The organism is Stenotrophomonas sp. RIT309 (assembly GCF_000632045.1).
GTDB classification, from domain to species: Bacteria; Pseudomonadota; Gammaproteobacteria; order Xanthomonadales; family Xanthomonadaceae; genus Stenotrophomonas; species Stenotrophomonas indicatrix.
On sequence record NZ_JFYS01000003.1, the window covers coordinates 115344 to 172745 of the forward strand.

50 protein-coding genes and 1 tRNA gene (2 of these 51 running past the window's edge) are annotated in these 57402 nt (G+C 67.4%); 24 read left to right on the forward strand and 27 right to left on the reverse strand.

Annotated elements, in window-relative coordinates:
- The 4 genes from BW38_RS17390 to BW38_RS17375 all read right to left on the reverse strand — a co-directional run.
- Positions 1-571, reverse strand: the 5' portion of a protein-coding gene (locus BW38_RS17390) for a DMT family transporter (RefSeq protein WP_032975073.1). The gene continues 350 nt to the left of window position 1, outside the view; 571 of the gene's 921 nt are visible here — the first part of the coding sequence; it begins with the start codon at positions 569-571; the stop codon falls past the left edge of the window.
- Positions 572-826: 255 nt separating this feature from the next.
- Positions 827-2185: a glutathione-disulfide reductase gene (gorA, locus tag BW38_RS17385; protein WP_032975041.1), complete on the reverse strand. Its 1359-nt coding sequence runs from the start codon at positions 2183-2185 to the stop codon at positions 827-829.
- 171 nt (positions 2186-2356) lie between these two features.
- Positions 2357-3601, reverse strand: coding sequence for a DUF418 domain-containing protein (locus BW38_RS17380; protein ID WP_032975042.1), 1245 nt, complete (start codon positions 3599-3601; stop codon positions 2357-2359).
- A 99-nt stretch (positions 3602-3700) separates the two neighbouring features.
- On the reverse strand, positions 3701-4183 hold the full coding sequence (locus BW38_RS17375; RefSeq protein WP_025876084.1) for a peptidylprolyl isomerase: 483 nt from the start codon (positions 4181-4183) through the stop codon (positions 3701-3703).
- 111 nt (positions 4184-4294) lie between these two features.
- Between BW38_RS17375 and BW38_RS17370 the strand changes: the two genes are divergently transcribed.
- The 3 genes from BW38_RS17370 to BW38_RS17360 all read left to right on the forward strand — a co-directional run bounded on the left by BW38_RS17370 (position 4295) and on the right by BW38_RS17360 (position 7327).
- Complete coding sequence (locus BW38_RS17370) at positions 4295-4834, forward strand: C40 family peptidase (protein ID WP_032975043.1); 540 nt, start codon at positions 4295-4297, stop codon at positions 4832-4834.
- Positions 4835-4966: 132 nt separating this feature from the next.
- Positions 4967-5743: a C40 family peptidase gene (locus BW38_RS17365; RefSeq protein WP_032975044.1), complete on the forward strand. Its 777-nt coding sequence runs from the start codon at positions 4967-4969 to the stop codon at positions 5741-5743.
- Positions 5744-5974: 231 nt separating this feature from the next.
- Entirely contained in the window at positions 5975-7327 is a 1353-nt protein-coding gene (locus BW38_RS17360; RefSeq protein ID WP_025876078.1) for a sigma-54 dependent transcriptional regulator, read from the forward strand.
- Between the two features lie 85 nt (positions 7328-7412).
- Here the strand turns inward: BW38_RS17360 and BW38_RS17355 are convergent, their stop codons facing one another.
- The 7 genes from BW38_RS17355 to BW38_RS17325 all read right to left on the reverse strand — a co-directional run bounded on the left by BW38_RS17355 (position 7413) and on the right by BW38_RS17325 (position 14501).
- Positions 7413-8702 carry a transporter gene (locus tag BW38_RS17355; protein WP_032975045.1) on the reverse strand — a complete coding sequence of 430 codons (1290 nt, stop codon included), beginning with the start codon at positions 8700-8702 and terminating at the stop codon, positions 7413-7415.
- A 45-nt stretch (positions 8703-8747) separates the two neighbouring features.
- Positions 8748-9500 carry a hypothetical protein gene (locus BW38_RS17350; RefSeq protein ID WP_032975046.1) on the reverse strand — a complete coding sequence of 251 codons (753 nt, stop codon included), beginning with the start codon at positions 9498-9500 and terminating at the stop codon, positions 8748-8750.
- A 13-nt stretch (positions 9501-9513) separates the two neighbouring features.
- Positions 9514-10218, reverse strand: a complete 705-nt coding sequence (locus BW38_RS17345; RefSeq protein WP_025876073.1) for a C39 family peptidase — start codon at positions 10216-10218, stop codon at positions 9514-9516.
- Positions 10219-10358: 140 nt separating this feature from the next.
- Positions 10359-11741: a hypothetical protein gene (locus BW38_RS17340; RefSeq protein WP_025876071.1), complete on the reverse strand. Its 1383-nt coding sequence runs from the start codon at positions 11739-11741 to the stop codon at positions 10359-10361.
- A gap of 44 nt (positions 11742-11785) precedes the next feature.
- Positions 11786-12388: a hypothetical protein gene (locus tag BW38_RS17335; protein WP_051501624.1), complete on the reverse strand. Its 603-nt coding sequence runs from the start codon at positions 12386-12388 to the stop codon at positions 11786-11788.
- An 8-nt stretch (positions 12389-12396) separates the two neighbouring features.
- Positions 12397-12936: a hypothetical protein gene (locus BW38_RS17330; RefSeq protein WP_032975047.1), complete on the reverse strand. Its 540-nt coding sequence runs from the start codon at positions 12934-12936 to the stop codon at positions 12397-12399.
- Positions 12937-13166: 230 nt separating this feature from the next.
- Positions 13167-14501 carry a dicarboxylate/amino acid:cation symporter gene (locus BW38_RS17325; RefSeq protein ID WP_025876066.1) on the reverse strand — a complete coding sequence of 445 codons (1335 nt, stop codon included), beginning with the start codon at positions 14499-14501 and terminating at the stop codon, positions 13167-13169.
- A 154-nt stretch (positions 14502-14655) separates the two neighbouring features.
- Here BW38_RS17325 and BW38_RS17320 point away from each other — a divergent pair, with 154 nt between their 5' ends.
- The 5 genes from BW38_RS17320 to BW38_RS17300 all read left to right on the forward strand — a co-directional run bounded on the left by BW38_RS17320 (position 14656) and on the right by BW38_RS17300 (position 20073).
- Complete coding sequence (locus tag BW38_RS17320; protein ID WP_032975048.1) at positions 14656-16362, forward strand: alkaline phosphatase; 1707 nt, start codon at positions 14656-14658, stop codon at positions 16360-16362.
- Positions 16362-16913 carry a WG repeat-containing protein gene (locus tag BW38_RS17315; RefSeq protein WP_152543268.1) on the forward strand — a complete coding sequence of 184 codons (552 nt, stop codon included), beginning with the start codon at positions 16362-16364 and terminating at the stop codon, positions 16911-16913. The genes BW38_RS17320 and BW38_RS17315 overlap by 1 nt, the downstream gene beginning before the upstream one ends.
- Positions 16914-17621: 708 nt before the next feature.
- Positions 17622-18908, forward strand: coding sequence for a tRNA lysidine(34) synthetase TilS (gene tilS, locus BW38_RS17310; protein WP_051584880.1), 1287 nt, complete (start codon positions 17622-17624; stop codon positions 18906-18908).
- A gap of 36 nt (positions 18909-18944) precedes the next feature.
- The gene (locus BW38_RS17305) at positions 18945-19205 is read left to right on the forward strand and encodes an exodeoxyribonuclease VII small subunit (protein WP_006381978.1); all 261 of its coding nucleotides are present in this window, start codon (positions 18945-18947) and stop codon (positions 19203-19205) included.
- Positions 19195-20073 carry a farnesyl diphosphate synthase gene (locus tag BW38_RS17300; RefSeq protein ID WP_032975050.1) on the forward strand — a complete coding sequence of 293 codons (879 nt, stop codon included), beginning with the start codon at positions 19195-19197 and terminating at the stop codon, positions 20071-20073. The genes BW38_RS17305 and BW38_RS17300 overlap by 11 nt, the downstream gene beginning before the upstream one ends.
- 123 nt (positions 20074-20196) lie before the next feature.
- On the opposite strand, the gene BW38_RS17295 is transcribed toward BW38_RS17300, so the two are convergent.
- Both BW38_RS17295 and pmbA read right to left on the reverse strand, forming a co-directional pair.
- On the reverse strand, positions 20197-20559 hold the full coding sequence (locus BW38_RS17295) for a DUF4870 domain-containing protein (protein WP_025879282.1): 363 nt from the start codon (positions 20557-20559) through the stop codon (positions 20197-20199).
- Positions 20560-20647: 88 nt separating this feature from the next.
- On the reverse strand, positions 20648-22015 hold the full coding sequence (gene pmbA / locus BW38_RS17290; RefSeq protein ID WP_032975051.1) for a metalloprotease PmbA: 1368 nt from the start codon (positions 22013-22015) through the stop codon (positions 20648-20650).
- Between the two features lie 68 nt (positions 22016-22083).
- Between pmbA and yjgA the strand changes: the two genes are divergently transcribed.
- Positions 22084-22674 carry a ribosome biogenesis factor YjgA gene (yjgA, locus tag BW38_RS17285; protein WP_032975052.1) on the forward strand — a complete coding sequence of 197 codons (591 nt, stop codon included), beginning with the start codon at positions 22084-22086 and terminating at the stop codon, positions 22672-22674.
- A gap of 41 nt (positions 22675-22715) precedes the next feature.
- On the opposite strand, the gene tldD is transcribed toward yjgA, so the two are convergent.
- The 4 genes from tldD to BW38_RS17265 all read right to left on the reverse strand — a co-directional run bounded on the left by tldD (position 22716) and on the right by BW38_RS17265 (position 30213).
- Complete coding sequence (gene tldD / locus BW38_RS17280; protein WP_025879285.1) at positions 22716-24161, reverse strand: metalloprotease TldD; 1446 nt, start codon at positions 24159-24161, stop codon at positions 22716-22718.
- 63 nt (positions 24162-24224) lie between these two features.
- Positions 24225-28094, reverse strand: coding sequence for a YhdP family protein (locus BW38_RS17275; protein ID WP_032975053.1), 3870 nt, complete (start codon positions 28092-28094; stop codon positions 24225-24227).
- A gap of 30 nt (positions 28095-28124) precedes the next feature.
- A complete protein-coding gene (gene rng, locus BW38_RS17270; RefSeq protein WP_025879287.1) occupies positions 28125-29612 on the reverse strand; it encodes a ribonuclease G in 1488 nt (495 codons plus the stop codon).
- Complete coding sequence (locus BW38_RS17265) at positions 29605-30213, reverse strand: Maf family nucleotide pyrophosphatase (RefSeq protein ID WP_032975054.1); 609 nt, start codon at positions 30211-30213, stop codon at positions 29605-29607. Before BW38_RS17265 ends, rng begins: the two co-directional genes overlap by 8 nt.
- Positions 30214-30343: 130 nt before the next feature.
- On the opposite strand from BW38_RS17265, the gene BW38_RS17260 reads away from it, so the two are divergent.
- From BW38_RS17260 to arcD, 4 genes are all read left to right on the forward strand, one after another.
- Entirely contained in the window at positions 30344-31081 is a 738-nt protein-coding gene (locus BW38_RS17260; RefSeq protein ID WP_025879289.1) for an SIMPL domain-containing protein, read from the forward strand.
- Positions 31082-31300: 219 nt separating this feature from the next.
- Positions 31301-31957, forward strand: coding sequence for an energy transducer TonB (locus BW38_RS17255; RefSeq protein ID WP_025879290.1), 657 nt, complete (start codon positions 31301-31303; stop codon positions 31955-31957).
- Between the two features lie 216 nt (positions 31958-32173).
- Positions 32174-34999, forward strand: coding sequence for a TonB-dependent receptor (locus BW38_RS17250; protein WP_025879291.1), 2826 nt, complete (start codon positions 32174-32176; stop codon positions 34997-34999).
- Positions 35000-35107: 108 nt separating this feature from the next.
- Positions 35108-36529 (forward strand): arginine-ornithine antiporter, encoded by a 1422-nt coding sequence (arcD, locus tag BW38_RS17245; RefSeq protein ID WP_032975055.1) that lies wholly within the window; start codon positions 35108-35110, stop codon positions 36527-36529.
- Between the two features lie 19 nt (positions 36530-36548).
- Here the strand turns inward: arcD and BW38_RS17240 are convergent, their stop codons facing one another.
- The 9 genes from BW38_RS17240 to BW38_RS17200 form a co-directional block, all read right to left on the reverse strand.
- The gene (locus BW38_RS17240; protein WP_032975056.1) at positions 36549-37499 is read right to left on the reverse strand and encodes an alpha/beta hydrolase; all 951 of its coding nucleotides are present in this window, start codon (positions 37497-37499) and stop codon (positions 36549-36551) included.
- Positions 37500-37658: 159 nt separating this feature from the next.
- Positions 37659-37735 (reverse strand) — tRNA-Asn (locus tag BW38_RS17235).
- Positions 37736-37757: 22 nt separating this feature from the next.
- A complete protein-coding gene (gene rlmH / locus BW38_RS17230; protein ID WP_025879294.1) occupies positions 37758-38228 on the reverse strand; it encodes a 23S rRNA (pseudouridine(1915)-N(3))-methyltransferase RlmH in 471 nt (156 codons plus the stop codon).
- Between the two features lie 63 nt (positions 38229-38291).
- On the reverse strand, positions 38292-38705 hold the full coding sequence (gene rsfS, locus BW38_RS17225; protein WP_025879295.1) for a ribosome silencing factor: 414 nt from the start codon (positions 38703-38705) through the stop codon (positions 38292-38294).
- 58 nt (positions 38706-38763) lie between these two features.
- Complete coding sequence (gene nadD / locus BW38_RS17220; protein ID WP_032975057.1) at positions 38764-39429, reverse strand: nicotinate-nucleotide adenylyltransferase; 666 nt, start codon at positions 39427-39429, stop codon at positions 38764-38766.
- 3 nt (positions 39430-39432) lie between these two features.
- Positions 39433-40470 (reverse strand): DNA polymerase III subunit delta, encoded by a 1038-nt coding sequence (gene holA / locus BW38_RS17215; protein ID WP_032975058.1) that lies wholly within the window; start codon positions 40468-40470, stop codon positions 39433-39435.
- Between the two features lie 12 nt (positions 40471-40482).
- Positions 40483-41058: an LPS assembly lipoprotein LptE gene (gene lptE, locus BW38_RS17210; RefSeq protein ID WP_025879298.1), complete on the reverse strand. Its 576-nt coding sequence runs from the start codon at positions 41056-41058 to the stop codon at positions 40483-40485.
- Positions 41059-41197: 139 nt separating this feature from the next.
- A complete protein-coding gene (gene leuS / locus BW38_RS17205; protein ID WP_025879299.1) occupies positions 41198-43837 on the reverse strand; it encodes a leucine--tRNA ligase in 2640 nt (879 codons plus the stop codon).
- Between the two features lie 105 nt (positions 43838-43942).
- Positions 43943-44551, reverse strand: coding sequence for a DUF998 domain-containing protein (locus BW38_RS17200; RefSeq protein ID WP_032975059.1), 609 nt, complete (start codon positions 44549-44551; stop codon positions 43943-43945).
- Positions 44552-44704: 153 nt separating this feature from the next.
- Between BW38_RS17200 and trxA the strand changes: the two genes are divergently transcribed.
- From trxA to BW38_RS17175, 5 genes are all read left to right on the forward strand, one after another.
- Complete coding sequence (gene trxA / locus BW38_RS17195) at positions 44705-45562, forward strand: thioredoxin (protein ID WP_032975060.1); 858 nt, start codon at positions 44705-44707, stop codon at positions 45560-45562.
- 107 nt (positions 45563-45669) lie between these two features.
- Complete coding sequence (locus BW38_RS17190) at positions 45670-47370, forward strand: FecR domain-containing protein (protein ID WP_032975061.1); 1701 nt, start codon at positions 45670-45672, stop codon at positions 47368-47370.
- A complete protein-coding gene (locus BW38_RS17185; protein WP_032975062.1) occupies positions 47367-49001 on the forward strand; it encodes a CHASE2 domain-containing protein in 1635 nt (544 codons plus the stop codon). Before BW38_RS17190 ends, BW38_RS17185 begins: the two co-directional genes overlap by 4 nt.
- Positions 49002-49090: 89 nt before the next feature.
- Positions 49091-49543, forward strand: coding sequence for a DUF4442 domain-containing protein (locus BW38_RS17180; RefSeq protein ID WP_032975063.1), 453 nt, complete (start codon positions 49091-49093; stop codon positions 49541-49543).
- A 53-nt stretch (positions 49544-49596) separates the two neighbouring features.
- Positions 49597-50316 (forward strand): hypothetical protein, encoded by a 720-nt coding sequence (locus BW38_RS17175; RefSeq protein WP_025879092.1) that lies wholly within the window; start codon positions 49597-49599, stop codon positions 50314-50316.
- Between the two features lie 7 nt (positions 50317-50323).
- Here BW38_RS17175 and BW38_RS17170 read toward each other — a convergent pair whose 3' ends face one another.
- Positions 50324-51595: a hypothetical protein gene (locus tag BW38_RS17170; RefSeq protein WP_235189892.1), complete on the reverse strand. Its 1272-nt coding sequence runs from the start codon at positions 51593-51595 to the stop codon at positions 50324-50326.
- Between the two features lie 84 nt (positions 51596-51679).
- Between BW38_RS17170 and BW38_RS17165 the strand changes: the two genes are divergently transcribed.
- From BW38_RS17165 to BW38_RS17140, 6 genes are all read left to right on the forward strand, one after another.
- The gene (locus tag BW38_RS17165; RefSeq protein ID WP_032975065.1) at positions 51680-52363 is read left to right on the forward strand and encodes a DUF502 domain-containing protein; all 684 of its coding nucleotides are present in this window, start codon (positions 51680-51682) and stop codon (positions 52361-52363) included.
- Positions 52360-53145 carry a queuosine precursor transporter gene (locus tag BW38_RS17160; protein ID WP_025879090.1) on the forward strand — a complete coding sequence of 262 codons (786 nt, stop codon included), beginning with the start codon at positions 52360-52362 and terminating at the stop codon, positions 53143-53145. Before BW38_RS17165 ends, BW38_RS17160 begins: the two co-directional genes overlap by 4 nt.
- 96 nt (positions 53146-53241) lie before the next feature.
- Complete coding sequence (locus tag BW38_RS17155) at positions 53242-55185, forward strand: DUF885 family protein (protein WP_032975066.1); 1944 nt, start codon at positions 53242-53244, stop codon at positions 55183-55185.
- A 16-nt stretch (positions 55186-55201) separates the two neighbouring features.
- A complete protein-coding gene (locus BW38_RS17150; RefSeq protein WP_032975067.1) occupies positions 55202-56272 on the forward strand; it encodes a serine hydrolase domain-containing protein in 1071 nt (356 codons plus the stop codon).
- Positions 56269-56673 (forward strand): VOC family protein, encoded by a 405-nt coding sequence (locus BW38_RS17145; protein ID WP_032975068.1) that lies wholly within the window; start codon positions 56269-56271, stop codon positions 56671-56673. The genes BW38_RS17150 and BW38_RS17145 overlap by 4 nt, the downstream gene beginning before the upstream one ends.
- A 386-nt stretch (positions 56674-57059) precedes the next feature.
- A protein-coding gene (locus BW38_RS17140) for a DUF2147 domain-containing protein (protein WP_025879086.1) crosses the window boundary here: on the forward strand, positions 57060-57402 show its 5' portion. 107 nt of this gene lie beyond the right edge of the window; only the first 343 of its 450 coding nucleotides appear in the window; the start codon lies at positions 57060-57062; the stop codon falls past the right edge of the window.

Genomic DNA, 57402 nt, shown 5'->3' on the forward strand with positions numbered 1-57402 from the left:
GGGCGACCACCTGGCCGCTGCCGAACAGATACAGCGCATAGCTGAGCGCACTGCCCAGCACCAGCAGGCTGCCGAGGATGATCTGCCCACCCTCCCGCTGCAGGTCATGGCCGAACGCGATCAGCACGCCGAGATAGCTGAGCACCAGCGCGCCGACCTGCCACCGACCCGGCTGCTGCCGCGCCAGCAGCACGTTGATCAGCAGCACCAGGGTCGGGTTCAAGTACAGGATCAACCGTTCCAGGGTCACGCTGATGTACTGCAGGCCCTGGAAATCCAGCAGGCTGGACAGGTAGTAACCGGTGAAGCCAAGCCACAGCACGCGCGCGCGGTCGGCCCAGGACAGTCGCTCGGCACGGCGCGAGGCCCACACCGCCATCAACGCGAACAGCGGCAGCGCCATCAGCATGCGCAGCGCCAGCAGCGTGGTCGCGTCCACGCCATGGCGCAGCCCCAGCTTGACGATGATCGCCTTGCCCGAGGCGGCAATGGCGCCGATCGCAGCCAGGCCGATGCCGCCCAGAGCGATGCGCGGGGACGTGGTGGCGATACGGGGGGAAGAAGTGGACATCAGGAAGAAAACGGGCCGCATGGGGCGGCTGGAAGCAGCTGGATTGCTTCCAATTGTCTCATGGCAGTTCCGGGCGAACGATCCGATGTCCGTTCATGCTCACTGCAACTCCTGATCCACGCATGGCGTGGATCTACATGTCGACCAAGGTCGACACCCACCCCGCCATCCCACAAGAACCCAGCTTTTTGCTGTTGCCGTTGCCGTTGCTGTCGAGGTTGCCGGCCAGCGGCCGGCACTACCGTGAGTGTCGGCTCAGCGCATCAACACCACTTCTTCAGCAGACGTCGGGTGAATCGCCACCGTGTCGTCGAACTGGGCCTTGGTCGCCCCCATCTTCACCGCCACCGCGAAACCCTGCAGGATCTCGTCGGCCGCTTCACCGAGCAGATGCACACCCACCACGCGCTCCTCTGGGCCGGCGCAGACCATCTTGAACAGGCTGCGCTGGGTGCCGTTGGCCAGCGCCTGCAGCATCGGCCGGAACCGGCTGTGGTACACGGTCACCTGCTCGAAGCGCGCACGTGCATCTTCCTCGCTCATGCCTACCGCGCCCAGCGGCGGGTGCGAGAACACCACGCTGGCCACGTTGTCGTAATCCATCTTCGCATCCGGGCGACCACCAAACAGACGATCCATCAGGCGTCGCGCTGCAGCCACGGCGACCGGCGTCAGGCCGACCTTGCCTGCGATGTCACCGACCGCATGCACGCTTGGCACCGCCGTGGTCTGCCACTCGTCCACCTCCACCTGCTGGTGTTCGCCGATGCCGATGCCCAGTGCTTCCAGGCCGAGATCCTTGCTGTTGCCGCGCCGGCCGGTAGCGAAGAACACGGCGTCGAACACGCTGTCGATCGGGCCGTCATGGCCGAACGCGCGCACGCGTTCGCCGTCGCGCTTCAACTCACGCAGACGGTAATCGAAGTGGATGCGCACGCCCTGCTGGCGCAGGTTCTCGGCCAGCTGCGCGGTCAGCTCGTAGTCGAAGCGCTCCAGCAAGCGGCTGCCACGTACCAGCAGGCTCACCTTGCTGCCCAGCGCCTGCAACAGCCCGGCAAGTTCCACCGCGATGTAGCCGCCGCCGATGATGGCGACCTCGGCCGGTGCCGCACGCAGGTCGAAGAAATCGTCGGATACCAGGCCCAGTTCGGCGCCGGGAATGTCCGGCCGCTGCGGATGGGCGCCGGTGGCGATGAGGATCTGCGCAGCGCTGTAACGCACGCCATCACTGCACGCCACCGTGTGCGCGTCCAGCAGATGGCCGCGGGCAGGGATGCGCACCACGCCGGTTTCATCCAGGCGCTTGTGATAGCTGGTGTGGATGTTGCTGATGTAGGCCTGACGATGGATCACCAGTTCCTTCCACGACAGCGCCGGACGCGGCGCCACGTCGAAGCCCATCGCGCTGGCGAGGCCGATGCGCTCGGCCAGATCGGCGGCCAGCCACATCGCCTTCTTCGGCACGCACCCGACATTCACGCAGGTGCCCCCCAGTTCACCCGGCTCCAGCAGGGCAACCCGCTTGCCATGCTGCGCAGCGCGGATGGCACCGGCTAGGCCAGCGGAACCGCCGCCAAGGACGATCAGATCGTAATCATAAGAGGGAGTATTCATCGCAATCGCTCGAGTCGACAGGGAAGATGGCGGGCGAGCGCCCGCAACGAAGATCGGCAGGCAGCGGGTTGGCGCCGTCACCCATGCTGCTGCGAGCATGCCATGGCCCGCTGCAGGCCAGACGTGAGGGCATGCAGCCACGCAGTTCGAAACGCGCGCGGCCGGCATCGATCACGCCTGCCCGGCCCCACGGCGCAGTGCTGGCCACTGCCGGTACGTCATCGCACGCCACAGCCATTCCATCGGACCAAAGCGGAAACGGCGCAGCCACAGGTGGCTGAAGATCACCTGCGCTGCAAACAGCAGCAGTGCCAACAGCAGCTGCCAGGCACGCGGCAGCACGTCGAACCATCCCAGCCCGTAGTGATAGAACAGCAGCGTGCAGACCACCGATTGGACAAGGTAGTGGGTCAACGCCATCCGACCGACCGGCGCCAGCCAGCCCATGCGCGCGCGCCAGTGCACGATCCAGGCCAGGTAGCCCAGGCACATCGGCACACCGCCCACGGCCACCAGTGCCATTGCCGCAGTGGTCGGCAGGTCATAGACACCCGGCGCCAGATACGGCTTCCACAACACACCTGCCAGGGTGGCCAGCAGGCCCAGCGGCAATGCGATCCAGCGCAGGCCGGCATACAACCGCGGGAAACGCTCCGGCGCGGTCAATGCGCCGCTGCCGGCGAACCAGGCACCCAGCAGGAACATGCCCAGCACTTCGGGCCCGGAAATGAACATGCCACCCAGCGACGCGCCGAACTCATGCAGGCGCTGCACGTTGGCCTGCATCCAGTCACCCTGGCCGTACACCAGGCGTTGCTGGTCGATGCCCTGCTGCGCGTCGACCAGCATCTTCTGCAGGTCCTGCGGGGTGGCCATCGACACCATCGCGCCGACCAGCAGCATCAGCGCAACACCCAGCGCATACACCAGCAACCCCATCCAGGGCAGCCAGCTGCGCGGTGCCTCACGGCAGGCCAGCAATGGCAGCGAGGCCAGCGCATACAGCACCAGGATGTCGCCCGACCAGACCAGCAGTGCATGGCACAGGCCGATCAGCAGCAGCCCGGCGCTGCGGCGCAGGTAGAACGGAGTGAACTGGCGACCCGCCGCCTCGGCGCGCTGGGCCATCACCGCAAAGCCCGCCCCGAACAGCAGCGAGAACAGGGTGAAGAATTTTCCCTGCACGAACACATAGACGAAGGCATCGGCCCAGTAGTCGATGCCCTGCCAATGCGCGTCGATGCCCGTAAAGGCCAGGTCCAGCGGCCCGCTGAGGGCCTCGATGTTCATCAGCAGGATGCCCAGCAGGGCGAAGCCACGCAGTATGTCCAGCACGGCGATGCGTTCGCCGGAAGCCACCGGTTGCAGGGAAGGGGAAGCGGTGTTCACGGGGCATCCGGCGTGCAGGTCCGTCATTATGCCGCCGGCCTGCGGGCCATGGATGGCCCCGCCCTGTTCCAGATACGCAACGGCCCGCCGAAGCGGGCCGTTGCTGCCATCACGATCGCGGTGCGATCAGTGCTGGTGACCACCGTCACCGTGGACGTGGCCGTGTTCGAGCTCTTCCTTGCCGGCTTCGCGCACGTCGACGATCTCGACGTCGAAATGCAGGTCCTTGCCGGCCATCGGATGGTTCAGGTCGACGTCGACCACGCTCATGCCGACCTTCTGCACGGTCACGGCACGCGGGCCGAAGTTGGTCTGCAGCACGACCTGCTGGCCCGGGACCAGCTTGGCGGTACCGAAGTGCTTCTTCGGCACGCGCTGGGACAGGCCATCACGGCGCTCGCCGTAGGCATCGGCCGCCTTGACGTCGACGTCGAAGGTCGCGCCGGCTTCCTTGTCCATCATGGCGTTTTCCAGGCCCGGGATGATGTTGCCGTGGCCGATCAGGATCGCCAGCGGCTCGCCGCGGTCCTTGGACGATTCGATCGGCTCCTGGCCGGCCTCGGAGACGGTGTAGTGGAAGCGGACAACGCGGTCTTTTTCGATCTTCATGCGCAACTCTGTCTGGATCTGCCGGAGGCAGGCGGGTTGGGGCGGGTTGTCGCCCGGCGGGGACGCCGCCATCATGACGGCCAATCCAAGGTCGCGCATTATCCGGAGAACATGCACATCACGCCAGTTTCGTCCGGCACGCGCCGGCTCCTCGCGCCCGCCCTGCTGCTGGCCCTGCCCCTGCTGCTGACCGCCTGCGGCGGCGGCAAGGCCGTCCGTTCCGCACCGCCGCCGCCTGCGGCCAGCTGGCCCAGCACCACGCCGGACAACCCCGAGGCCGCCAATTCAGTGCTGATGCGCGCCATCAGCCTGGTCGGCACGCCCTATCGCTACGGCGGCAACACGCCCGAATCCGGCTTCGACTGCAGCGGCCTGGTCGCTTACGTCTACCGTGAAATGCTGGACCTGAAGCTGCCGCGGACCTCACGCGACCTGGCGGCGGTACAGGGGCCGAAGATCGATCCGAAGCGCCTGGCAACCGGCGACCTGGTCTTTTTTGGCAGTCGCGGCAGTGTCAGCCACGTCGGCATCTACGTGGGCGAAGGTCGATTCGTGCACGCCCCGAGCACCGGCGGAACGGTCCGCCTGGATTCGCTCAGTGGCACCTATTGGAAGGACCACTACACAGGGGCGAAACGCGTCCTTCGCTAAAATGAACAGGCGATATGTTCAAAACTGTGACAAACATCACGGCGTGACTAACGATTTATTAACGGAATTTTTAACTTATTACTGCTTTTACAGGGCATGATGCCCCATCGTTTTTTTCCTTGTGACCGACGCGTGACGACAAACGACCCGACGTGCCAAGGCCAGACCGCCGCTTCTTCGCGTAGTGTCCGCCCGCTTCTGCTGGGCCTGGCATTGTGTCTGACCAGCCTTCCGGCCTGGTCGCAGTCCGCTCCCACCCGTACCGATGCGCCCCCGGCTGCCACCGCCGAGGCCGCCCCCCGCGCAGCCGCCAAGGCCGACGCCACCGCTCCGCAGCGCAGCCGCGCCGATGCCGCCGCCAGCGCCACCCTGGCCGCCCTGCTGCCGCACCTGGCCGCCAATGACACCATTCCCCTGATGGACCGCTCGGCCATGGTGGCCGGTGACCTCAGCCGCCTCCTCGCCAATTACGACACCAGCAGCGCCGCCAATGGCAGCGTCGTGGTCGGCAACGCTGCCGACAACGGCAAGGTACAGTCGTTGCTGCGCCGGGCCATGACCCTGCTCGGCACCCCGTACCGTTGGGGCGGCAGCAATCCGGACAGCGGCTTCGACTGCAGTGGCCTGGTCGGTTACGTGTTCCGCTCGGCCCTGGGCATCGAGCTGCCGCGCGTCTCGCGCGAAATGGCGCATGACGCCAATGCCGAACTGATCAACGACCGCGCCGCCCTGGCTGCAGGCGATCTGGTGTTCTTCGGCCGCAAGGGCCGGGTCGACCACGTCGGCATCTATGTGGGCGATGGCCGCTTCCTGCACGCTCCGAGCACCGGCAAGGACGTCCGCGTCGACACCCTGCTCACCGGCTACTGGGGCAACAAGTTCATGCAGGCCCGCCGGGTCGACCTCTGATCCGGGGTCATCTGCGCATTGCCTGAAAAGCCGCTGCCCTGCAGCGGCTTTTTCATTGGGCGGCTGGCCGTAACCGGGGCCGCTGGCCGCTGGCCGCCGCTTGCTGCGTTGGTCCTTGATGTCAAGGTTGCAGTGACCGCGACAGGCCGACCGTGTTCGGCCACAGCATCCCGGCGCGGGGCGGCGCGCCGGGTGCCCGGCTGGGCCGCCCGTGTTGCCTGGGGGAAAGGAATGGCGGCAAGCCTGGAGATTCCATCGCGTTGCGCAATCTGGTTCGGCCAACCGCAGGCAGCCGAGCGGGGTGCGCTGGCGGCGGCCGGTTGGCAACTGCGCTGCATCAGCCCTGCCCCTGCCATGGCCATCGGCCTGCGCAGCCGCGACCACCTGGTGGCCATCGTCGATCTGCGTCACCTTGATGCCGACGCCGTGCAGCTGCTGCTGCCGTGGATCGAGCGGCATCACCACCTGCCCTGGCTCGCCGTGCTGCCCCCTGGACTGGGCAGCGCTCCGCCCGCGTGGGGGCCGCTGCTGCGCGCGTGCCGCGACCAGTTCGCGCTGCCACTGGAACTGCACGATCTGCTGTCGGCAATGCAGCGGCAATCCGAGGGCGACGACGCGTTGCCGCACATGGTCCGCGAGTCCGGCAACCTGCCGGCGCTGATCGGCGACAGCACCGCCCTGCTGTCGGTGCGCGCCTCCCTGCATAAATTCGCTCCGGTCGACCTGCCGGTGCTGGTCACCGGCGAGACCGGCACCGGCAAGGAACTTGCCGCGCAAGCGCTGCATGCCTTGTCCGGCCGTGCCGGCAAACCGTTCCTGGCGATCAACTGCGGCGCGATCCCTGCCAATCTGGTGCAGTCCGAACTGTTCGGCCACGAGCGTGGGGCCTTCACCGGTGCCGCCCAACGCCGCATCGGTCTGTTTGAAAGTGCCCACGGCGGCACCGTGTTCCTCGATGAAGTCGGCGACCTGCCCGCCGACGCACAGACCAGCCTGCTGCGGGTGCTGCAGGAGGGGACGCTGGAACGGGTCGGCAGCAACCAGCCGCTGCGTGTGGACGTGCGCGTACTGGCAGCCACCCACGTCGAACTGGAACAGGCGGTGGCCCAGGGCCACTTCCGTCGGGACCTTTACTACCGCCTCAATGTCCTGCGCTTGCCGATGCCCGCGCTACGCGAACGCGGCAGCGATGTCCTGCTGTTGGCCGAGCACTTCCTGCGCGGCTTCCGCCAACGCCACCCCGGCCGCGCACGCGGGTTTGATCCCGGCGCACGCCAGGCCATGCGCGGGTTCGACTGGCCCGGCAACGTACGTGAGTTGTTGAACCGCGTGCAGCGGGCAGCGATCGTGGCCGAAGGCGAGCTGATCAACGCCGCTGACCTCGACCTGGCAGAGCCGGACGCCCCTGCGCGGCGCGCGCTGCTGCAGGATGCGCGTGGCCAGGTGGAGCGCGATGTACTGCTGCAGGCCCTGCGCCAGCATGGCTACAACGTGTCGGCGTGTGCGCGGCACATGCAGATCTCGCGGGTCACGATATACCGGTTGTGCCGCAAGCATCATCTGGAGCTGCCGGCGCAGCGCTGACAACGCAGGCCCCTGCGCGGCCGGGCATGCACCGACACCGGCAAAGCGCGGCCATGCAGCGCCGCGCCATGCCGGGCTGCCGCGCTTACAACATGTACGGCACCTTGAATGCCAGCGTGAAGTCCGGCGCATCCGGGGTCAGGCCGATGCCCAGCAGCGTCACCAGCGTGGTGTGCTGGTTCAACGCGTAGGTCACGCCGAGATTGAGCGAGGCCGCATTGGCATCGCTGCCGATCACCTTCACCCATTCACCGCCCTTGAACCGGGTCGAGGCGCGCGTGCTGATCTTGTCGCTGAAGGAAATGCTCAGGCTGGTGCGCTCGTTGAACGCGAATGCCACGCCGGCACCGAAGTACACCGAACCGCCCAGTTTCACATCGCCGGGGTTGACCGTATCCGGGTTGCTGTCGATATCGCTGAAACCGCGCGGGAACGAATGGATGTAGCCGGCGTTGGCGAACAGGATCGCCGGATCGGCGGTCTTCACCATCGATACGCCCAGGTTGGCCTGCCACACGCCGTTGCCGGTCGGCTGTTCCTGCGGCACTGCGAAGCGGATGTAGTCATCGTCATCGCGCTCGATTACTTTCCAGTCCAGCCCATAGGGTGCGCGGCCCGTTGGTGCGGTAACGCCACCGGTCAGCACCGTCTCCGGGCGCCAGCCGCGTTCGGAGAACAGCCGGTAATTGGCACTCAGGCTGACATCGCCGATGCCGCTGCCGTTGGTTTCTTCCTGCGCGATCGCCGCCGCAGCACCGCCGGCACCGCCTTTCTGGTAGACCGTGCGCCGTGCCAGGTACGGCACGTCCATGTTCAAGGTGAGGTTGGGGCTGACGCCCCAGCGCGCAGCCAGGTTGTAGGTCAACGAATCGGATTCGACGTTCTCGATCGCGATGTTGCCAAGGAAGATCGCATCGAGGGCGAGGAACCCGTTGAGCGTGAGCTGCTTGCGGTCGTAGCGCGCATAGGTGAGGCCGTTTTCGATGGTGAACCGGCGCGAGAACAATGCCGCCTGCTGCTGCTTGACGTCATCCACGCTGCGCCGGGCCTCCTGCTTGGCCTGCTGTGCCTCGGCCGCGCTGCTGGCATAGCCTTCGCTGCTGGGCGGTACCGCGGATGCCGCAGCCGGCGCCAACGGCGCAGCGGGCGTCGCACCGGGGCCTGCGCGACCACTCAGCCGCGCCTGCATCGCCTGCACCTGCATGTCCAGTTCGCGCAGGCGTCGTACCTCCTGTGCGTAATTGACCTTGAGCTGTTCCAGTTGCGCGATCAATGCCTGCATGTCGGCGCCATCACTGGGCGCAGGCTGCTGGGCGAAGGCAGTGGCCGCCAGCGCCGCCAGCGCCAGCGGAGTAAGCCGGTAGAGAGTGTGCATGTCGGTGACCTGCGTTGTGCGTCGGTTCCCCCCGACCAGGCCGTGTTACTGGCCTGGGCCCATGCCGCGGTTCATCCCGATCGCCTGGGCCACGTTCTGGCTCAAGGGCAGGTTGTTGGCCGCGGTATTGCGTACCAGCTCCAGCTGCAGCCGGTTGCTGGCGGTCTGTCCATCGCCGGCCAGGGCAATGCCCTGCCCCACGCTGCCATTGCGGATCCACTGCTGTACCAGGCTCTGCCCATCAACCTGCAGCAGCAGGCGCGCCTGGTTACCATCGAGCATGGCGGTGGCAGTAGCCCCGCCCTGCTGTGCCTGTGCCATGCGGCTGCCGTCATCGCCCAGTGCGGTCGGCACCGCGCCGTCACGCACGGTCAGGGTGGTCACGTTGCGTGCGGTGTTGCCATCGCCGGCCACCTGCACGCTCTGCACCAGTCCGCTGGCATTGGCCAGGCCGGTACTGTCGATGCTGCGCCCTGCCGTTGCCGGCAACGGTGCGTCAGCGGCGGTAACCTGCACGCTTGGCTGGAAGCTCAGCTTGGGTGTGCCGCCATTGCGGAAATCCATGCCCAGGGTCAGCGCGCCCTGCACCACTGCACCGTTGGGGCCCTGCCACTGCGAAATCATCGTCACCCCGAACCAGGCCACGTTGTTGCCGCCAACGGTGTAGCGGCCGCGCATCAGGTTCAGTTCGGGATCGGGTATTTCCTTCAGGCCTCGCCCCGGTGCACCGTCTGCCGCCATCAACGGCGACACCGGCAACATCAGCAGCAGAGCGAGTACTACACGTTGGCATTGCATGATCGTGCCTCCTTCAGAACAGGTCGGCGTGGCTGAAGCCGAAGTCGACCAGTTCGGCGTCGGTGATCGGTCCCTGCCGCGCATACAACGCGCGGGCACTGGGCCGTTCGCTGGGTTGCAGCAGCACCGTATTGCGATCGAAGTCGCTGCCGATCACGACGAAAACGGCGCGTGACGGCCAGGCGGCACTGAACTCGGCCAGTGACAGGCTGCGGTTGCCCAGGATCGGATCGGCCACTTCCACCACCCCGTCGCGCACCTGCTTTAGCACGACGAAATGCCGGAAGCCGCGTACATCCATCAGCACCAGTCCAGGAACCCGCAACGTGCGCAGGCGCGATTCATCGATGCGATAACCGCGTCCACGCATGCCCAGCGATTCGACATAGCGTTTGATGTCCAGCAGTGAAAAACCGCGTTCCTTGACCAGCTGTGGATCCGATACCCCCATCATTCCCTCGATCACCGTCGCCTCGGTGGTGTCCAGGTGGTAGGCATAACGCAGGATGGTGGCCAGAGCGGCCGCCCCGCAGCTGTAGTCGGTGTGCTGCCGCACCAGGTTGCGATAACGCCGCTCCTGCATGCTTTCCACCTTCTGCTGCAGCAGCGCGCCATTGGGCAGCACCCCGCTGAACACCACCTCGCCTGCCCAGCCACATGCGCTGGTCAGCAGCAGCAGGCAGGGCAGCAGACGCAACCACCAGCGATGACCGGCCATGCCGTTCTCCACGAGAAGGAAGGAGCCCCTGCCCCAAGGGGGAGGAGGGACAGGGGCCCCCGGGGGAACCCGGCCATTGGCGGATGGCCGGGCTTGTTGCGCTCAACGCAGGTTCGCTGCGAAAGCGGTCACACCGTGGATCACTCGCCGCCGCCGGTCCCACCGCCGGTGCTCGGCTGCGCCACGGCCAATGCCAGGCTGTTGGCCTGCAGGTTGCCGGTACCCGATGCCACGTTCACGCCGATGTTGCCGGACGCGCCGGAGAACGCGCTGCCGGACAGTGCCGAGGTGTTGGTCGCATTGACGTTCACCCAGCGGGTGGTGCTGACCGTGCCACTGAGGCTGGCATACAGGTCGGCCACGCCCAGCTCGACGAACTGGCTGGTGCCGCTTTCACGCGTATCGAAGCCCAGGCCACCCACTCCCGGCCGGTTCGGGTTCATCGTTGCATTCTGGATCTCGTTGTCCAGATCGATGTGCCCGGTCGCATTGCCACCCGGATGCGGCAGATCACCACTCCACGAATCGAGGTAGTAGTTGGCCATCTGGTAGGCATTGCCGGTGCCGCGATAGGTACCGGCACCCACGGCCAGGGTACCGCCTGCGACGCGACCGCTCAGGCCGACCTGCACCGTATCGGTGTAGGACTGCACGAAGCCGGCGTTGGACACGGTGTTGCCGGTGGACACCTGGTTGGAGCTGATGCTCGACTGTGCCATCGCACTGGTTGCCACCGAGGCTGCGAGCGCGTTCTTCTGCTCGTTGTTGTTGCCCGAGGCGATGTTCACGCCGATGTTGCCCGAGGCACCGCCGAAGGCATTGCCACCGAGGCCGGCGGCGTTGGTGACGCCGGAGTTCATGGTGGTGTTGCCGAAGCCGGCCTGGTTGACGAACACCTCGGCGTCGGCCATGCCGAAGCTGAAGGAAGCATCCGCAGCGGACAGCGACGCAGCATTGTCCTGCGCGTTGTTGTCGCCGGCCACCACGTTGAAGCCGAGGTTGCCGGAGGCACCCGCACCGACATCATCAGCGATCGATGCACTGTTGGTGACCAGGCTGTTGCCGGTGAGGTTGTTGCTGATCGACTGGCGGTTGTCGATCACGGCGATGGCTGCCGAATCCAGGTCGATGTCACCGGTGATGGTCGGATCGCCGGAGAAGTTGATGTCCGAGCTCAGCCGCAGATCCTTCTCCAGGTTCACGTCGACGCCGTGGTTGTTCTTTTCCTTGCGCTCGTCGGCCTGGATGTTGCTGTTCTTCTGCACCTGCTCGTTGACGTTCACCGTGCGGGTACGGCTCACGTTCGAGGTGTCGGTGTTGTTGCGTACCGTGGTGTTGGTGCGGGTCCAGTTGCGGACTTCGTTGTCGGTATGGTTGTGCGTGTCGTTGCGGGTTTCGGTCACGACATGGTTGTGGTTGATGTTCGCATTGGCATTCTGGTTGTCCCAGCCATTGGCCGCAGCAGCGGTCGAGGCAGTGGCAATTGCCATGGCGAGTACGGTCTTTTTGACAGTCGCTTTCATGGTGCCCTCTCTCTCATCAGGTGATTGGTTCGGGTGGGTGGTACTCACGGGTTGCCCTGCACGACCAGGCCCAGAACATTGGCCGTATCGTTTCGCGCTCCCGCGATCTGATTGAGTTGCAGGACACCGTCGAAGCCCCGCAGTGCCGTCGACGAAACGCCGACACTGCGGATACCCGCCGCAACACCGTCACCGGTATCGCCCTGCCCCCCTGCTGACGCGATGTCCGAGGCGGCCAACGCCGTGTCATCGGACTCGCGTATTCCTTGCCGGGCCAGCGTCGCGCTGACGACGTTGAGCGTCGTGTTGGCGATGCCGCTGGCCTGGTTGATCGATGCAATGCCGCTGGCGCCTGCCAATGCCTGTCCGGCGATGTGCGCGCTGGCTTCCAGTGGTGCCGAAAGCACGACGTCGTTGCTGTGCTGCTGGCGCGCAGCGATGGCCACGTCGGCGCGGTCGCCGCTGGCCATGCCATGCAGATTGGCCTGGATGTTGAGATCGCCCGCCGCCTGGTTGATGGCGATGGCACCACTGGCACCGGCCAGCGCGCGACCGTCGATGCGGGTCACGTCGAGGTAGGCCAGCATCCCGCTGTAGTCGTCGGCCAGCGCTGTGGCGGGCAATGCCAGCCAGGCCGCCAGCAGCATTGCGCGCTTCACTTGCCACCCGCCTGCGCCGGAGCGCCCAACGGGAACTGCGACAGTGCGCCACGCACGGTATCGCCGATGCCGCGCGTGGTATTGCCGACCGCCCCCAGCGGGCCGCTCATCGCACCGCTGAGGCTGCTGCCGCTCATCATCCCCTCGCCCGAGCGTCCAAGGGTTCCGCCCAGGGCCTGCTGCGTCACCCGCTCGACAGTGGTGACGCCGTGCGCGCGCACGCTGCCGGTCTGGCCAGCGCCGAGGCCGGCGTAGTCGTCATCGCTGAGTTCATCCATGCCGCTGGCAGCGCCGCTGCTGCCGAGTGCGGCGGCGATCTCATGCTGCGGTTTCGGATCGGCGATCAACGCCACGCCGGGCGGCGCCATGCGGTAGGCCGGGCGCGTAGACACGTCGCGCAGCAGGACGATCTCACCCGGCTGCGCCTTCACCCCTTGACGGGCACCCGAGGCCGCAGCCGCCAGCGGAACGGCCAGCATCAGCAGCAGCGCAAGCCGCCGGCCAGAAACAGTGAAAAGGGTGGTGCTGCCGTCCATGCCGCTCTCCCGTTGCATATGCGCAGGGAGAGAGCAGCTTTCGTGCCAACACCGGAAGTCCGTCGCAGCGGGGGTTTGACGGGTAACACCGCGGCGGCGTGACGCCACAGTGTTACAACTTCGTTCGGATTCCGTTCGCCTTAACGCGCAGGAAACACCACTGCGCAAGGCGCCATCGGGGCTGTATCAGTAGTGTTACAGGTACTGATACAGCGCGTTGCAGTGCCGCTTCAGGCGCGCGGCGGACTCGGGTCGGGATCATCGATGCCGACGTTGGTGGACGGGTTGTCGTACACCGTCTGGTCGAGCAGGCCGGTTTCCTTGGCCACCAGCACCGGCACCAGCATCTGTCCGGTCACGTTGGTCATCGTGCGCATCATGTCCAGGATGCGGTCGATCGCATACAGGTAACCGATGGTTTCCAGCGGCAGGTTGGCCGCACTCAGCACCACCGTTGCCATGATCACCGCCGTACCCGGCACGCCGGCGGTACCGAAGCTGCCCAGCACCGAAGCGATCAGCACCACCACGTATTGCTCCGGCGTCAGCGGCACACCGCTGTACTGGGCGATGAACACCGCGCACAGCGCCGGATAGATCGCACCGCAGCCGTCCATCTTGATGCTCGCGCCCAGCGGCACCGCGAACGAACCGTAGTCCTTGTTCACGCCCAGGTTATGGGTGATCGAGCGCAGCGCGACCGGCATCGCCGCGAAGCTGGAGGAACTGACGAAGGCCACCTGCATGCCCGGCGCCGCGCCACGGAAGAACTTCAGCGGGTTCAGGCCATGCGCCAGCAGCAGCGCGCTGTACACCACCACGATGTGCAGCGCGCAGGCCACGTACAGGGCCAGCACGAAGTGGCCCAGCGGCAGCAGCTTCTCGAAGCCGTAGCTGCCGACCAGGCCGGCAATCAGGCCGAAGGTGCCGATCGGGGTGACTTCCAGCACGAAGCGGGTCACCTGGATCATGATGTCGCTCATCTGCCCGACCAGCTTGCGCGCCTCGGTCACCTTCTCGCCAAGCTTGACGATGGCAAAGCCGACCAGGCCAGCGAAGAAGATCACCGGCAGGATCGAACCACGGCCCGCGGCCAGCACGGTCTCGCCGGCGGCGTTGACCTTGGTGCCGATACCGGACAGCGCGTAGAACACGTTGGATGGCACCACATCCAGCAGCACCTGCACCACGCTGGGCACTTCGCGCGGCACATAGTTGCTGGCCATCGACAGCTGCAGTCCACCGGCGCCGGGCTGCAGCACGGTACCCACGCCCAGGCCCACGCATACCGCCAGCGCGGCAGTGATCACGAACCACAGGAACGTGCGCCCGCTGAGCGCGGCGACCGATTTCTGGCCGTGCAGTGAAGAGATCGCGTTGATGACCGCGAAGAACACCAGCGGCACCGCGATCATCTTGATCAGCGTGACGTACAGCTCGCCGAGCGGGCCGAACCAAGTTTCAGCAGCCGGGCCAAGCGCCCAGCCGGCCAGCGCACCGAGCACGAAGCCACCGACCACGCGCTGCCAGAATGGAATCCGCAGCCAGGCAGAGACCAGCTTCATAGGCAATCCAAGGGGGTAGGAAGGGATGCTGGCACGATAGCCCAAGGCGGCCCGCAGAACGACCGCCCGCATGGCAAATCAGTGTGTCATCGGCGTGCCTTGCGAGGCCGGGCATAATGAACGTCCCGTTACACTTTGTGAGATCCCAGCGTCCATGCGCCGTTCCGTCTCCCTGTTGGCCGCCTGCGCCACGACCCTGCTGCTCGGCGCCTGCGCCAGCACCGCTCCAGCGTCCGCCCCGACCGGCCTGAAGGTCACCGTTGCCCCCGTCGCCCACCCGGCCGGTGAAACCCCGCAGTGGTGGTACCGCAGCGGCGCTGCGCAGGCAGCGGCGAACGGCGCGATGGCTGGCAAGGCCAAAAACGTCATCCTGTTCCTCGGTGACGGCATGAGCCTGACCACCGTCGCCGCCTCGCGCATCTACGAAGGCCAGCAGAAGGGCGGCTCGGGCGAAGAGAACCTGCTGTCGTGGGAACGCTTCCCCGCCACCGCGTTCAGCAAGACCTACAACACCGATTCGCAGACCCCGGATTCGGCCGGCACCATGACCGCCATCACCACCGGCGTGAAGACCCACATGGGTGCGATCGGCGTCAGTGCCGGCAGCCGCACCGACTGCGCCGACAGCCTGTCCAAGGGCCTGCTGACCTGGCTGCAGCTGGCCGACAGCGCCGGCCTGGCCACTGGCGTGGTCTCCACTGCGCGCCTGACCCACGCCACGCCGGCCGCGACCTATGCGCACTCGCCTGAGCGCAACTGGGAAAACGACACCGACCTGACCGAGGCGGCCAAGGCCGCCGGTTGCAAGGACATCGCGCAGCAGTTGCTGTCGACCTCGCGTTACGGCCGCGGCCCGCTGGTCGCCCTGGGCGGTGGTCGCGGTGAGTTCACCACCGTGGAAGAGCGCGACCCCGAGTACGACGACAAGGTCGGCCAGCGCCTGGACGGCCGCAGCCTGGTGCAGGAATGGCAGCAGGCGCACCCGCAGGGCGCCTACGTCTGGAACAGCAAGCAGCTGCAGGCCGCCGCCAACGCTCCGGCGATCCTCGGCCTGTTCGAGCCCGACCACATGCGCTACGAGTACGAACGCCCGCAGGACCCGGCCGGTGAGCCGAGCCTGGCCGAGCTGACCGCTGCGGCGATCAAGAACCTGTCGCGCCATCAGGAAGGCTACGTGCTGATGATCGAAGGCGCGCGCATCGACCACGCCAACCACAGCGGCAACGCGTACCGTGCGCTGACCGAAACCGTGGCCCTGTCCGACGCGGTGCGCGTGGCCAACGAGCTGACCTCGGCCGATGACACCCTGATCATCGTCACTGCCGATCATTCGCACACCCTGAATTTCGTCGGCTACCCCGCCCGCGGCAATCCGATCCTGGGCAAGGTGAAGGACAAGGGTGGCGAAGATGGCGCCGGCAAGCTCGACTACGCGCTGGATGGCAACGGCCAGCCGTACACCACCCTGAGCTACGCCAACGGCCCCGGCCACACCGGCACCAGCAACCAGCAACCGGCCGGTCCGAAGCGCTACCCGCACAACCCCAGCAGCTTCGAGCCGGCCAACGGCCGCCCGAACCTGCACGACGTCGATACCGAGCATCCCGACTACATGCAGGAAGCGCTGGTACCGATGAAGTCCGAATCGCATGGTGGCGAGGACGTCGGCATCTGGGCACGCGGCCCGGGCAGCAAGGCGATCCGCGGCACCCTGGAGCAGAACGCGATCTACCACATGATCGTGCAGGCCACCCCGGCCCTGCGCGATCGCCTGTGCCAGGCCGGCACCTGCGATGACAAGGGCGTGCCGGTGGAACTGCCAGCACCGGCCACATTCGAACGCAAGGCCGAGGCCAAGTGATGGCGCGGCCGGCACGCTCTGCGCTGGGCAGCCTCCGCCGTGCGCGCTGGCTGGCCCTGCTGGCCCTGCTGGGCGTGCTGGCCAGCCCCTGGGCGTCGGCGCAGGGCCCGGCCTGCAAGGTCATGACCGAAGAGCACGGGTTGTGGATGCTGCCCGGCTGCGAGGTCGTCGATGACAAGCCGCAGATCAGCGCGGAGACCCTGCAAGATCTCCCCTACGACGGCGATGGCCTGGCGCTGGTACAGACCGCCGATGGCTTCCACTACGTCGACCGTCGCGGCCGCAGCCAGGCGGTGATCGCCTGGGACAACGGCGCAGACCCCCTGCAGGAAGGCCTGTTCCGCGGCCGCATCGGCGATCGCGTGGGTTATTTCAACGCTGCCTTCGAGCAGGTGATTGCGGCCACGTTCGATTTTGCCTGGCCGTTCCAGGATGGCGTGGCCGAGGTCTGCAACGGCTGCCGCCGCGGCACGCCCGATGGCGACGGGCATACGCCGATGGAAGGCGGCGAGTGGTTCCGCATCGATCGTTCCGGTCGTCGAGTGAAGTAAGGGTTTTTCAGCAGGGCTGCGCCCTGCACCTGCCGAAGCAACAGCAACGGCCGAAGCAACAGCAACAGCGGCATTCCGTGGGATGGCGGGGCGGTGTCGGATTGCGGGGACGCCGTGAACCCCGCTCCGCGGTCCGGCCCAGCCGCTGGCGGCTGTGCGTTCGGGCGCTTGCGAAGCAGTGCTTCGCAAGCAAAGCGCCCTCACTCCTGGGGGCTTGGCCGCGGCTTGCTCGTGTGCGCTGTCCTGCGCACACGGCAAGACCGGGGTTGGGCGTCCTGCCCAACCCGCCCGAGGTATACCTCGGGCCCATGCCGCGGACACCCCACAATCCGACACCGCCCCACCTTCGACAGTTTCCTGCGCTCTGTCGGAACGGCATGGCCTGCCTTTGGTGGGTGTCGACCTTGGTCGACACGGGAATGGCCCAGAATTTCATTCGATATCTGACAGATTTCATCCACGCATGGCGTGGATCTACTGGCTACCGGCCATCTGTCGAAGGCGGGGTGGGTCCGGTTGCGGGGGCGTGAGCGCCATGGATGGCGCGACCGAGCTTACATGGACGTACTTGCAGCGTCCCCCGCAACCGGACCCACCCCGCCATCCCACGGTATGCCCGCTGTTGCAGTTGCTTCGGCTGTTGCATTTGATCTGGCAGGTGCAGGGCGCAGCCCTGCCGACTCACCCACCCACCCTATACTTGCCGCCGTGACTGCCTTCCCCGCCCTCGTTCCGCTTGATGCACCGCTGCTGGTCGGCTACAGCGGCGGCCTGGATTCCACCGTGCTGCTGCACTGGCTGTGGCGATCGGCACAGGCCGCCGGCACGCCGCTGCGTGCGACGCACGTACACCATGGCCTGCAACCGGCGGCCGATGACTGGGTGCAGCACTGCCAGCAGCAATGCGCGGTGCTGGGCATCGAACTGGCCGTGCACCACGTGCAGGTCAGCCGTGATGACGGCCATGGCATCGAAGGGGCCGCCCGGCTGGCACGTCGCGCTGCATTCAGCGCCGAGCTGCAGGCCGGGGAAACCCTGGCGCTGGCCCAGCACCAGGACGACCAGGCCGAGACCTTCCTGCTGCGTGCGTTGCGCGGTTCGGGCATCGATGGGTTGGCGGCGATGACCGCTGACAGCCGCCTCGATGGCCATCGGCTGTGGCGGCCACTGCTCGATGTGCCGCGCAGCGCGCTGCAGGCTTACGCGACGACACACGGCCTGCAGTGGATCGAAGATCCCAGCAATGGCGAAGACCACGCCGACCGCAATTTCCTGCGCCTGCGGGTACTGCCACTGCTGCGCCAGCGCTGGCCGCATGCCACTGCCGCATTGGCCGGCAGCGCCGCGCATTGCGCGCAGACCCGTGCATTGCTCGATGAAGAAGACGCCGAACTGCTCGCTCACCTGGAAGTGGCACCCCGGGTGCTGTCGCTGGAGCTGCTGCGCCAGGTTGCACCGGAGCGTGCTGCGCGCGTGCTGCGTGCGTGGGTGCGCCGCCATGGCGCAGCCCCGTTGCCGGCGCATGTGCTGCGGCAAGTACAGAACGAATTGATGGCCGCAGGCGCCGATCGGCAGTCGCAGGTGCGTTGGCAGCAGCACGCCATCCGCCAGTGGCGCCAGCACGCCTACCTGCTGCCGGCAGCGCTGCCGGTCCTGCCGAAGGACTGGCACGCGGCATGGGACGGCCGCGCGCCGCTGCAGCTGCCCGACGGCGGCCAGCTGCGCCTGCTCGGCACGGACCGCTTCGAACAACCGCTGGACCTGCGTGCCCGCCAGGGCGGCGAGCGCATCGTGCTGGCCGGCCGTACGCATTCATCCGCGTTGAAGGATTGCCTGCAGCGCGAGCACCTGGCGCCCTGGCGACGCGCACAGCTGCCCCTGCTGTTCGACCAGGGGCAGCTGCTGGCGGCCGCCGATGTAGTCATTGCCGCACCGCTGCAGGCCTGGCTGCAGGCACGCAATGCGCAGTTGCAGTGGCATCCGGGCGGCTGGTGAATTGACCCTTGCGCGCGCGCCGTCCACACTTGTCGCATGGCCAAGAAGTCCCCCGAAAACGCCTCCCCGGTCGCCCAGTTCGAGCAGTCGCTTGAATCGCTGGAACAGCTGGTGGAGCAGATGGAAACCGGCGAGCTGAGCCTGGAAGCCTCGCTCAGTGCTTACGAACGTGGTGTTGGTCTGTACCGCCAGTGCCAGCAGGCGCTGGAGCAGGCCGAACTGCGCGTGCGCCTGCTCAGCGATCCGGCCCAGCCCGAAACCGCCGAACCCTTCGATCCGCCCAGCCATGACGGCTGAGGCGTTGTTCGCGCGCTGGCGCGACCGTATCGAAAGCCAGCTCGACGCCGCTCTGCCCTCACCGGCCGAAGCCCCGCAACGCCTGCACCAGGCGATGCGCCATTCCGTGCTCGGTGGCGGCAAGCGCATGCGCCCCTTGCTGGTCTATGCCGCCGGCCAGGTGTTCGGCGCGCCCCTGGACAGGCTTGATGCCGCGGCGATGGCGGTGGAACTGATCCACGCCTACTCGCTGGTGCACGACGACCTGCCGGCGATGGACGACGATGCCCTGCGCCGTGGCAAGCCCACCACCCACATCGCCTTCGACGAAGCCACCGCGATCCTCGCCGGCGACGCCCTGCAGACCCGTGCGTTCGGCCTGCTGGCCGATGCACCGCTGCCGGCGGCATTGCGCGTGGCGTGCCTGCAGACCTTGGCCCATGCCTCCGGCGCGGCCGGCATGTGCGGCGGCCAGGCGCTGGACATCGATGCCACCGGCCAGCAGCAGTCGCTGGCAGCCCTCACCCGCATGCATGCGCTGAAGACCGGTGCGCTGATCCGTGCTGCGGTGCGCATGGGCGCGTTGTGCGGTGATGCACCCGAACCCGTGCTGGCCCAGCTCGACGGTTTCGCCGATGCGCTCGGCCTGGCCTTCCAGGTCCGCGATGACATCCTCGATGTCGAAGCCAGCTCCGAACAGCTGGGCAAGACCGCCGGCAAGGACCAGGCCCAGGACAAGAGCACCTTCCCTGCCCTGCTGGGCATGGACGGTGCCAAGGCGCAGCTGCGCGAACTTTCCGCGCGCATGCGGCAGGCACTGGCGGGCTATCACGAAGAAGCCGATGCGCTGCGCGCGCTGGCCACGCTGGCCGTGGAACGCGATCACTGACTGCAGGCATGGATCTGCCGCGCTGCGCGTTCGCCGGGCATGGCCCGGCGCTACCCTACGCGCCATACACGGAAACGCCCGGCATTGCCGGGCGTTTCTTTTTGCGTCGTTGATCGTTGCCGCTTACTTGATCAGGCGCAGTGCGAACGGGTAACGGTAGGCTTCACCATTGTTCGCCTTCACCGCAGCGATGATGCTGAAGACCAGGCTGAGCAGGCCGACGATCGGCGCCAGGAACACACCGATGACCACGAAGGTCAGGATGATGCAGACGAACATCGCGATGGCGACGGTGATCTGGAAGTTCAGCGCTTCCTTGGCCTGGTCGGTGACGAAGGCCTTGCTGGCGTCATCCTTGTTGATCAGCCAGATGACCAGGGCACCAATGAAACCGGTGAAGATGCCCAGCAGGTGCGCCACCAGGGCCATGGTGCGCTGGTCAGCGGGTACGCTGCTCGCCGCCGGGACGTTCTCGAATTCGCTCACGACAAAACTCCTTTTTTATTGGGTGGTCTTGACCGACCGGCGGCAAGCCGGTCGCGTCAGGCGGGCCTAGCTTACGCCATCAATGGCATCAATCATTGCCGGCGATCGTCATCCGTCCCACCAGGATCGAGCCGGTGCGGATATGCGAGCGCGGATCGACATCGCTGCCGACCGCCTCGATGGCCATGAACATGTCCCGCAGGTTGCCGGCGATGGTGATGCCATCCACCGGATACTGGATCTGGCCGTTCTCCACGCGGAAGCCGCCGGCGCCGCGCGAGTAGTCGCCGGTCACCCCGTTCACCCCCTGCCCCATCAGCTCGGTCACCAGCAGGCCGTTGCCCATCTGCGCGGCGATGTCCTGCAGCGAACCGGCATTGGCCGCCAGCTGCAGGTTGTGCACGCCGCCGGCATTGGCGGTGGTCTGCAGGCCCAGCTTGCGCGCCGAATAGCTGCCCAGCACGTAACGCTGCAGCACGCCGTCACGCACCAGGGCCGAGGCACGGGTGGCCACGCCGTCGCCGTCGAAGGCGGCCGAGCGCAAGCCACGGCGCAGGTGCGGCAGCTCCTCGATCTGCATCCAGTCGGGGAACAGCTGCTGGTCGACGCTGTCCAGCAGGAAGCTCGCCTGGCGGTACAGCGCGCCGCCGGAGACTGCCGACAGCAGGTGACCCACCAGGCTGCGCGCCACTTCCGGCGCGTACAGCACCGGCATGCTGCCGGTCGGCAGCGAACGCGGCTGCAGGCGGGCGATCGTGCGCTCTGCGGCGCGGCGACCGACGCTGGCCGGATCTTCCAGATCCTCGCGGGCCAGTGCGCCGGTGTACCAGCCGTCGCGCTGCATGCCATCGCCGGTGCCGGCGATCAGCGCACAGCCGATCGAATGATGGGTTCCGCGCTCGCGGCCGATGAACCCATGCGAATTGGCGTAGACCGACACGCTCTGCATGCTCGATACCGAGGCGCCATCGGAATTGCGGATCTGCGCATCGGCTTGGCGGCCCGCCGCCTCGCAGGCCAGCGCCAGGTCCACCGCCTCGTCGGCCTGCAGCTCCCAGGGGTGCCAGCCATCCAGTTCGGGGAAGTCGCGGGCCATCAGCTCGGCCTCCGCCAGGCCGGCGGCCGGATCGTCCTCGGTATGGCGGGCGATCGCGCAGGCCTGCTCGACGGTGGCCAGCAGGCTGGCCTCATGCAGGTCGGCGGTGCTGGCACTGCCCTTGCGCTGGCCGAAGTAGACGGTCACGGCAATGCCGCGGTCACGGGTGGACTGCACGGTCTCGACCTCGCCGAGACGGACATTGACCTCCAACCCACGGTCTTCGCTGCAGCTGACCTCGGCCTGGCTGGCACCCAGCGCGCGGGCACGCTGCAGCAGCTGCTGGGAGATGTCGGCCAGCCGTTCCAGCCGGGCCGGGCTGTCGTCGCCGACGGCGACTTCAGGGGCGATCACGTTCAATGCTTTATCCTGTGCGGGTTGGGCCCGGCATCACGCCGGGCGACTTTTTTTGAAATCAGGTATGGACGATGCGCGGACGCGACGAAGAAACCGGTGAATTCCACGACAAGAGCCGCAGCCAGAACCGGCGCGATGCGCTCGACGTCCTGGCCCTGGGCGAGAAGCTGGTGTCGCTGACCCCGGCCCAGCTGGCGCGCCTGCCGATCCCGGAGGACCTGCTGCCACACATTGCCGAGTGCAAGCGCATCACCGCCCATATCGCGCACAAGCGGCAGCTGGCGTTCCTGGCCAAGCACATGCGCCGCGAGGACGATGCCGCGCTGGACGCGATCCGCGATGCGCTGGATGCCAACAGCGAAACCGGGCGCCGCGAAGTGGCGATGATGCACCGTGTCGAAGACTGGCGCGAACGCCTCATGAATGAAGGCGACAAGGCGCTGGCCGCGCTGCTGGATGACCATCCGCAGGCCGACCGCCAGCAGCTGCGCACGCTGGTGCGCAACGCCCAGGCCGAAAAGGCCAAGAACAAGCCGCCGCGCGCCTACCGCGAGATCTTCCAGGTGCTGCGCGCGCTGATGCTGCCGGCCGCGCTCGGCCTGAAGGCGTCCGGTGAGGACGTCGAGGCAGACGAACCGGTCGACGACGCCGACGAGGACTGAGTCCCCGTCGGGCATGGCGGTGGCTGTGGCCATCGCCGTGCTCAGGCCTGGGTACCGCCGACGGTGATGCCCTCGATCAGCAGCGACGGCTGGCCGACACCGACCGGCACACTCTGCCCGTCCTTGCCACAGATGCCCACGCCCTCGTCCAGGGCCAGGTCGTTGCCGACCATGCGCACCTTCTGCATGGTTTCCGGGCCATTGCCGATCAGGGTCGCGCCCTTCACTGGCGCGGTGATCCGGCCGTCCTCGATCAGGTAGGCCTCGGTGGCCGAGAACACGTACTTGCCGCTGGTGATGTCGACCTGGCCGCCGCCGAAATTGACCGCGTACAGGCCCTTCTTCACCGAACGGATCATTTCCTGCGGGTCATGCTGGCCGGCGCGCATGTAGGTGTTGGTCATGCGCGGCATGGTCATGTGCGCGAACGATTCGCGACGGCCGTTGCCGGTCGGCGCCACGCCCATCAGCCGCGCGTTGAGGCTGTCCTGCATGTAGCCGACCAGGATGCCGTCCTCGATCAGCGTGGTGCACTGGGTCGGGTGGCCTTCGTCGTCGATGTTGAGTGAACCACGGCGTCCGTCCAGGGTGCCGTCGTCGACGATGGTCACGCCCGGGGCAGCCACGCGCTCGCCGATCCTGCCGGCGTAGACACTGGTGCCCTTGCGGTTGAAGTCACCTTCCAGGCCATGGCCGACCGCCTCGTGCAGCAGTACGCCCGGCCAGCCCGGGCCCAGCACCACCGGCATCACCCCGGCCGGCGCCGGCACCGCTTCCAGGTTCACCAGGGCCTGCCGCAGCGCCTCGCGCGCAAAGGCTTCCGGGCGGCCATCGGCAAACAGCGCTTCATAGCCATAGCGACCGCCGCCGCCGGCATAACCCGACTCACGGCGGCCGTTCTGCTCGACGATCACCTGCACGTTCAACCGCACCAGCGGGCGCACGTCGGCGCCCAGCACACCATCGGTGCGGGCAACCAGCACGGTATCGACGCCACCGGACAGGCTGACCATCACCTGCTTCACGCGCGGGTCGGCCGCGCGCAGGTAGCCGTCCAGGCGCTTGAGCACCTCGACCTTGGCTTCGTTGCCGATGCCGTCGATCGGGTCCAGCGCCGGATACAGCACGCGCGCATCGCCGCGCAGCAGCGAGCGTCCGGTCTGTGCGCCGCCTTCGCGCGAGATCGCACGTGCCGACTGCGCTGCGGTCAGCAATGCACCGGCATGGATGTCATCGGAATAGGCAAAGCCGGTCTTCTCGCCGGCAATCGCGCGCACGCCCACGCCCTGCTCGATGGAATGGGCGCCGTCCTTGACGATGCCATCTTCCACGCTCCAGCTTTCGCGCCGGGCATGCTGGAAGTACAGGTCGCCGAAGTCGACACCGGGGCCGAGCAGTTGGCCGAAGGTGCGCTCCAGGCCAGCGGTATCCAGGCCACCGGGGCGCAACAGGCGATCTTGGGCAAGCGTCAGGGCGTTGTCAGTCATGGTCTCGATCTGGGGGTGTGAAGGCGGTCAGGCAAGGCCGCCCTGGGGAAACGGGGGCCGCGCTCAGCGCGGTGGCGGTGGTTCGGTGACGGTCGGCGGCACGGCCGGCAACGGCGGCAGGCGCGGCGGCGGTGCGGGTACTGGCGCACGTTCGCGGCTGCGCTCGATCACCTCCACCTTGGGCTCCTTCCAGGGGCCGGTCACCTTGTAGGTGCGGGCACCGATCTCGCCCAATGGCTTGGACAATACCGCATTGGTGGCTGCTCCCAGCGCTGCGCCCACCGGGCCGCCGGCCACCGCGCCGACCACGGTCAGCAGGTTGCCGGCGCGCGGGTTGACGTCGATGGTCTGGTCGAACTGCTGTTTCCGCAGGTCGGCCTGGCCACGGATGGTGATGTTCGCTGCCGGCCCTTCGATCAACACCTTGTCGGTACGGGCCATGCCCTCGCCGAACTGCACGCTGCCCTCGACCTGGTTGAACGCAAAGCCCTTGGAGAAGAAGTCGCGGAAGTCGAACATCAGCCGCCGCGGCAGCTGGGCGACGCTGAGCAGGCCCAGCACGCGGCCGGCACCCGGCTCCAGCTCCAGCAGCTGGCCATTGCGGGCATTCACATCGAGCTGGCCCTGCAGGTTGCCAAGCTGGAAGTCCGACGGACCGCCGGGCCATGAGGCCTGCAGCTGGGCGTGGCCGGAGCCGCCGCGCAGCTGGCCGCCGTAGTCGAGGTTCTGCAGCAACCCGCCCAGGTCTTCACTGCGCACCTGCGCATCAAGCGCGGTTCGCGAACCGCCACCCTTGCCAAGCCAACGGCCACGGATGTCGATCTCCTGGCTGGGGGCGCGGAACTGCAGTTGTTCCACGCTCAGGCCATTGGCGATCGGCCGCGTACGCAGCACGGCCTGGCCCAGCACGACCTTGCCGAACTTCAGGTCGGCGATGTCCAATGCGAACGGCGGCAGCTTGGCCGGGTCCATGTCGTCGGCACCGGCCTGCACCCGCGCCGGTGCCGCCGTGGCTCCGGGAAGGGTCGGCAGCGATTGCCAGTACACGCGCTCGAGCTGGCCGCTGATGGTGCCGCCATCGGCGTTGGGCACATTCAACTTGCCGGCCAGCGAGGGGCCATCAAGGCGCACGTCCAGCGCCTGCGGGCCAGGATGCAGCTGCAGGCGGGTCTGCTCGAACACGCCGCCGATCAGCATCAGCTGGCCGACCTGCACGTCCACGGCGCGCAGCGGCATCGGGTCGCCATCGCCACCGGCGCCACGGGCCAGGCCGATCCATTCCAGCGCATCCAGGGTCGGGCTGCGGCCATTGATGGTCAGCCCGCTGGGCGGTGGTTCGCGGTCAACGTGGTCGCTGCCCAGGGTGACCTGAACGCCGGTCTGGTTGTTGTGGCTGCGCGCGGCCAGCGCCAGACGCTGGCCGAACGCCACGTCGATGCGGCCGGCGCCCATCGGCAGCTGTGCGGCCACGGTGGTCGGCAGCGATTCGTTGGCCGGCTTCTGCAGCGGTGCCGGCAGATCCAGGCGGGTGCCCAGCAGATCCGAGCGCAGGCGCAGCTCGCTGGGCGGCGCTGGTGCACCCGGCGCGACCTTCGGCAGGTTCACCGCGATGGTCCACGGCGAGGTACCGTTGATGTAGGGCTTCAGCCAGGCCATTTCCGGTGCGCGGTCGATCAGCACGCCCGCATCGAGCGTGGCGGCCAGTTCCGATTCGAAGGCCAGCTTGGGGTCACGCACGAATCCACCGGCGCGCAGGCTCAGCCGGCCGTCCTGGCCTAGGTGGCGCACGGCCAGTTCCTCGGCGGCGAAGCCGGCGTTGCTGTAGCGGGCCTGCCCGCGCATGTTGTCGAATTCCAGCTGGAAGCGCTTGTCGACCAGCTTCAGCCCGGCCAGGTCCACCGTGCCCTGCAGGTGGCCGCCGCCCTGGTCATGATGCAGGGGCTGCAACAGGTCGAAATGCACGTTGGCCGGCCCGCTTGCCGCGAGGTTGTCCAGGGTGTCGCCGTATTCCTTGTGCAGCGGGCTCTGCCGCAGCATCGCCAGCAACTTGCCGGCGTCGCCCTGGCTGTCGGCGCGCACGTACAGTGGCTGCTGGCCGAAATCCTGGATGCCGGCTTCGAATGTCTGTACTGCCACGCCGGCCAGATCGCCGCTCCCCTGCATGTGGAAGCCAGGGCCGATGAAGGCGACATCGGCATCGACCTGGCCCATCAACGGCCAATCGTGCTGGAAGCGGATGTCACCGTTGCTGATGTGGCCGGTGGCCTCGAAGCGGCCATCGTTGTTGTCGAAAGGCCAGTCGTCCAGGTCACCACTGACCAGGCCGATGCCGTTGCGCACCTGGCCGCCGGCCAAAGCCATGTCCAGCCAGTCGGTGGCGCCCTTGCTCATTCTGGAATGGATCCAGAAACGCTTGGCCGCGGTCATCGGTACGTCGTCCAGCTTGGCCGCCAGCTGCATCCACGGCCGGGTGCCATCGCCCTGGAACCAGAGACCACCGCGCACGTCGGCAGCGTAGTCGGTGCCTTCCACACGCATCGCCGGGGTGCCGATGCGCCAGCCACCGGCCTCGTCGCGCCAACCGACGATCTGCCCGGCCAGGTGCAGGTCGTGACGCACGCCGAAACCGGTTGGCCAATCGAACTGCAGCTGGCGCTGGGGCTGCAGCTGCAGGCTGAAGCCGTTGGCATCGCCCTCGAAGCGGCCGCCCAGGCCGCGCAGGCCCGGCGAGTTGCCAACACTGGCAAAGCCCAGCGACTGCAGTTCGCCCTGCACCCACAACGGGCCATCCTGCTGGCCGCGCAACTGCAGCTGCGCCACGTCCAGCTGCGGCTTGGCCAGGTACAGCCAATGCCGCAGGCCCGCGTCCAGGCGGTCGCTGAGCGCCAGCGCGCGCAACGCGGTACCCGCCTGCGCTGCTGCGGCCTGCACCTGCATCTGCTTGCCCACCCGCAGTTGCAGCCCGTCCAGCTGCTGCTGGCTGCCATCGGCCTGCAGGCGGAGGCGCGGCACCTGCAGCGCCCAGCCTTCTGCCGTCCGCTGCCAACGCAGGCGCGCCTGCAGCCGTTGCAATTGAATCTCCGGGCGCGCCACGCCAGGCATCGGCGCGCCTTCGACACGCAGATCACGCAGGTCCGAATCGGTGGTCAGCGCCACCGGGGCGAAATCACGCAGGGTCAGCCACAGGTTGAGCTCGCCCTTGCCCTCGCGCAGGCGCATGCCGCCGGCCGCCAGCAACGGCGCCCAGGAACGGAAATCGATCGGATCGGCGCCTACCCAGGCCTCGCCGTTGCCGCGCTGGCGATCCAGGTCCAGCACCGCCGTCAGCGGCAAGGCGTCGGTCTGTGCCCAGGCACGCACGCCCACCCGCAGGCGGTCGCCATCCACGCGGAGGCGCAGGTCGATACGTGGCAGGGTGGCGTCGACACCCAGTGCTGGCGCATGCACGCCGAGGCGGCCACCAATCACCTGCAGTTCGCCCAGCCGGCGCAACGCATCCAGCGGATCGCCGCCAGCGCGGGACTGCGGCAGGCCGCGCACCGACCAGCGGCCATCGGCCGCCTGCTGCAGGTCCAGCGCCAGGCCGCGCAGGCGCAGTTCGGTCAGCGAGCGGCCCGGCAACAGGCCGCTGTACATCGACACCAGCACCTCGGCATCGCCGATGGCCAGGCCCTGGCCCGCGCCGATGCGCAGGCCCTTCAACTGCAGCAGTGGACCACGTCGGGTCCAGGCGGTGTCCAGGCGTTCGAAGCGCACCGGTTGCCCGGCGCGCGTGCTCAGCCAGGCCGCGATCCGGTCCGGATGGCGCTCAGCCAGCGGCAACAGCTGGCTGAGGGTGCCGACCAGCAGGGCAAGCCCGACCAGGCCAACCGCGCATGCGGCGATGAAATGACGGCGGATCCTTCGCAGTCGCAGGCGCGGCGGCGCGCTCATCGGCCACCGAAGGCAGACAGTCGGCCTGGATCAGAGCAGAACAACATCGAACTGCTCCTGCAGGTACTGCTCGTCCGCCTGGAAGCGGATGCTCTTGCCGAGGAACTCTTCCAGCTCGGCCACGGCCGTGGATTCCTCATCGGTGATCCGCGCCACCACCTTGCTGGACGCGATCACCAGCAGGCGCGCGGCATCGAACTGGCGCACCGCGCGGGTGATCTCGCGGAAGATCTCGTAGGTCACCGTTTCGGTGGTCTTGATGGTGCCGCGGCCACTGCACTGCGGGCAGGTTTCCGACAGCTGGCGCTCCAGGCTTTCCACCGTGCGCTTGCGTGTCATCTCCACCAGGCCCAGCGGCGAGAAGTCGTACACCGTGGTCTTGGCATGGTCACGGGCCAGCGCCTTTTCCAGCGTGCGCAGCACCTGGCGGCGATGCTCGGCGTCATCCATGTCGATGAAGTCGATGATGATGATGCCGCCCAGGTTGCGCAGGCGCAGCTGCCTGGCCACCGCCTGCGCGGCCTCCAGGTTGGTGCGGAACACCGTCTCTTCCAGGTTGCGCTGGCCGAGGAACGAGCCGGTGTTGACGTCGATGGTGGTCATCGCCTCGGTCTGGTCGATCACCAGGTAGCCACCGGATTTCAGCGGCACCTGCTTGTCCAGCGCACGGCCGATCTCGTCCTCGACCCCGAACATGTCGAAGATCGGACGATCACCGCTGTACAGCTCGATCTTCTCCGCCAGCACCGGCATGTACTTGGCCACGAACGCCTGCAGCTGGGCGAAGGTCTCCTTCGAGTCCACCTTCACCTTGTCCACGTCCTTGCGGATCAGGTCGCGCACCGAACGCAGCGGCAGGCTCAGGTCTTCATAGATGTTGCTGCACGACGCCGCCTCGCGGCCGCGGCGCTCGACCACGTTCCATACCCGTGACAGGTAGGCGATGTCTTCGGCGATGGCCTCGGCCGGCTGGCCTTCGGCATTGGTGCGCACGATGTAGCCGTAGCCGCCGTGCTGGGCCGACAGTTCGGTCACCAGCGCTTTCAGCCGCGCGCGCTCGCCTTCGTCCTCGATGCGCGCCGACACGCCCACCACCTTCGACTGCGGCAGCAGCACCATGTAGCGCGAGGGAATGCTGATCTGGGTGGTCAGGCGTGCGCCCTTGGTCCCGATCGGATCCTTCACCACCTGCACCACGATGTCCTGGCCGTCGCGCAGCAGCTCCACGATCGGCACGCTGGACGGCGGCGGCAGCGTCGTGTTCTCGGTATCGGCGCTGGCCACCGGCGCCGGCCGCACCACGTCGTTGGCGTGCAGGAACGCGGCGCGCTCCAGGCCCACTTCGACGAATGCCGCCTGCATGCCCGGCATGACCCGCTGCACCTTGCCCTTGTAGATGTTGCCGACCACACCCCGGCGCCAACCGCGCTCGATGTGCAGTTCCTGCAGCATGCCGTTCTCGATCACCGCGACCCGGGTTTCGCGCGGGGTCACATTGACCAGGATTTCCTCAGACATCGGCAGCCTCCCTGGCGGCATCAGCAGTTGGGGCCAGCACGCCGCAGCGTGCCAGCAGACGATCGGTATGCAGCAACGGCAACCCCATGACACCGGAGTAGCTGCCGGAAAGGTGTTCGATCCAGCGCTCGGCACCGCCCTGGATGGCATAGGCACCCGCCTTGTCCAGCGGCTCGCCGGTGGCGACGTAGGCAGCGATTTCGGCGGACTCGATGGCGGCGAAGGTGACCTCGGAAACAACCAGTTCGCTGTCCAGCCCGCGCGCGTCCACCACCACCACGGCGGTCATCACCTGATGGGTGCGCCCGGCCAGCCGTGCCAGCATCGCCCGCGCGTCGGCCGCGTTGGCCGGCTTGCCGAATACTTCGCCATCGAGCACCACTTCGGTATCCGAGCCCAGCACCCGCGCCTGCGGGTCATCGGCCAGCACCCGTGCCAGGCCCGCGCGCGCCTTGTCGGCGGCGACCCGGCAGACATAGTCCTGGGCACTTTCAGAGGCCGCGCGCTGCTCGACGACCTCCAGGTCCAACGCCTGGAAAGGGTGTCCGAGACGGGCCAGCAGCTGGTTGCGTCGGGGGGAGCGGGAAGCAAGATAGAGCATCGACACAGCATAACCTGACGCCGGTACCTGAATCGTCGGACAATCCTTCCCCGGCGCCTGCAACCCCGAACGGACTCACAACGCGTTCATCGCTACGACACCACCCTCACCGCCACAACAAGGAGATCCCATGCGTCGCACCGCCACCCCGCTGCTGCTTGCCCTGTCCCTCGCTCTTGGAGCTTCGATGACCGCCCATGCCGACCCGTCGTCGCCGTCGATCGCCGCCGCGGCCGAAGGCACCCTGCTGAACATCTCGGCCAACGCCGAAGCCACCCGCGTGCCGGACGTGGCCACGCTGTCGGCCGGCGTGGTCACCCAGGCCGCCGACGGCAACAGCGCCATGCGCCAGAACGCCCAGCAGATGGACAAGGTCCTGGCTGCGATCAAGGCCGCCGGCATCGCCGAGCGCGACGTGCAGACCAGCGGCGTCAGCCTCAACCCGCAGTACCGCTATGCCGACAACGAAGCCCCGAAGATCACCGGCTACCAGGCCAGCAACACCGTCAGCCTGAAGGTCCGCGACATCGCCAAGCTCGGCAAGGTGCTGGACGCGCTGGCCGCGCAGGGCGCCAACCAGATCAACGGCCCGCAGTTCGAGATCGACCAGCCCGAGCCGGTCTATGACGAAGCGCGCCTGGCGGCACTGAAGAAGGCCCAGGCCCGTGCCCAGACCTATGCCAAGTCGCTTGGCCTGCAGGTGCGCCGCATTGTCAGCATTTCCGAGAACGCCGGTGGCGGTTTCCGCCCGATGCCGATGATGCGTGCGCAGGCCGCCGGCATGGCAATGGACAAGGCCACCCCGGTCGCCCCGGGTGAGTCGACCGTCTCGGTGAACCTGGACGTGGTGTTCGAGCTGGGCCGCTGAGGCTCCTTCCGTTCAACCGACGGCGCCCTGCGGGGCGCCGTTTTCGTTTCCACCGCCGCCGTGCCGGCAGCGTTACATGAAGGCCAGCTCAACGCTGCCGCCCCTGCCTCTAGGCAGTGGTGGAGGCGGCGCGCTAATGATTGACTGCCAGCCGCGTGCGGCAACCCCGATGGCGGCCCTGGTGCGTTGAGGACTTCGACACTGGCATGGAGGTGGACCATGGTTCGTACGTATCCCGTAGTACCCCTGCACTTCGATCCCGCCCGCGTTGCCGCCTGGAGTGCGGCCATCGCCCTGCATCTGCTCGCGTTCCTGTTGTTGCTGATCCCGGCGACCTACCAGGCCATTACCGCGCTGCCGCGCGATCAGACCACGGTACGGTTCATTCCCAGGGAAGAGCCCAAGCCGATCGAGCCGCTGCCGGTGCCGACCGAGCCTGAAAAGGTGGAGGTGGTGCACAAGCGGCAGGCCACGCCGGTGCCCGCACCGCTGCCGACGCCCACCGCGACCGTCGAGGAGGCCCAGGGCATCATCCTGCCGGCGGCCGAGCCGACCGCGGTGCAGGCTGCGCCGACCATTGCCCCGTCCACGCCGCTGGCCGGCGCCCAGCTGCAGTACCGTAGCAACCCGCCGCCCAGCTACCCGATCCAGGCCCTGCGCAATCACGAACAGGGCACGGTGCTGCTGCGGGTGGAAGTGGACCCCAGTGGCCAGCCGGTGAACGTCAGCATCGAACGCAGCAGCGGCTCGCGCAGCCTGGACCAGGCCGCCCGCCAGCAGGTGCTGCGCCACTGGCGTTTCGTGCCGGCCGAGCGTGATGGCATGGCCGTTCCCGCCATCGGCATGGTGCCCGTGCAGTTCTCCCTGCCCGACTGAGCCACGGACCGGCCCGGCCGCACGCCGGGCCGGTCACAACGGTGAATGGGCCGGAACAGGGCCAATCTGCCCGGTTATTTGAACTTCGTTGGAAAACCGTTACGAATTTAGTAAAACTTCACACCTCCGTCACCTGCCGGAAACCTAGATTGACGCGTCCCGGGACACACCGGAGACAGCCCTCAATGCTCGAGTTTTCCAGTCAGGAGAGAAGCTGTGAAACACCCGATCCAACGGCCCGCCAGCCGCCGCCGCAACCACCTGGCAACGTCCATCACCCATATCCTCACCGGCGGCGCCCTGCTGCTCGCCGGGGCCGTGGCTTCCTCTTCTGCATTCGCGCAGGAACAGGCCACCAACCTTGACCGGATCACCGTCACCGGTTCGAACATCCCGCGCACCAACACCGAAACACCGTCGCCGGTGCAGGTGGTGACCCGCCAGGAAATCGATCGCACCGGCAAGACCACGGTGGCCGAGTACCTGCAGACCCTGACCGCTGACGGTTCCGGTTCGATCCCGAAGACCTTCGGCAACGGCTTCGCCGGTGGTGGCGCAGGCATTTCGCTGCGCGGCCTCGGTGCCGGCTCCACGCTGGTGCTGTTGAACGGCCGCCGCATGGCGACCTATGGCCTGGCCGATGACGGCCAGAAGGTATTCACCGACCTCAGCACCATTCCCCTCGACGCCGTCGAGCGCGTGGAAGTGCTGAAGGATGGCGCCTCGGCGATCTACGGTTCCGACGCCATCGCCGGCGTAGTCAACATCATCCTGCGCAGCGACTTCCAGGGCGGCATCCTGCGTGCCTCCTACGGCACCTCCGGTGATGGCGACGGCAATGCCAAAAAGGCCACCCTGACCGCCGGTACCGGCGATCTGGCCACCGATGGCTGGAATGCGTTCTTCAGCCTGGATGTCGGCAAGACCGACGCGATCAAGATCAGCGACCGCAAGAACCGCAAGTGGATCGGCACCGGCGACATCCGTCCGTGGGGCTATGGCAACAATGCCCAGTTCCTGGGTGGCGCCTACCTCAATAACCGCACCAGCGGCGGCGTCGGTCCGAACGGCTCTGTGTTCGACGACCGCGTTCCGCCGGGCACCTCCGCGCAGCTGGTTCCGCTGCCGGGTTGCCAGGGCCTGACCACCATCGGTGGCCAGACCGACGCTTCAGTGGCTGCCCAGGGCTGCCTGTGGGATCCGAACCAGCAGTACCGCGACCTCACCCCTGAAGAGAAGTACGTCAACGTGTTCGGCCGTGCCAGTTTCGCCTTCGGCGAAGGCGGCGAGGTCTACACCGAGATCGGCTACTCGAAGAAGGAAACCACCTTCAGCAACACCCCGTCCGGCGTGTCCGGCAGCTGGGGCTACCCGGAAGGTCCGCGCAATGCCAGCAGCGGTCCGGGTGCTGTGGTGCTGTCGCCGACCCACCCGGACAACCCGATCCAGGGCCAGGCCTCGCGCCTGCGCTATTCGGCATGGGATGTCGGTCCGCGCGTGACCAACAACACCAACGAGTTCAACCGCTTGCTGGTGGGCGTGAAGGGCAACTGGGGTGACTGGAGCTACGACACCGCCTACCTGCACTCGGGCACCGACCTGACCAACAAGCGCACCGGCTTCCTGCGTTACAGCGCTGTGCAGTGTGCGTTGGGCAACCCGAACTGCGCCGGCGGCGTGTGGCGCATCGGCGACAACGCCAACCTCAACTCTCAGGCGCTGTACGACTACATCTCGCCGCAGATCAGCGCACGCGCCAAGTCCAGCCTGGACATGTTCGACTTCACCATCTCGCGCAGCCTGATGGACCTGAAGGGCGGCCCGCTGGGCCTGGCCTTCGGTACCGAGTGGCGCAAGACCAGCAACAGCCTGACCCCGCAGACCTACACCGACCAGGGTGACATCATCGGCCTGGGCTATTCGGCCTATGACGGCACCCAGAACGTGTATGCCGGCTACGTCGAGCTGTCCGCGCCAGTGCTGGAGCAGTTGGAACTGTCGGCCGCCATGCGCTACGACAAGTACGAAAGCGGTGAAGGCAAGGCCACGCCGAAGCTGGGCGTGAAGTGGACCCCGGCAGACTGGATCGCCCTGCGCGCCAGCTACGCCGAAGGCTTCCGCGCGCCGAACCCGGCCGAGAACGGTGACGGTGGCCTGGCTGCCTTCTCCAACGCCCGTGATCCGGTGCGTTGCGCCGCCAGCCCGGCCGCCGATGTCGGCACCAACTGCAGCTCGCGGCCGGTGGCGATCATCACCCGTCCGAACAAGGACCTGAAGCCGGAAGAGTCCAAGAGCTACTCGGTCGGCATCGTGCTGCAGCCGACCTCCAGCACCTCGCTGACCGTCGATGCGTGGCAGATCAAGCGCACCAACGAAATCGCCCAGGGCGCCACCGCTGATGCCATCGCCGCCGGCAACGTGCTGCGTGACATCGACCTGATCAACGGCATTGCTGGCACCGGCAGCATCCTGGCGGTCAACACCGCGTACATCAACGCGGCCTCCACCCGCGTGCGCGGTATCGACACTGATATCCGCCAGACCTTCGACATCGGTCCGGGCCAGCTGGAGATGGACCTGCAGTGGAGCCACGTGCTCAAGTTCGAGCGCACCGACGCTGACGTCACCGTCGACTACGCCGGTACCCACGGCAACTGCGACGTGACCAACTGCATCGGCACGCCGAAGGACCGCATCAACTTCGGCACCACCTGGAAGCAGGGCAACTGGAGCGTCAGCGGCGTTGCCAACTACATCTCGAAGATGGACAACAAGGACTTCCGTGGTCCGGACGGCTCGTACCAGTTCTCCTATGCCGACGGTACCGACGTCACCAAGATCTCCTCGTTCACCACCTTCGACCTGTCCGGCCGCTGGAACATCACCGAAGCCTTCGAGCTGAACGCCTCGGTGGCCAACGTGTTTGATCGCATCGCTCCGCTCGATCCGACCACCTACGGTGGCGTGAACTACAACCCGCTGCACTTCAGCGGTGCCATTGGTCGCTACTTCACCGTCGGCGCCAAGTACACCTTCAAGTAATCCTGCTGCAGCGTCACCCGCAAAGGCCCGGGCTCACGCCCGGGCCTTTGCTTTTCTACACACGCGTCAGCGTCCATCATGGGGGCACCTTCTCCTGCGACAGGCGCGATGCCCTCCTCCACTCAACGCCTTGGCCTGGCCGCACTGACCGCACTGGTGGTCGGCTCAATGGTGGGCGCCGGCATCTTCTCGCTGCCGCAGAACGTGGCGCGCAGCGCCGGCCCGGCCGCCGCGCTGATCGGCTGGGCGGTGAGCGGTGCCGGCATGCTGATGCTTGCCTTCGTGTTCCAGGCCCTGGCCAATCGTCGCCCCGACCTGGACACCGGCATCTATGCGTATGCGCGCGAAGGCTTCGGCAACTACATCGGTTTCTCCGCCGCGTGGGGCTACTGGGTCGCTTCGGTACTCGGCAACGCCAGCTTCTTCGTACTGATCTTCAGCGGTCTCGGCCACTTCGCACCGGTGTTCGGCGAAGGCAATACACCGGCCGCCATCGCCGCATCGTCGCTGCTGCTGTGGACCGTGCACCTGCTGGTACTGCGCGGCCTGCGCACTGCGGCGATCATCAATGGCCTGGTCACCGTGGCCAAGCTGGTGCCGATCGCGCTGTTCCTGATTCTGGCAGCCGGCGCATTCCGCATGGACGTGTTCCGCGCCGACTTCTTCGGCGCTCCCGCGCTGGGCGACATGGGCCAGCAGCTGCGCGGGATGATGCTGGTCACCGTGTGGGTGTTCATCGGTATCGAAGGTGCCAGCATCTATTCGCGGCGCGCGGCACGGCGCGCCGATGTCGGCCGCGCCACCGTGATCGGCTTCATCGGCGTGTGGCTGCTGCTGGTGCTGGTCAGCCTGCTGTCGATGGGTGTGCTGTCGCAGGCCGAACTGGCCGGCCTGCCCAATCCCTCGATGGCCTATGTGCTGCGCGCGATCGTTGGCGAATGGGGAGCGACGGTGATCATCATCGGCTCGATCATCTCGGTACTGGGCGCGCTGCTGGCGTGGGTGCTGCTGTGCGCCGAAGTGCTGTTTGCCGCCGCTGGCGATGGCACGATGCCGGCCTTTCTCGGCCGCGAGAACGCGCGCGGCGTGCCCGCCAATGCGCTGTGGTTGAGTAATGGCCTGATCCAGTTGTTCCTGCTGCTGGTGCTGTTCAATTCGGGCAGCTACACCAGCCTGGTGCTGCTGGCGGCGTCGATGAGCCTGGTGCCGTACTTCCTGTCCAGCGCATTCGGCGTGAAGCTGGCCTGGCAGGGCGAGGCATACGCCAGCGCGGCCGGCGCCCGCTGGCGCGACTTCATCGTCGCGCTGCTGGCCAGCGCCTATGCGTTGTGGCTGGTATATGCCGGTGGCCTGGACAACCTGCTGCTGTCGGTACTGCTGTATGTGCCGGGCGTAGTGCTGTACGCGTTGACCCGACGCCAGCGCGGCGAGCGGGTGTTCACGCGCTGGGAATGGGTGCTGTTCGGCGCGATCCTGGTGGTGGCGATCGCTACGCTGGTGGCATTCGCCCGTGGCGCGCTGACCTTGTAAGGCCGAGCCACACCCGACGCTAGTGCTTCGTCAGCATGCCGATGTCATGCATCCAGCGTTCTGCCAGGCTGGGCCATGCCGACACCGGCGCATCTTTCAGGCGCAGGCCGAACGCGTGGCCGCCGTGCGCGAACAAATGCATTTCAACCGGCACGCCGGCCTCGATCAGTGCACGGTGATAGACCAATGCATGACGGACATCGTCCGTCGGGTCATCGGCGGCCTGCACGATGAACGTCGGCGGCGCCTTTGCATCGACCACGATGTCTTTTTCCAGCGAATCATCCTTGCGTACCCAGAGATGCCCTGGATACAGCAGCATCGCGAAATCCGGCCGGCTGGACTGCACATCGGCCGCATCCAACGGTGCATAGCTGCGCTGCGCATGCGTGCTCAACCCGGCCACCACATGGCCGCCGGCCGAGAAGCCGATCACGCCCAACCGTTGTGGATCGATCTTCCAGCGCGCGGACTGCGCACGCAGCAGGCCCATTGCCCGCTGCGCATCCTGCAAGGCCATCGGCACGGCCGGAATGTCGCGGCAGTTGCATTCGCGGTCCCAGTTCGGTCCCGAGGCCGGTACGCGATACTTCAGCAGTGCGCAGGTGACGCCCTGCGCGGTCAGCCAATCGCAGATCTCGCTGCCTTCCAGGTCGATCGCCAGCACGTTGTAGCCACCACCCGGTATCACCATCACTGCCGTGCCGTTGGGCGAGCCTTTCGCCGGGAACACGGTGAGCGTGGGCACGGCCACGTTCTGCAGCATCATCCAGCGCTCGCCACTGGCCTTGGACACGGTTTCGCTGACCTGCTCGCGGCCTTTCAGCTTCGGCGGTGCCATCACCTGCCCATCCGGCCACAGAGGGAGTTCGGTGGTACCGGCTGGCGGGTGCCAGGTGGCAGGCGCGGCGGCCGATGCGGTAAATGGCAGCAGGACCATCAGCAGGCGAAATGCAAAGCGAGCGCGCATCGTCAACATCCACGTGATGGACCTGCAGTGTAGAGTCGAGTCCGCTCGAAAGATCGCGCGCGATGCATCCACGCATGGGGTGGATCCACCGCCGCACGCGACTGCACGGCGCGACACAACAAAAAAGGCCTGCATCTTGCGATGCAGGCCTCTTGAATGTGGCGCCCGAAGTTGGACTCGAACCAACGACCCCCTGATTAACAGTCAAGTGCTCTAACCGGCTGAGCTATTCGGGCAGACCGCCAGTATAACGACTCTTCACGCCCGATGGTAGGGGTGATTGGCCAACATCGCAGCAGCGCGATACAACTGCTCGGCCACCACCAGCCGCACCAGCATGTGCGGCAGCGTCAGCGGGCCGATCGACCACTTTTCATCGGCCAGCGCAGACACTTCCGGCGAATGCCCTTCCGGGCCACCGATCAGGAACGCCAGGTCCCTGCCCTGTCCACGCCAGTGCTCCAGGCGCTGCGCCAGCTGTTCGGAACTGAGCTGGCGGCCCGGTACGTCCAGTGCAACGACATAGGCATTCTTCGGCAACGCAGCGATCACCCGCTTGCCCTCGTCCTCGGTGGCGCGACGTGCGTCGCGCCCTTTGCCACGCAGGCCGGGCTCGATCTCCACCAGCTCGAACGGCAGCCAGTGCGAGAGCCGCTTCTGGTACTCGGCAAACCCTTGCGCCACCCAACTGGGCGCGCGTTCGCCGGTGGCAATCAGGCGGGCTTTCATCAACATTCCTCCAAAACGTCGACGGCGCCATCGGCGCCGTCGAAAACTGCATCAACGAATGGCTCAGGCCACTTCGTCGTCGTCGTAGGACGGCGGCTGGTCGCCAACGGTCCACAGGCGCTCGAGCGCGTAGAACTCGCGCACGCGCGGCAGCATCACGTGCACGATGACGTCGCCCAGGTCGACCAGCACCCATTCGGCTTCACGCTCGCCTTCAACACCCAGCGGCATGACGTCGATGTTCTTGGCGAAGCGCACGACTTCGTCGGCGATGGACTTCACATGGCGGGTCGAAGTACCCGATACGACCACCATGTAGTCGGCGACGCTGGACTTGCCGCGTACGTCGATCTCGACCGGGTCCTTGGCCTTCAGGTCTTCGGTGGCTTGACGGACGCTGGCCAGCAGTTCCGGCACGGAGGGCGGCGGGCTGGGCAGATCGACCTTGATGGTCTGGGGCTGGGTCTGGTTGCTCAAAGCGGGTCGACTCGATAAACGTGGGGGCGATTATACGGGCACAGCGCGGCAACCGTATTCACGAGGCGGCGGGGCGGTACAGGCCGTGGCCAGAAACGTAGTCGGCCACCGCCGGTGCCAGCATGGCCCGCCAGGGGCCGCCTGCGGCGATCTGGGCGCGCACGGCACTGGCCGATTCCACCCGCAGCGGGTGGTGCAGGCGCAGGATGCGGCCGGCCGGGCTGGTGAACAGGGCCTGCTCGTTGTCGGCCCAGCGCCCCTCGGTGGCCTGACCCAGCGCGCCGTCGACACTGGCCCGCAGCGGGCTGCCGGGCCTCTCGGCAACGATGAAATGGGCCAGACCGAACAGCGCCTGCCACTCGTGCCAGCTGGGCAGGCCCAGCAGGCTGTCGGCCCCCACCAGCCACGCCAGCGGGCGGCTGGGGCCAAGTTCGGCCCGCAGTTCGCGCAGGGTATCGACGGTATAGGAAGGTCGGCCAGGGAAGCGCTCGGCCCGATCCAGCTCATGACGGTCCAGCAGCAGGCCCGGCTCATCGCCGATGGCCAGGCCGAGCATGCTGCAGCGTTGCTCGGCGGTCGCGCCCGGTACCGCGCGATGCGGCGGGTCGGCGGCAGGCAGCATGCGCACCGCCACCTGCAGTTCATCGCGCGCGGCGCGCGCGATTGCCAGATGGCCCAGATGCACCGGGTCGAAGGTGCCCCCGTAATAGATCCGCAGGCTCATGGATCAGGCCCGGGCGAGCAGCCGCACCGCACGCGCTTCGGCCACCGCCACCAGCAGGCGCTCAAGTGCAAGCCAGGCATCGCCGTCTGCGCGGCCCTTGGCGATGCGGTCAACCAGCCCTGCTTCGGCCACGAAACGCTCCCAGCGCTTGCCTTCCGGGTTCCGCTGCAGCGCGCGCTTGTAGGGCGCCTGCCGCGATTCCCAGATACCCCGGGATTTCATCTCCGCCGCCAGATTGCCGCCACGTGCCTGTACCCGTGCCAGGCCGGCACCGGCCAACAGCTCGCGGATCACGATCGGCATCAGCGCGGCCACGGCCTCGCCTTCGCCGCGCAACCCGGCCAGCATCCTCAATACCGCCTGGGGCTGGCCGGAGAAGGTGGCTTCCACCAGCCGGAACACGTCGTAGCGGGCAGCATCGGCCACCAGCGATTCCATCCGTTCCACGTCCAGGGTCTGGCCGTCGGCCAGCAATACGAGCTTGTCGATCTCCTGCGCAGCCGCCAGCAGGTTGCCTTCCACGCGTTCGGCCAAGCGCTGCACGGCCGCCGGTTCGGCGCGCAGGCCCCTGCTGCGCAGGCGCCGTTCGATCCAGTCCGACAGCTCATGCGGCTTGATGGCCCAGGCCACCGACAGCACGCCGACGCGGTTCACCGCCTCGGCCCATTTGCCCTGGTGGGCCTTGCTCCATTCGTTGGCGGTGATCATCAGGATCACGTCCGGCGCCGGGTTGGCGCAGAACCGGCTGATCACCTCACCGCCGTCCTTGCCCGGCTTGCCGCTGGGCAGGCGCACTTCCACCAGGCGGCGGGCACTGAACAGGCTGGGGGCATTGAAGCTGGCGTCGAGCTGGTTCCAGTCGAAATCACGGCCATCGGCATCGAACACTTCGCGCTCGTCGATGCCGGCCGCACGTGCACGGGCACGCACGGCATCAGCTGCCTCCAGCACACGCAGCGTTTCCGGACCGGCGATCAGGTAGACCGGCGCCAGCGCCGTGTCAGCGCCCTGCCCGGCCAGCTGTTCCGGTCGCAGTTCCATCAGGCGCCCGGCTCAGTGCTGGACGGCGGGTGCGGGCTCGACCGGATCGCGCTCGACCGGCTTCGGCGCCGACAGGCTACCGCCCTTTTCCAGTTCGGCGCGGACCACGCTGTCGATGCGGCGGATGATCGAGGCCGACATTTCCCGGCGCAGTTCATCGGCCAGGATCTCGCGTTCGGTGGTGGTACCGGTGGCGTCGGTCGGCGGCGACACGTAGTCGCGCGACAGTTCGATCACCTGCTGCGGCACCAGCTCGCTGCCGTCTTCGCGGCGGAAGATGAAGATCACCGCATAGCGCAGGCTGTATTCCTGCGCGCGGCCCTGCGAGTCGATCGCGATGGGCAGGTCGCCCCAGCGTTCGGACAGTACCTGCAGCTGGGCATTGGGGCCCTCGCTGTCCTCATCGGCCAAGCGCGCACCGGATGCCAGGAGGCTGCGGTTCAACAGCTTGACCAACTCGCTGTAGGGCGCGGTGGAGACCACCTTCACCGGCGCCGTGTCGGTCGGCAGCATCAGCTTGTTGCGCAGGTGGAAACCGCAGCCGGCGAGGCCGAGGACGAGAACGAGGGCAAGCAGGATTCGGGTCATGGAGACAGTCTGGCGGAGCCGGGCGATCACGGCAACAGACAGGGTGCCCGAGGCCGCGTGAACGCAGGGCCATCGGCCGGGCGTGCCCGGCGTGGCGACAACGCACCGACCGCCACGATGGCGGCCGGTGCCAGGTACATCAGGCAGCGACGATGTTCACGATCTTGCCGGGGACGATGATGATCTTGCGCACCGTCAGGCCTTCCAGGAACTTGGCCGCGTTCGGCTCGGCCAGCGCCAGCGCTTCAACCTGTTCGCGCGCGGCATCGGCGGCGACCTCGATCGTGCCGCGCAGCTTGCCATTGACCTGTACGGCCAGGGTCAGCGCGTCGCGAACCAGCGCACTGCTGTCGGCCTGCGGGAACGGCTGGTCTTCCAGCAGCGTTTCGCCATGGCCCAGCACCTGCCACAGGGCATGGCTGGCGTGCGGGGTGATCGGGTTGAGCAGCAGCACGATGGCCTGCAGCGCTTCCTGGCGCACGGCGCGCCCCTGCTCGCTGCCGTCCTCGAACTTGGCCAGCGCGTTCATCAGCTCCATCACCGCGGCAATGGCGGTGTTGAAGCTGTGACGACGGCCGTAGTCGTCACCGACCTTGCCGATGGTCTCGTGGGTCTTGCGGCGCAGGGCCTTCTGGCTGGCATCCAGTGCAGCCGCGTCGAGCGCCGGTGCGGCACCGTCGGCAGCGTGCTTCTGCACCTGTGCCCACAGGCGGCGCAGGAAACGGGCCATGCCGTCCACGCCGGCTTCGTTCCATTCCAGCGACTGTTCCGGCGGTGCCGCGAACATCGAGAACAGACGCACGGTGTCGGCACCGTACTTGCCGACCATCGCCTGCGGGTCCACGCCGTTGTTCTTCGACTTGGACATCTTCTCGGTACCACCGACCACCACCGGCTGACCGTCGGCGATCAGGGTGGCGCCGGTGATGCGGCCGCGCTCGTCGCGCTGCACTTCCACATCGGCCGGGTTGATCCAGTCCTTCGAGCCGTCCGGGTTCGGGCGATAGTAGGTCTCGGCGATCACCATGCCCTGGCACAGCAGGTTCCGCGCCGGCTCGTTGCTGTCCACCATCCGCGCGTCGCGCAGCAGCTTGTGGTAGAAGCGGAAATACATCAGGTGCAGGATCGCGTGCTCGATGCCACCGATGTACTGGTCCACCGGCAGCCAGTAGTTGCCACGCTTGTCGACCGCATCGCGGGCGCCCGGCGAGGTGTAGCGGGCGTAGTACCAGCTCGACTCCATGAAGGTGTCGAAGGTGTCGGTCTCACGCTCGGCCGCGCCGCCGCAGTCCGGGCAGGTGGTCTTGCGCCATTCCGGATCGGCCTTGATCGGCGAACCGGTGCCGACGAAGTTGACGTCTTCAGGCAGCACCACCGGCAGCTGGTCTTCCGGCACCGGCACCGCGCCACACTTGTCGCAGTAGATCACCGGGATCGGGCAACCCCAGTAGCGCTGGCGGCTCACGCCCCAGTCGCGCAGACGGTAGTTCACCCGGCGCTGGCCCTGGGCCTTGCGCTCGAAACGCTCGGCCAGCGCTTCGAAGGCGCCCTGGAAGTCCAGGCCGTCGAACTCGTCGGAGTTGACCAGTTCGGTCTCGCGGGTCTTGTCGCCGTACCAGTCCTGCCAGCGCGTCGCGTCGTAGGCGCTCTCGTCCTTGCGCAGCGACTTCAGCGCGATGACCTGGCGGATCGGCAGGTTGTACTTGTTGGCGAATTCATTGTCGCGCTGGTCGTGGCCCGGTACGGCCATCACCGCGCCGGTGCCATAGCCCATCAGCACGAAGTTGGCGACCCACACCGGCACCTGGGCACCAGTAACCGGATGCACGGCGCGCAGGCCGGTATCCATGCCGCGCTTTTCCTGGGTCTCCAGCTCGGCCTCGGACACGCCGCCCTGCTTCATTTCCGACAGCAGCGCAGCCAGTTCCGGATTGTTCTTCGCGGCATGCAACGCCAGCGGGTGTTCGCCGGCGATCGACACGAAGGTCACGCCCATCACGGTATCCGGGCGGGTGGTGAACACGCGCAGCGGATCCAGTGCGGCGCCATCGACGTCGCGCACATCGAACTGGATTTCCAGGCCTTCGGAACGACCGATCCAGTTGCGCTGCATGGTCTTGACCGAGTCCGGCCAGCCGTCCAGTTCATCCAGGCCGTCCAGCAGTTCCTGGGCGTAGTCGGTGATGCGCAGGAACCACTGCGGGATCTCACGCTTTTCCACCAACGCGCCGGAGCGCCAGCCACGGCCGTCGATGACCTGTTCGTTGGCCAGCACGGTCTGGTCGACCGGGTCCCAGTTCACCACCGCGTTGCGGCGGTAGGCCAGGCCCTTGCGCATCAGGCGGGTGAACATGCGCTGCTCGTGGACGTAATAGTCCGGGCGGCAGGTGGCGAACTCGCGCGACCAGTCGATGGCATAGCCCAGCGACTTCAGCTGGCTGCGCATGTGGTCGATGTTCTTGTAGGTCCAGGCGGCCGGCGCGGTCTTGTTCTTGATCGCGGCGTTTTCTGCTGGCAGGCCGAACGCGTCCCAGCCCATCGGCTGCAGGACGTTGTGGCCGGTCATGCGCTTGTAGCGGCTGATCACGTCGCCGATCGTGTAGTTGCGCACGTGGCCCATGTGCAGCGCACCGGACGGATACGGAAGCATCGACAGGCAGTAGTACTTCGGCTTGTCCGAGGCTTCATCGACCTCGAAGGCACGGGTAGCATCCCAGTACTGCTGGGCGGCGGATTCAACCTGCTGCGGATCGTAAACGTTGGGTTCGACGCTGGTCATGTAACACGCGGTTGCGGCGGCAAAGCGGTACAGCGTACCGCAGTGCGGCAAATGGCTCCAATCCTGCCTGCCGGACCGGCGCGCGGCGCGGCTGCGGGAAGCGTCTCAGCGCCCGCGCGACAGAGGCAGGGCCAGGGCCAGCCATAGCGCCCAGCAGGCAAAGGCCAACCGCTGCGCCAGCGCCGCCGGCAGTACCCCCGGCAAGCCGAACGCCAGCAGACCGGCACCGATTCCGCAGGCCAGCGTCAGCAGGCCCAGCCTGCGCCCGCCGGAATGCCACAGCCGCGCCGCGCCCAGCATCACGCTGCCGGCGACAAAGGCCAGTGCCCAGACCATCCACACGCTGGCGTGCAGCTTGCTGGCAGGGCCCTGCATGCCCATCTGGTCTTCGAAATCCAGCGGCAGCAGGCCCATCGCGATGAAGGCGAGACCGGCCAGCAGCAGCATCTGGCTGCCCACGCGTGCCGTCCAGGCGGCGTCCACCGGCAGCTGCCGGCGCAGGCGCTCGGCCACGACCACCGCCAGTGCACCCGGCAGCACCAGGCCCAGCAGGTTGAAGCCCAGCGCATGGGGGATGCCGTGCGCGCCCAGCCAGGTCACCGGATGCATCGCCTGCGAATAGTCCGGCAGGGCCGCGCCGAAGCCGGCCACCGACAGCACGAACAGGGCTGCGGCGAGCATGCCTACCCAACGATCCAGCCGAACCACGGACATTGCAGCCACTCTTCAGGAGAACATCAGCCCATTGTCACGGCAGCCGGCACCTGCGCCAAGCCGTCCGCGATTTCATGGGGGGCGTGACCGCAGGGTTGAGACCGGCAAGGTTCGTCACCATAGAATCGGTCTCCAGATGCCGAACGATGCCCCATGACCGAGACGACCTACGTATTCGATGCCACCACTGCCACCTTCGAGGCGGAAGTGCTGCAGAAGTCGCTGCAGACGCCGGTCCTGGTGGATTTCTGGGCGACCTGGTGCGAACCGTGCAAGACCCTCGGCCCGATGCTGGAGAAGCTGGCCGGCGAATACAACGGCGCGTTCGAGCTGGCCAAGGTCGACGTGGACAAGGAACAGCAGATCGCGGCGGCCTTCCAGATCCGTTCGGTGCCCACCGTGTTCCTGGTCAAGGGTGGACAGCTGGTGGACGGTTTCCCCGGCGCCCTGCCGGAAGGCCAGCTGCGTGAATTCCTGGCCCAGCACGGCGTTGTGCCGGCTGACGTCGGCGACACCATCGCCGAAGACGAAGCGCCGCTGGACCCGCAGGCGCAGGTCGACGTGCTGCGCGCGCAGATCGCCGCCGAGCCGGACAAGGATGAGCTGAAGCTCGACCTGGCCCTGGCGCTGCTGCAGGTCGGCGGCGTGGACGAGGCCGCTACCCTGATCGATGCCCTGCCCGCCAACCTGGCCACCGACGACCGCGCCGTGCGTGGCCGCGCCCGGCTCTCCTTCGCCGCCGCGCTGAAGGATGCCCCGCCCGCCGAGGAGCTGGATGCGCGCATCGCTGCCGACGGCAAGGATCTGCAGGCACGCCACCTGCGGGGTGTGCAGCTGCTGCTGGCCGGCGAGGACGAAGCTGCGCTGGAACAGTTCCTGGAGATGCTGCGGATCGACCGCAGTTTCCAGGAAGGACTGCCGCGCAAGGCCCTGATCGATGCGTTCAACGTCATCGCCGATGAAGACCTGGTCGGCCGTTCGCGGCGCCGGATGGCCTCCCTGCTGTTCTGAACGGCACCGGCATCGTTCAGAATCCCTGCACTGAACGCGGGCAATAATGCCCGCGATGGTGGCCCCCAGGGTCGCCACGATCCGTTCGGGGGGATGAGGTCGGGGCCATGGGGTCTTGCTGCTGCGCCCCCGCTTTGCCGGGACAGCTATCCGTGACCGTTGGCCGCTCGTCGTCTTTCATCAAGTATTTCCTGCACACACTGCTGTGTGCCCTCTGCCTGTGGCCGGCGCTCGCCGGCGCGCAGGACTGGAACTACCGGGTCCGCCCCGGCGATACCCTGTGGGATCTCGGCGCGGCCTACCTCAAGCCCAGCATCGGCTGGCAGCAGCTGCAGCAGCACAACCGCATCGACAACCCGTACCGGCTGCCGCCGGGTGAACTGCTGCGCTTTCCGATCGGCTGGCTGCGCGTTGAGCCCGCCCCGGCGCGGGTACTGGCCGTGCGTGGGCAGGTTGAACTGAGCGCGGCCGATGGCAGCAGCAGCCGCGCCGTGCGCGCAGGCGAACAGCTGCACATCGGTGACGCGATCCAGACCAAGGCCGATTCCAGCATCACCCTTGAGTTCGCCGATGCGTCGCGTTTGCAGCTGCGCGAATACTCACGCCTGCGCCTGGACCAGCTCAGCCGCTATGGCCGCACCGGCATGGTCGATACCCGCCTGCGCCTGCAGCAGGGGCGCGCCAGCAACCGGGTCACCCCTGCGCGCGGGCCCGCCTCGCGCTACATCATCGATGCCCCTACGGCCACCAGCAGCGTGCGCGGCACCGTGTTCCGGGTCAGTGCCGGCGATGACGCCCATGCCGGTGCCACCGAGGTACTGGAGGGCAAGGTGCAGGTCGGCAACCCGCATGGCCAGCGTCTGGTGCACCCCGGCCAGGCCAGCCGCAGCGCGGGCAGCGGAACGGCGCCCGAAGCGGTTTCCGGTTTGCTGCCGGCACCGCGCCTGCGTGCCGATGCGACCCGCCTGGGAGCCCTGCCGGCCCAGCTCGCGTGGGAGCCGGTGACCGGCGCCGATCACTACCGGGTCGAAGTGGTGCTGGCCGCCACCCCGGAAATCCTGTTGTTTGCCGCCGACACCGCCGACACCCGGCTGCTGATCGGCGAGCTGCCGCCAGGGACGCTGCGCCTGCTGCTGCGCGCAGTGGATGCACAGGGTGTGGAAGGCCTGGATGCCAGCGAGGATTTCGTCCTCGACGACCAGCCGCCACCGCCGCTGACCATTTCCCCGCTGCAGGGACAGGCGGTCAACAGCGACCGTCCCCGCTTCCACTGGAGCCAGGCGCCCGGTGCCAGCAGCAGCGTGCTGCAGGTGGCCGACGAGCCGCAGTTCCTGCAGCCGCTGCGCGAGCAGAGCACCGGCGGCACCGACCTGCGCCTGGGCCAGCCGCTGCCTCCCGGCCAGTACTACTGGCGGGTCGCTTCGCGTGATGACCAGGGCCACCAGGGTCGCTACGGCCAGGCACTGACGCTGCAACTGACCGATGAACCGGTGGACCCGGCACTGCAGCCGCCCGAAGCCACCGATGGCGAGCTGACCCTGCGCTGGCAGGCGGGAAGCGACGGGCAGCGCTACCGCGTGCAGGTCGATCGCCGCGGCGACTTCAGCGCGCCGCTGCTCGATACCACCGTCGACCAACCGCAGGTCAGTTTCAAGCGCCCGTGGCGCGGCACGCTGCACATCCGCGTGCAGTACATCGATGACGACGGCCATGCTGGCCCGTTCTCGCCCGCCCAGCAGGTCAAGCTGCCGTGTCGCCTGTGCTACGGCGCCAGTGGTGGTGCCCTGCTGCTGTGGCTGTTGCTGTGAGGCGCTCGCCGCTGCCGTGGTCGCGACGGATCCTGCTGGCCCTGCTGGCGGGTGTAGCGACGGCGGTGGTCAGCCATGGCCAGTGGCTGTGGCGGCAGGACGAAAGCGCGTACGACCTGATGGTCGGCAGCTGGGATTACCGCCCCGACCCCAGCGTGCTGATCGTGGCCATCGACGAAGGCAGCCTGCAGCAGCTGGGCCAGTGGCCGTGGCCGCGCTCGATGCATGCCCGCCTGCTGGACCGCTTGACCGACGCCGGTGCCGAGCGCGTCGCGCTGGACCTCATGCTGTCCGAGCCCGATCGTCGCGATGCGCGCCAGGATGCCGAGCTGGCAGCGGCGATCCGTCGCAACGGCCACGTGGTGCTGCCGGTGCTGGCCGCGCCTGCCGCTGGCGACCGCATGGCCGAGGAAATGCTGCCGATCCCGCTGATTGCCGCCAGCGCCGCCGCCCTCGGCCACAGTGACGTTGAAGTCGACGGCGATGGTGTCGCCCGCGGGGCCTACCTGCACGCCGGCATCGGCCAGGCGCACTGGCCGGCACTCGGCCTGGCGTTGACCGGCCTGCCGCCGCAACGCGCACAGGGCCTGCCCGATCCCGACCCGGCGCTGGACTCGCCCTATCAATGGCGCCGCAATGATTACGTGCGCGTGCGTTATGCCGGGCCACCGGAACGCTTGCCGCAGGTGTCCTACGCCGATGTGCTGGAAGGGCGCGTGGATGCCTCGATGCTGCGTGGCAGGCGCATCGTGGTGGGCATGACGGCCAGCGGCATCGCCCTCCGCCTGTTGACACCCACCACCCGCGAATACTGGATGAGCGGCAGCGAGTACCAGGCCAACATCGCCTCGATGCTGCTGCAGGACAAGCAGATCAACGTGTTGCCCCGCGCCTGGCAGGACGCCCTGGCCGGCCTGCTGGTGGCCATGTGCGTGCTGCTGCTCGGGCTGCGCCTGCCCTGGGTGGTTGCGCTGTGCTCGCTGCCGGCCGCGCCGCTGCTGAGCTGGCTGCTGCTGCGCACCGGCAGCCTCTGGTGGGCGCCGGCCAGCGCCCTGCTCGGCGTCGTGCTGGTGCTGACGGCGTGGGCGACCTGGCGCATCGCCTCCTGGCACCGCCAGGCCAACCGTGATGCGCTGACCGGACTGGGCAACCGCCTGCGCTTCGAACAGTCGCTGCAACAGGAATGCGATGCGGCACGCCGCAGTGGCAAGCCACTGACCCTGGCCCTGATCGACGTCGACCACTTCAAGCACCACAACGATCGTCATGGCCACCAGGTCGGCGATCGCGTGCTGTGCGAAGTGGCCCGCCTGATCCAGGCGCATGCCCGGCGCCCCCGTGACATGGCTGCCCGCTACGGCGGCGACGAGTTCGCACTGGTGTTGCCCGACACCCCGGTTGAAGGCGCGCGGCAGGTGATCGAAGACCTGATCTCCTGCATCCGCGCCCTGCCGCCGCCCGGCGATGGCAGCGACACAGGCGTCACCCTGACCATCGGCGTCTACACCCGTGTGCCTGACGGCGACCTGCAACCGCATCATTTCGTCGAAGGCGCCGACAACGCGCTGTACCGGGCCAAGGACAATGGCCGCGACGGCTACGTGATCGACGGCGGCACGCCCGAGCCATAGCGCCGGGCAGGCCTGTCGGGGCGCCGCGGGCTACAACATACGCATGCGAATGGTTAAACTGGGCGTCCCGTCTCCTGCCCGGTTCCCGCATGAAAGCCAGCACGTTCCGCTTCGGCATCAACCTGTGGCCACCGTTCCTGTTCACCGGCATCCATGTCACCAGGATCACCCCGGACTACCGGCAGATCGACGTGGAACTGCGCCTGCGCCCCTGGAACCGCAACTACGTCGGCACCCACTTCGGTGGCAGCCTGTTTGCGATGACCGATCCGTTCTGGATGCTGGGCCTGATGCACACCCTGGGCCGCGACTATTACGTCTGGGATCGCGCCGGTGCGATCGATTTCCTCAAGCCCGGTCGTGGAACGGTGCGCACGTCTTTCCGCATCGACGATGCACTGCTGGATGAACTGCGCACGGCGGCGGCTGGTGGCGAAAAAGTGCTGCGCTGGTTCAGCAACGACGTGGTCGACGAAGCTGGCGAGGTGGTCGCGCAGGTACGCAAGCAGGTCTATGTGCGCCTGAAGCCACACGCACGGTAAAGCGGGCCGGCGCACGCCCGGCTATCCTCTGCAGCCCTGCCATGGAGGCTGCAATGCGCCTTTTCTTCCTTGCTGCGGCACTGACCGCCCTGCCCTTCGCCGCCACTGCACTGGACGTGCCGCCGGTGCGCTATCCCGCCGTGCCCGCGCACGCCGCCACGGCCGAGGGTTTCGTACCTGCCGGCTGGACGCTGGAATACAGGATCGAAGGCGACCTCGACCAGGACGGGCGCGCAGACCTCGCGCTGGTGCTGCGCCAGCAGGACCCGCGCAACATCATCGAACACGATGGGTTTGGCCCTTCGCCGTATGACAGCAACCCGCGCATCCTCGCCATCGCCTTCGCGCGACCGTCCGGCTACGTGCTGGCCGCGCAGAACCACACGCTCATTCCACGGCCGGACTCGCCCGTGCTCAGCGATGCGCTGGCCGAAGGCACCGGCGTGTCGATCCAGCGCGGCGCACTGCGGGTTGGGTTGTACTCGTTCTCCAGCGCGGGCAGCTGGTCGATGGGCACCACCACGTTCACGTTCCGCTGGCAGGAAGGCAACTTCGCGCTGATCGGCTACGACCGCGACACGATGATGCGCAATTCCGGGCAGACCGAGGGCCTCAGCGTGAACTACTCCACCGGCAAGGTGAAGCTGACCGAAGGCAGCATGCAGGACGACAAGGAACAGGTGCGCTGGCAGACCCTGCGTGACCGCAAGCACTGGACGCTGGACAGCGTCGGTGATGGCTGGGCGTTCAATCCGCTCGGCGACGGCAGCTGAGTGCGGGTCAATCCACCCGCAACGGCATCGACAGATGCGGGCCTTCCCCTTCGCGCGCAGGTCCGCGCCGCAGCAGCTGCAGGTAGCGGCCATCGGCAGACACCTCGGGCGTGCGGGCGTCCGAACGCCATTGCGCCGGCAACCGCGCCAGCGACTCGTCGGCGGGCCCGGGCTGCTGCCGCAGCCAGCGCTGCGCGCCGAGCAGGCGGATCATCGCCGCCGTATCCTGGCTGCGCGCCGCGTACGGCGCATAGGACGGCCCGGCGATGGCACTCAATGTGCATCCCAGCGGATTGGCCATGCAGCGCACATCCCATCCGAGTGGTGGCGACGCAGGGAGCGGGACGTCGGCCGCCAGCGCCGTGGCTGCAGCAGGCCGGCATGCCCAGCCGAAATTGCCGGCGATTCGGGCCAGGGTGTGGTCGCGATCCAGCAACAGACGGCTGCCTGCTGTCTGCGTGGACGCTTCCACCGCCGCCTTGTTCATCGCAAATTCGCCCTGCATTGCCTGGCACAGGCTCTGTTCGTTCGCGTCCAGTGGCTGCAGCGCCGCCTCGCAGGGGACGGGCAGCGCGTAATCCGGCGATTGCTCGACCAGCATGTCGCCCAGCAACGCGACATGGGTCCTCACCACGGCAGCGCCCATCATGCTGTCCATCAGCGTGCTGCCGGTCCGCATCAACCGCCGACCAAACCGCACCGCGCTGCAGCTGCCCTCGATGGCACCGGCAACATCGCCCTGCAGATAGGCCAATGCCTGTGCACTAGCCCCATCCAGCAGCGGCGCGTAGGCCGGCAGAGGCAGCAGCTCGCTTCCGCTGGGCCTGAACGGGGAATCGAAGCGATCGTAGTCCGCCATCCGGGCCAGTCGCTCATGCAGGCCGGCATGCCCGGTGTGGGCGTCAGCGAAGCGCTGCGGATCAGCGCGTACCTGTGCCAGGCAGCCGACCGGCCCGACTGCACAACGACCTGAGCGACCCGGATTCAACGGTGCGTGCCTGGCGGCCAGCACCGACGCTTGCGACGCCTGCGCGGGCGCGGTCTGCCAGCGCTGCAGATCTTCGGCCAATGCCGCCTCACGCTGGGCCAGGTCCAGCCCATCGAAGGGCAGCGTCCACAGCAGGGCGAAGCCGTTCCTGCCCTCGCTGCGATGCGCGGCTTCAAGCAGGCGGACATCCTCCCGCTGGGCGGCCGACAACGGCCAGAACCTCGACAGCAGCCATGCCGCGATGGCGATCACCAGCAGACCCAGCATTGCCCAGCCCAACCACCGCAGCATCCTCAACACAGCATCCCTTCCCTGCATGGCCAGCGCCGCCAACGGGCAGCGTAAACGAGCGACCGCGACCGCTACAATGCGCGCATGTCGCTCGATGCCCCCGCCCTGGTTCCCCGTCCCTCCCTGCAGCGCCTGTTCCTGACCGGCCTGCTGACCCTGTTGCCGATCTGGCTGACCTGGGTGGTGGTCAAATTCGTGTTCGTGCTGCTGTCGGGCATCTCCAGCCCGCTGGTGGTGCCGCTGTCCGAACAGATCGCTACCAGCTTCCCGCATTACCTCGGCTGGGTCCGCGCCGAATGGATCCAGAACACCATTGCCCTGCTGGCCACCCTGCTGGTGATCCTGGCGGTGGGCGTGGCCAGCCGCCGCGTGGTCGGCCAGCGCCTGCTGCGCTGGGTCGGCGCGGTCATCAAGCGCATTCCGCTGGCCAGCATCATCTATGACAGCGCCAAGAAGCTGCTGGACATGCTGCAGACCGAACCGGGCAGTACCCAGCGCGTGGTGTTGATCGACTTCCCGCACCGCGACATGAAGTCGGTGGGCCTGGTCACCCGGGTCATCAAGGAACAGGGCACCGACCGCGAACTGGCGGCCGTCTATGTGCCGACCACGCCGAACCCGACCTCCGGCTATCTGGAGATCGTGCCTGTCGAACTGCTCACCCCGACCGACTGGACGGTGGACCAGGCGATGAGCTTCATCATTTCCGGCGGTGCAGTGGCACCAGCCAGCGTTCCGTTCACCCGCGCCGGCGATCGTTCCGAATGAGCGAGGCGTCGCACGCGCGCCCGCTGCAGGACCGCGCGGTCCTGCTGTTCATCGTGCTGGCTGCGTTCTTCTGCGGCAACGCGGTGCTGGCCGAACTGATCGGGGTGAAGATCTTCGCCCTGGAAGACACCCTCGGCATCGACCCGCTGAACTGGAACCTGTTCGGCCAGACCGGCTCGTTGAGCTTCACCGCCGGCACGCTGCTGTGGCCGGTGGTGTTCATCATGACCGACACCATCAACGAATTCTTCGGCAAGCGCGGGGTGCGTTTCATCTCGTGGCTGGCGGTGGTGCTGATCGCCTACGGTTTCTTGTTCGCCTTCGCGGCGATCTCGCTGGCACCGGCCAGCTGGTGGGTAACCTCGATGGATGCCCACGGCGTGCCCGATTACCAGGCCGCGTTCGCGGCGGTGTTCGGACAGGGCATGTGGACCATCGCCGGTTCGCTGGTGGCGTTCCTGTTCGGCCAGTTGATCGACGTGGCGGTGTTCCACCGCATCCGCCAGGCAACCGGCGAGCGCCATGTATGGCTGCGTGCAACGGGTTCCACCGCGGTCTCGCAGCTGGTGGACAGCTTCGTGGTGATCTGGATCGCCTTCGTGCTTGGCCCGCAGCACTGGCCGACATCGCTGTTCCTGGCAGTGAGCAGTGTCAACTACGTCTACAAGATGGGCTTTGCGATCGCCCTGATTCCGTTGCTGTACCTGATGCGGCGTGCAATCACCCGCTATCTGGGCGAACACCGCGCCGCCGACCTGCGCGCTGCGGCCGCGGCTGACTGAAGCCCCAGCGACGCGCAAGCTGACTGCGCCCCCACGCTGGCCGTACGCGCGCGGATCGTGCAAGCTCCACGGTCTGTGTTCCACGGAAGCTTCTTGATGCCGTATTCCCCCCGCGTCCTGGCCGCCGCCATCGCCGCGTTGTTCCTGTTCAGCGCCGTTCCGCCGGCCGAAGCAGCGAAGAAGAAGGGCAGCCGCCCCGCCGCCGCGCAGACCCGCCAGGCGGCCAAGCCGAAGGCCCGCGCCGGCACACGTGCCACCACGCCCGCCCGCGGCAGTTCGGCGCGCCGCGCCGCGCCGCGCCCGGTCGCCCCTGCCCGTGCGGTGCCCAAGCAGGTGCAGCTGGAGCGGCTGTACGACGAATACTGGGATGCCTCCATGCGGTTGAACCCGCTGCAGGCCACCTTCCAGGGCGAGCCGCGCTACAACGACCAGCTGCCCAACATCCTTTCTGCCGCGTGGCGCCAGCAATCGCACGACTTCACCACCGAATGGCTGGGCAAGGTCGAGAAGATCGGCAGCGACGGCCTGCAGGGGCAGGACCTGCTCAGCTACGAGATCTTCGTGCGTGATGCCCGCGCTTCGCTGGCCGCCGAACGTTATCCGAGCTGGATGATGCCGATCAGCCAGTACTACAACGTCGGCAGCATCATGGCCATCCTCGGCGCCGGTGCTGGCGCACAGCCGTTCAATACGGCCAAGGACTACGACACCTGGTCGCGACGCTCGCTGGGCATCCCCGACCTGTTCGAGCAGGCCATCGACAACATGCGCCAGGGCATGAAGGCCGGCGTGGTGCAGCCGCGCGACCTGATGGAAAAGGTACTGCCGCAGCTGGACGCGGTGATCAAGCCGACCGCCGAAGAGAGCATCTTCTGGTCGCCGATCCGGACCATGCCCGAGTCCATCTCCGCCGAGGACAAGGCGCGCATCAGCGCCGAGTACAAGCGCATGATCGAACTGCGCATCATGCCGGCCTACCGTGCCCTGCGTGGCTTCATCGCCACCGAATACCTGCCTGCCACGCGCAGCAGCAGCGGCCTTGGCGCACTTCCCGACGGCCAGGCCTGGTACGCCAACCTGATCGTGCAGACCACCGCCAGCCAGCAGACCGCCGCGCAGCTGCATGCGCTGGGCGAGCAGCGTGTGCAGGAGCTGCAGGCGCAGATCACCACGGTGATGCGCGACGGCAAGCTGCGCAGTTCGCAGGCCAAGCTGCTGCGCAGCATGCGCAACGACCGCCAGTTCCAGTACAGCGATGCCAACGCGCTGCTCAACCGTTACCGGCAGGTGCAGCAGCAGGTCGATGCACGCCTGCCGCAGGTACTGGACACCCTGCCGAAGGCGCCGCTGCAGATCCGTGCAGTGGAACCGGAGCGTGCCATGACCGCCGCCGCAGCCTCCTACCAGCCGTCGCCGCCGGGACAACCCGGCGTGCTGTTCGTCAACACCCGCGACCTGCCCAGCCGCAAGCGCTGGAACGTGCCGGTGCAGTACCTGCACGAAGCCATTCCCGGCCACCATGTGCAGCTGGGGCTGCAGCAGGAACTGACCAAGCTGCCGCGCTTCCGCCGCCTCGGCGGTGACCTCGCCTTCGTCGAAGGCTGGGGCCTGTACGCGGAAACCCTGGGCGATGAGCTCGGCGCGTACACCGATCCGTACGACCGCATCGGCTATCTGTATTCGCGCCTGCTGCGCGCCGCGCGCGTGGTCGCCGATACCGGCGTGCATGCGCAGGGCTGGAGCAAGCAGCAGGCCGTGACCTATCTGCAGAAAACCGTGGACATGAGCGCTGACGATGCCAACGCGGAAGTGGAACGGATCATGGCCCAGCCTGGCCAGGCGCTGTCCAACGTCGCCGGCCTGACCACGATCATCGCCCTGCGCGACAAGGCCAAGGCACGCCAGGGCGCTGCGTTCGACCTGCGCCGCTTCCATGCCGAAGTGCTGAAGGACGGTTCGATGCCGCTGGATGTACTGGACCACAAGATCGAACGCTGGCTGGCGCAGCCGGCCGCTGCAACGCCTGCGCCCGCGCCCTGACCGCCACGGAGCTGCGATGCGCCCTGCCGCCCTGCTGTGTGCCACGGTTCTCGCTCTGCTGCCGTCGATAGCGTTGGCGGCTGCACCGCTGGCACCGCCGGATGCAGGCATCGATGGACTGATGCAGACCTACGACGGCCAGGTGCCGGGCGCAGCGGTGCTGGTGCTGCACGACGGGCAGCCGGTGTTCCGTCGCGGCTACGGCCTGGCCGTGGTTGAAGATGGCAGCCCAGTGACGCCGGCCAGCAACTTCCGCCTGGCCTCGGTCAGCAAGCAGTTCACCGCTGCGGCGGTGCTGTTGCTGGTCGAGGACGGCCGCCTGGCGCTGGACCAGCCCGCGCGGCGCTGGCTGCCGGAGCTGCCGCCCGCTGCTTTCGGCATCACCCTGCGCCAGCTGCTGTCGCACACCAGCGGCCTGCTGGACTACGAAGACCTGATCGACCCTGCCGACACCCGGCAGGTGCACGACACCGATGTGCTGGCGCTGTTGGCCCGCGAAGATCGACTCGCCTTCGCACCCGGCAGCCAGTACCGCTACAGCAACAGCGGCTACGCACTGCTGGCGCTGATCGTCGGCCGCGCCGCCGGCAGCGACTTTGCCAGCTTCCTGCAGCAGCGCATTTTCCAGCCGCTGGGCATGGCGCACACCGTGGCCCACCAGGACGGGATCGACCAGGTCGCGCAGCGTGCCTATGGCTACAGCGAAGTTGACGGACGTTGGCAACGTACTGACCAGAGCACCACCAGCGCCGTGCTCGGCGATGGTGGCATCTACTCCTCGCTGGACGACCTCGCCCGCTGGGACGCGGCCCTGTACGACGACCGCCTGCTGTCGGCCGCATCACGCAAGGCCATGTTCAGCCCGGCCACCGCCACCACCGAAGCGGACGTACCGCACTACGGCTTCGGCTGGCGCCTGAACGGCCGCATGCACTGGCACAGCGGCGAGAGCATCGGCTTCCGCAACGTGATCCTGCGCTATCCGGACAAGCACCTGACAGTCATCGTGCTGAGCAACCGCAACGCCCCCGAACCCTATCCGCTGGCGCTGAAGATCGCCCAGCGCTGGCTGGACACCCTGCAATGACCACCACGACCACCGGCCTGCTGGGCATCCACCATGCCGCACTGATCTGCAGCGACTACGCCCGCTCGAAAGACTTCTACGTGCGCGTGCTGGGCCTGCGCATACTGGCCGAGAACCACCGCGCGGCACGCGACTCGTGGAAACTGGACCTGGCCCTGCCCGATGGCGGCCAGCTGGAGCTGTTCTCCTTCCCCTCGCCCCCCGCACGGCCCAGCCGCCCCGAAGCCCAGGGCCTGCGCCATCTCGCGTTCCGGGTAGCCGCGCTGGAACCCTTCGTCGAACGCCTGGCCCGCCACGGCGTGGAATGCGAACCGATCCGCGTGGACGAATACACCGGCCGCCGCTTCACCTTCTTCGCCGACCCCGACGACCTGCCGCTGGAGCTGTACGAGACCGGTTGAGCGATTTTCAATCGCGGAAATTCATCCACGCATGGCATGGATCTGCGTGTCGACCAAGGTCGACACCCACCAAGAGCAGGCAATGCCATTCCGGCAGATCGCGAAAATCTGTCGAAGGCGGGGTGGGTCCGGTTGCGGGGGTGTCCGCGGCATGGATGCCGCGGCCAAGCCCCCATGGATGGGTTTACGGCGTCCCCCGCAACCGGACCCACCCCGCCATCCCACGGAATGCACGCTGTTGCTGTTGCCGTTGCCGTTGCCGTTGCAGTTGCAGTTGCGGGTGCCGGGTGCAACCCGGCCAACACCCCCCTTCCCCATACCCCGCCGAATGGGTATACAGTCGACCCGTACCGGCATCGTGCCGGAATGAACCCTGGGAGGGGACCATGCGCAAGACCTTCAAGACCCTGCTGCTGGCGCTGCCGCTGTGCCTGGCCGCGCTCTCCGCGCAGGCCGCCGACAGTGCCGCCGGCCGCTGGAAGACCATCGACGACAAGACCGGCAAGGTGAAGTCGATCGTCGAGATCAGCCAGGCCGCCAACGGCACGCTGTCCGGCAAGGTGGTCGAGATCCTGCACTCGGACAAGGGCCCGAACCCGGTCTGCGATGGTTGCGAGGGCGCCAACAAGAACAAGCCGGTGAAGGGCATGACCATCCTCTGGAACCTGAGCCAGGACAAGGGCACCACCAGCAAGTGGTCCGGTGGCACCATCCTCGACCCGGCCAACG

Excerpts from the sequence above, each read along its gene's own strand:
- gorA (WP_032975041.1), bottom strand. The coding sequence starts at position 2,185 with ATGAATACTCCCTCTTATGATTACGATCTGATCGTCCTTGGCGGCGGT.
- BW38_RS17380 (WP_032975042.1), bottom strand. The coding sequence starts at position 3,601 with ATGACGGACCTGCACGCCGGATGCCCCGTGAACACCGCTTCCCCTTCC.
- BW38_RS17375 (WP_025876084.1), bottom strand. The coding sequence starts at position 4,183 with ATGAAGATCGAAAAAGACCGCGTTGTCCGCTTCCACTACACCGTCTCC.
- BW38_RS17370 (WP_032975043.1), top strand. The coding sequence starts at position 4,295 with ATGCACATCACGCCAGTTTCGTCCGGCACGCGCCGGCTCCTCGCGCCC.
- BW38_RS17360 (WP_025876078.1), top strand. The coding sequence starts at position 5,975 with ATGGCGGCAAGCCTGGAGATTCCATCGCGTTGCGCAATCTGGTTCGGC.
- BW38_RS17355 (WP_032975045.1), bottom strand. The coding sequence starts at position 8,702 with ATGCACACTCTCTACCGGCTTACTCCGCTGGCGCTGGCGGCGCTGGCG.
- BW38_RS17350 (WP_032975046.1), bottom strand. The coding sequence starts at position 9,500 with ATGCAATGCCAACGTGTAGTACTCGCTCTGCTGCTGATGTTGCCGGTG.
- BW38_RS17345 (WP_025876073.1), bottom strand. The coding sequence starts at position 10,218 with ATGGCCGGTCATCGCTGGTGGTTGCGTCTGCTGCCCTGCCTGCTGCTG.
- BW38_RS17340 (WP_025876071.1), bottom strand. The coding sequence starts at position 11,741 with ATGAAAGCGACTGTCAAAAAGACCGTACTCGCCATGGCAATTGCCACT.
- BW38_RS17335 (WP_051501624.1), bottom strand. The coding sequence starts at position 12,388 with ATGCTGCTGGCGGCCTGGCTGGCATTGCCCGCCACAGCGCTGGCCGAC.
- BW38_RS17330 (WP_032975047.1), bottom strand. The coding sequence starts at position 12,936 with ATGGACGGCAGCACCACCCTTTTCACTGTTTCTGGCCGGCGGCTTGCG.
- BW38_RS17325 (WP_025876066.1), bottom strand. The coding sequence starts at position 14,501 with ATGAAGCTGGTCTCTGCCTGGCTGCGGATTCCATTCTGGCAGCGCGTG.
- BW38_RS17320 (WP_032975048.1), top strand. The coding sequence starts at position 14,656 with ATGCGCCGTTCCGTCTCCCTGTTGGCCGCCTGCGCCACGACCCTGCTG.
- BW38_RS17315 (WP_152543268.1), top strand. The coding sequence starts at position 16,362 with ATGGCGCGGCCGGCACGCTCTGCGCTGGGCAGCCTCCGCCGTGCGCGC.
- BW38_RS17305 (WP_006381978.1), top strand. The coding sequence starts at position 18,945 with ATGGCCAAGAAGTCCCCCGAAAACGCCTCCCCGGTCGCCCAGTTCGAG.
- BW38_RS17300 (WP_032975050.1), top strand. The coding sequence starts at position 19,195 with ATGACGGCTGAGGCGTTGTTCGCGCGCTGGCGCGACCGTATCGAAAGC.
- yjgA (WP_032975052.1), top strand. The coding sequence starts at position 22,084 with ATGCGCGGACGCGACGAAGAAACCGGTGAATTCCACGACAAGAGCCGC.
- tldD (WP_025879285.1), bottom strand. The coding sequence starts at position 24,161 with ATGACTGACAACGCCCTGACGCTTGCCCAAGATCGCCTGTTGCGCCCC.
- BW38_RS17275 (WP_032975053.1), bottom strand. The coding sequence starts at position 28,094 with ATGAGCGCGCCGCCGCGCCTGCGACTGCGAAGGATCCGCCGTCATTTC.
- rng (WP_025879287.1), bottom strand. The coding sequence starts at position 29,612 with ATGTCTGAGGAAATCCTGGTCAATGTGACCCCGCGCGAAACCCGGGTC.
- BW38_RS17265 (WP_032975054.1), bottom strand. The coding sequence starts at position 30,213 with ATGCTCTATCTTGCTTCCCGCTCCCCCCGACGCAACCAGCTGCTGGCC.
- BW38_RS17260 (WP_025879289.1), top strand. The coding sequence starts at position 30,344 with ATGCGTCGCACCGCCACCCCGCTGCTGCTTGCCCTGTCCCTCGCTCTT.
- BW38_RS17255 (WP_025879290.1), top strand. The coding sequence starts at position 31,301 with ATGGTTCGTACGTATCCCGTAGTACCCCTGCACTTCGATCCCGCCCGC.
- arcD (WP_032975055.1), top strand. The coding sequence starts at position 35,108 with ATGCCCTCCTCCACTCAACGCCTTGGCCTGGCCGCACTGACCGCACTG.
- BW38_RS17240 (WP_032975056.1), bottom strand. The coding sequence starts at position 37,499 with ATGCGCGCTCGCTTTGCATTTCGCCTGCTGATGGTCCTGCTGCCATTT.
- rlmH (WP_025879294.1), bottom strand. The coding sequence starts at position 38,228 with ATGAAAGCCCGCCTGATTGCCACCGGCGAACGCGCGCCCAGTTGGGTG.
- nadD (WP_032975057.1), bottom strand. The coding sequence starts at position 39,429 with ATGAGCCTGCGGATCTATTACGGGGGCACCTTCGACCCGGTGCATCTG.
- holA (WP_032975058.1), bottom strand. The coding sequence starts at position 40,470 with ATGGAACTGCGACCGGAACAGCTGGCCGGGCAGGGCGCTGACACGGCG.
- lptE (WP_025879298.1), bottom strand. The coding sequence starts at position 41,058 with ATGACCCGAATCCTGCTTGCCCTCGTTCTCGTCCTCGGCCTCGCCGGC.
- leuS (WP_025879299.1), bottom strand. The coding sequence starts at position 43,837 with ATGACCAGCGTCGAACCCAACGTTTACGATCCGCAGCAGGTTGAATCC.
- BW38_RS17200 (WP_032975059.1), bottom strand. The coding sequence starts at position 44,551 with ATGTCCGTGGTTCGGCTGGATCGTTGGGTAGGCATGCTCGCCGCAGCC.
- trxA (WP_032975060.1), top strand. The coding sequence starts at position 44,705 with ATGACCGAGACGACCTACGTATTCGATGCCACCACTGCCACCTTCGAG.
- BW38_RS17190 (WP_032975061.1), top strand. The coding sequence starts at position 45,670 with ATGGGGTCTTGCTGCTGCGCCCCCGCTTTGCCGGGACAGCTATCCGTG.
- BW38_RS17180 (WP_032975063.1), top strand. The coding sequence starts at position 49,091 with ATGAAAGCCAGCACGTTCCGCTTCGGCATCAACCTGTGGCCACCGTTC.
- BW38_RS17175 (WP_025879092.1), top strand. The coding sequence starts at position 49,597 with ATGCGCCTTTTCTTCCTTGCTGCGGCACTGACCGCCCTGCCCTTCGCC.
- BW38_RS17170 (WP_235189892.1), bottom strand. The coding sequence starts at position 51,595 with ATGCTGCGGTGGTTGGGCTGGGCAATGCTGGGTCTGCTGGTGATCGCC.
- BW38_RS17165 (WP_032975065.1), top strand. The coding sequence starts at position 51,680 with ATGTCGCTCGATGCCCCCGCCCTGGTTCCCCGTCCCTCCCTGCAGCGC.
- BW38_RS17160 (WP_025879090.1), top strand. The coding sequence starts at position 52,360 with ATGAGCGAGGCGTCGCACGCGCGCCCGCTGCAGGACCGCGCGGTCCTG.
- BW38_RS17155 (WP_032975066.1), top strand. The coding sequence starts at position 53,242 with ATGCCGTATTCCCCCCGCGTCCTGGCCGCCGCCATCGCCGCGTTGTTC.
- BW38_RS17150 (WP_032975067.1), top strand. The coding sequence starts at position 55,202 with ATGCGCCCTGCCGCCCTGCTGTGTGCCACGGTTCTCGCTCTGCTGCCG.
- BW38_RS17145 (WP_032975068.1), top strand. The coding sequence starts at position 56,269 with ATGACCACCACGACCACCGGCCTGCTGGGCATCCACCATGCCGCACTG.